Consider the following 57,671-nt stretch of genomic DNA (forward strand, 5'->3'; position numbering starts at 1 on the left):
CCAGGCCTGGACGAGCGCGAACACCGAGGTGGCGACGATGCCGGGCGCGAGCAGCGGGAGGACCACCCGGCGGAACGCGCCGAGCCGGCTGCAGCCGTCGACCATGGCGGCCTCCTCCAGCTCCACCGGCACGCCGGCGATGAACCCGCGCAGCATCCACACCGTGAACGGCAGCGTGAACACCAGGTAGGTGAGGATCACCCCGGCGATGCTGTCGGTCATCCCGACGTCGTTCAGCAGCAGGTACACCGGGATGATCAGGGCGGTGAGCGGGACCATCTGCACGACCAGGATCACCACCACGAACGCCCGCCGGCCCAGGAAGCGGAACCGGGCCAGCGCGAACGCCGCGAGGGTGCCGACGACCAGCGACACCAGGACGGTGCCGACGCCGATCAGGACGCTGGAGCGCACGTTGGCCCAGAAGGTCTCCGTGTGCAGGGCCCGGGAGAAGTTGGCGAGCGTGGGCCGGCCGGGCCAGAAGTGCGGCGGCAGGCTGAGGATCTCGTTGGCCGGCCGGAACGCGGTGAGCACCATCCAGTACACGGGGAAGCCGACCACCGCGGCCACCACCAGCCCCAGCAGGTCGAGGGCCGGCGACCGCCGTCGTCTCATTCGATCTCTCCCGTCCTGAGCATCTGGCGCAAGTAGACGACCGATCCGGCGAGCAGCAGTACGACGGTCACCAGGGCGATGGCGGCGCCGGTGCTGTACCGGTTGACGGCGAACGACTCGATGAAGGAGTAGATGCCGAGCAGGTAGTACTCCCGCTCGGGCTGGCCGCCGCGCATCAGCCAGATCTGGTTGAAGACGCCGAAGTCCCAGATGGCCATCAGCGTGGTGACCATCAGCAGGACCGGCCTGATCACCGGAAGGGTGACGTGCCGGAAGACCTGGAACGGCCGGGCGCCGTCGAGCACCGCGGACTCCTCCAGCTCCGCCGGGACCTGCGCCAGCGCGGCCCGCAGGGTGATCGCCGCGAACGGCAGCGCGCCCCACACCACGACGGCGACGATGACGGCGAAGCCCTGCCAGGGGTCGGTGAACCAGTTGTGCTTGGCCAGGTCGACCCCGGGCAGCAGGGACAGCGTCCAGTTCACCGCGCCGTAGTCGGCGTCGAAGAGCCAGCGGAAGATCGACGCGGCGACCATGGCCGGCATCGCCCACACCGTGACCAGCACCCCGGCGATGACGGCGCGCACCCACGGCGAGACGCGGTGCATCAGCTGCGCGGTGAACAGCCCGCAGAGCACGGTGAGGGCGACGCACACCGCGGTGAACACCACCGTGCGCAGCACCACCGTCCAGAAGAACCCGTCCCCGAGGATCCGCCGGAACTGGTCCAGCCCCGCCCACGGCGGCGCCGCGCCGCTGAACAGCTGTTCGCGGGTCATGTCCTGGAAGGCGAGCAGGACCATGTCCGCGAGCGGGTAGCCGAGCACCAGGACGAGCGCGAGGACGGTGGGGCCGATCAGCAGGTACGGCAGCAGCGACGGCCGGCGCCGCCGGACCCGGTCAGCGCTCATTGATCACCTCGTCGATCCGCCGGTCGGCGTCCCGGGCGGCGTCCTGCACCGAGGCCTTGCCGTTGGCGATCCGTTCGAGCATCTCGGGCAGGACGTTGGACTTCTCCACCGACGTCCAGCCCGGCGCGAACGGGGTCATCCAGCCGCCGGTGGCCGCGGCCTGGGCGGACGGCCCGTTGATGCCGCCGGCGGCGACCTCGGCCAGCTGGGCGGTGTTGTTGGGCAGGGTGTTCGCGGCGATCAGCGCCTTCTGCGACTCCCGGTCGGTGAACAGCTTGATCCAGTCGGCGGCCAGGTCCTTGCGCGCGGACTTGGCCGGCACGGCCAGCGTGGACCCGCCGAGGAACGGCGGCAGGAGCTTCCCGGACGGGCCGGGGAACGGGAAGGTGGCGAACTCGTCCTTCAGCTTCGGGTCCCCGCCGGAGCGCGGGTCGGCGGCGGCGTCGGCCTCCCAGGTGTTGCCGTAGAACACGCCCACGTGGCCCTGGCCGACGACGCCCGGCTGGTCGCCGTTGTCCTTGGCGCGGTCGCCGACGTAGTAGGCGTCGATCAGCCGCTTCCACTCGGTGAGCCCCGCCACGGACTTCGGCGAGGACAGCGAGGCCTTCCAGCGGTCGCCGTCCCGCACGGCGATCTCGCCGCCCGCGTCCTTCACGAACGCCATGGCCGCGTACCAGTAGCGGCCCGGCAGGTAGAAGGCGGAGAAGTTCGGGTCGGCGGGGCCGAACGTGCTCTTCAACTTGTCGAACGCCGCGAGCAGTTCGGGATAGGTCTTCGGCGCCCCGGCGACGCCGGCCCGGCTGAACAGGTCGGTGCGGTAGATCCCGACCCGGGCCCCGACGTAGTAGGGCACGCAGTACGTCCGGCCGTCCTTGCGGCAGGCGTCGGCGAGGGCCGGCAGCCAGGCGTCCGACTGGTCGAACCGGGCCGGGTCGACCGGGGCGAACGCGCCGTTGACGATGTAGTTGGTGGTCTCGCTGTTGCCCATCTCCACCACGTCGGGCACGTTCTTCCCGGCGAGGACGGCGTCCAGCTTCTGGTTCTTCGTCGTCCACTGCTGGTACTGGACATCGACCTCGACCCCGGGGTGGGCCTTGGCGAAACGGTCATTGGTGGACTGGACCAATTCCGGCCACGTCTCCTGGGCGTCGACGGCCAGCCACACCGTCAGCCTGCCGCCGGCGTCGGAGCCGCCGCCCGAGCCGGAGCTGCAGCCGGCCAGGGCCAGGGCCAGGAGGGACGTGAGAATCAGGGGGCGGTAGCGCACGCGAATGGTCATGGGGGTCTCCAACATCACTGTGGGGGTGATGATTTGATTACCCATCAGATACGCGTACGGTGCAGTGGTCTAGACATTCGGCCGGAAGACGACGTTCGCCGTCCCGGGGCGGCCCGGTCGCGGACGCGGGCCGGATCAGGCCGCGGGGGACGGCAGTGGGGGCACCTCGAACGGCAGGTTCCGCAGGTAGAACTGGGCCAGCGCGTCCCACAGCACCCGTTCCGCGGCCAGGTCGGGTGCGGCCGAGTCGAGTTCCAGGTGCTTCAGTAGCGCCCGGCGGTGGAGGTCGACGGCGACCTTGATCTCCTGGCCGTAGGAGACGGCGACCTGCAGCAGCACCCGGTACCCGACCCAGGCGGCCGGCCAGCCCAGCAGGCACCAGGCGGCCGGGCCGAAGCGGCCGCCGTCCAGCACCAGCAGGACCGGCCAGAGCGTGCCGAACGCGGCCGCCAGCACGACCAGGGAGGCCACGCAGTCGAGCGCCGACCGCGCGTCGGCCAGCCGGGTCCGGCACTCCTCCGGCAGCAGCGGGTGCAGGCGCGGCCAGATCACCGCGGTGTCCACGCCGTAGCGCTCCAACGGGTAGTACTCCGCGGCGCGCAGCCGGTTGCCGAACGCGGTCGGCAGACAGCCGGCGGCGAGCCGGGAGCGCGGCGGATAGTCCGTCTGGAGCCGCACCGCCAGGCCGGAGTGGGCCGCCGGGTCCGCCGCCACCTGCCGCCAGCCGTCCGCCGCGAGGCGGCGGTGGTGCTCCGTCCGGCGGCGGCCGAGCGCCGCCAGCGGGCCGGCCGGCGACCAGTAGCCCTCCAGCAGCCGGAGCGCCGGGAGTTGGAAGAAGGAGAGCAGATAGCCGGCCACGGCCAGCGACAGCAGGCCGGCGAGCGCGATCACCGCCTGCCCCAGCGTCCCGTGCCGGTGCCAGGCGTCCAGCACCGCGTCGAACGAGCGGCCGGAGAGCGTCAGCACGACCGGGGCCGAGACCGCCCCCACGAGGGCGAGCGGCAGCAGCACCGCGATGACGAACCGTGAACCGAAGAACCGCTCGACACTGCCGAGGCCCCCGTCGAGAAGGGTGCTCATCGGGCCTTCCGTGCCATCAGGTCGCCGTGCGAGCAGCGCGGCGGCTCCTCCGGGTCGTAGTACGCGACGACCCGGTCCTCCTGGTGGACGGCGCAGGTGAACAGCAGGGTGGTCAGCGGCAGGCCCGGCACGTCGTCGTTCAGATAGGTGCCGCGGTCCGGCGGCGGACCCGCCGGGGCCGGACCGCCCTGCCGCCCGGGCCCTTCCGCTGCTGCGCCCTGCTGCCCGGGCAGTTCCGCCCCGCCCCGCTGCCTGGACTCTTCCGCTCCGCTCACAACGCCCCCTGCACGGTGAAGCCACCCCAGAACCCGGGGTGGGAGTAGTCCGGATACCTCCGCACGGCGAGCTGGGCGCTCCGCGCGGCCTGCGCCAAGTCGCCTCCGGAGCGGGCCAGTTCGGGGTAGAGCAGCCGGTTGAACAGCAACGCGGCGTCGTCCCGCACCGGCCAGAGCGGCGCCACCACGACCTCCGCGCCGGCCGCCAGGAACGCCGACGGCAGGCCCTCGCCCTCGCCGCCCAGCGTCCGGTGCTCCGCCCCGGCCCGGCAACCGCTGATGTTGACCAGGCGCGGCACCCGCGGCGCGCAGGCGATCTCGAACGCGAACAGCGGCCGGTCCGCCAGCAGGATCCGGGCCAGATTGGGCTCCCGGGCCGCGAAGGCGGCGTGGCCCGCGAGGTGCAGCAGGTCGGCGGTGGCGAAGCTGCCGAGGACGGCCGCCGCGGTCGCCTCGTCGCCGTGCAGCACGGTCGTGCCGGGGAAGACCGCCCGCACCGCGTCCGCCTCGGCGTGCACCGCGGGCAGGTCGGGCAGCAGTTCGTAGCGGGGCGAGCGGACCGCGCCCACCACGGCGCCCCCGGCCCGCTGCGGGGCCGGCCCGGGCCGACGGCGGAGCAGGTGCGCCAGCGACGGCAGGGACCGCACCTCGGCGCTCACCACCAGCGGCTCCCCGCGGAACGGCGCGGCGTGGAACGGAAACTCCTCCAGCACCCCCTGTGCCGTGACGAAGACCCGCCCCACCCCGGCCAGCAGGTCCGCCACCGGATCCAGCACGGCCGCGCCGAGCCGGTCCAGGCCCTCCGTGCCGCTCCGCCGCAGGCACTCGTCCCTGGCCAGGTCGGCCAGCCGCTCCAACTCCTCGGCCGGGAGCGCGATGCTGCGCCGGAACACCGCGCCGTCGCGGACCGCCAGCACCACGCCGTCCCCCCGGTCGCTGCGCCCGTACCAGAGCGCGAGCTCACCGGCCCGCACCGCCCGCGGCAGGGCCTCGGCGAGCTCGGCGACCGTCCGGGCCGGCTGCGCCCCCTGCTGCCCGGCGGCCTGGCTCTGCCAGGTCTCCAGGAGCTCCCGCGCCCGGTTCTCCTGGTTGTCCAGCTCGGCCCGGTCGCCCGCCACGACGGCGGCCGTCGCGGACCGGGTGAGCTGCCCGACCCGGTGCCGCAGCTCGTCCTGCGCGGCGGCGCCCGGGTGCAGCGGCCCCGGGCCGCCCCGTCCGACGGCCGCGAGCACGCCGACCGCGAGGTCCGGCCGGTGCGCTTGGAGCGCCGCGCCGACCGCACGCGCGACGAGGTGCGCGCTGTGTTCCAGGAAGAAGCTGCGCCCGGCCAGCGAGTCCGCCGTCGGCCGGGCGAACCGTGCGTCGACGGCCTGGACGTAGCAGGCCAGGGCCTCGGTGGGGCGGCCCTGACTGTCCCTCAGCTCCGCGGTGCTGCGCAGCAGGTCGTGAACGTCGCGGTCGCCGCCGGCGTCCGCGCGCCAGGCCTCCAGGGCGCGGTCCGCGTCGTCCAGCAGCCCCAGGTCGGTGAGCGCCTGCACGCGCTGGTGGTGCAGGTGGCCGGTGACGAACGTCTGCCCCGGGGACGGCTTCGGCTCCAGCCGGGCGCCGATCCGCATCCCCTCCTCGGCGCGCAGCAGCGCCTGCTCGGGCAGGCCGAGCCGGGTCATCAGACCGGCCGTCCTGGCGTGGACGGCCCGGAGCCCGTGGTCGTCCCCGGCCCGCTCCAGCAGCGCGCGGGCACGCTCCAGGGCGGTCATCGCATCGGACACCCGGCGGAGTGAGCCCAGCGCGACGCCCAGCTCCAGGTAGGCCCGGCCCTGCTGCAGCGGCGACCCGTGCTCCTCGAAGCCCTGGGTGGCCAGCAGGGCCAGGTGGACGTGCCGCCGAGGGGACACCCTCGCCCGGAGCGGGTTGCCGCCGAGTGCCACCAGCAGCTGGGCGCTCAGGGCCGGGCCGACGCCGCCGAAGCGCTGCATCGCCTCCATCCCGTCCCAGGCCGCCGTCATCAACATGCCCCAGGAGGCGGACAGCCCGACCGCGAGCTCCTTGACGTAGGCGCTCGGCACCAGGCACATGGGCTCGGTGAAGAACACGTGGTGCACGGCGTCCGCCCCCAGGCGCACCACGGCCAGGTCGGTCCCCGGGTTGCGGCTCAGGAAGTCCTGGTAGGCCGTCGACGGCTCGCCGCCGCCCGGCCCGGTGTCGCCGCTCATCCTCGATCACCGCGCCTCTCCAGTCGGTCGGCCATGGCGTCCGCCAACTCGGACTGCTCCACGGCCCGGTTCATCCGGAGGATCGCCGACAGCGCCCGCCACAGCGTCGCGGTGTCCTCCAGCCAGATGACGTCGGACAGCGCGAGCCGGCGCAGCCCCGCCCAGTCGCCCCGCTCGAACGCCGAGTGCCGCAGGCCCTGCCGGGCCGCCAACTCCTGCGGCGTGGGCTCCCGTTCGGTCACCAGCCGGCTGACCAGCTCCTTGGCCAGACCCGTCGGGTCGCACCGCCAGTCGACCGCGACCAGCCGGGCCAGCCGCTCCCGCCCGCCGGCCGCCCAGGTGAGGCGCGCGGCCAGCAGCACCGAACCCAGCAGCGAGACGGCATCGGTCGGCGGACAGCGCAGCAGCGTCGTCAGCGCGAGCTCCGGCCGGTCGAGCCGCAGGTAGCAGTTGGACAGCAGCGGCAGCGTGACCGCCAGGCCCGCCTCCCCGAGCTCGACCGCGCCAGAGCCGATCAGGTCGGCCGCGAGCCGGTCCGCGGGCACCCCCGCCTGCTCGCCGTACACCACCGCGTACGCGACCAGCCGCACCAGCGTGCCGCGCACGCCGGCCGCGAGATCGGGGCCGGCGCTGTCGTTCCCCGCCAGCCCGAAGTCGATCGGCCGCAGCCAGCGCACGTACCGCCGCGACTCCCGCATCAGGTACTCCCGGGCGGCCCCGGGCCCCTGCTGCCGGGCCATCCGCTCGGCCTCGGCCAGGATCGGCCCCGCGTCCACCCGGAGGGACGCCTCCGCCGGCCCCGCCTCCGCCCCGTCCAACGCCCGGGCCAGCCCCGCCTCAAGGGTGAGGGCTTCCCCCACTTCCCGCGGATCCCCGCTCACGGTGAACCCGTTTCCCCCGGTTTCCATGCCCGTAGCGTAGCCCCGGCCCCTGTCGCGCAAGGGACTTGCGGGCGAGATGCGCGGCCGCCGCCCGGCGGTCAGACGACGCGCGAGGGGCCTCGTTGCGCCGAGGCCGGGGTCCGCGGGCGGATCTCGGGGTCCCGGGGCTCGGGGCTCCGGGGCTCGGAGTTCCGGGGTTCGAGACTCGGGGGCTCGGAGTTCCGGAATTCGAGGCTCCCGGGTTCGGGGTTCCGGGGGAGTGCCGGGTCGCAGGGGGCCGGGGCGGGGGCGGCCAGTGGGGGGTCGACGGTGAGTGCGGTGATGCCCAGCGGCTCGCACAGAGCGCGCAGGGCGGGCTCGGCGAGGGCGATCCGGGGGTGGTCGGGGCCGAGGACGGCGATCAGGCGCTGCTCGGAGGTGAAGGCGACCGCGGTGCGGTCACCGACGGCGGTACGGAAGACGCGGAGCGTGTGGCCCGCCGGACCCGATCGGACGGGTACCACCAGCCGTCCGGTCGGGGTGCGTTCCGACGGCTTCGAACGTTCGGGGTACCGCAGCTGCTGCTTCACGGCCTACCTCCACACGACGGGCGGACACCAGGCGCCGCTCACGGGCGCAGCAGAGACGCTATCCCCGCTCGCCACCGGCGACGACGCCTTCCTGTTGCGTTCCTGATCGGGCGGGGTGCGATCCATACGGACCGTTGACGTGCCGCGCCGAGCGCCGGCCGCTTCCGTCAACGTCCCGTCAGGGCAGGCCCGATCGGTGTAGCCGCCGCGTCAAGAACCGGTGCGGGCGGCGGACGGCGGGCGTGCACTGGAGTCGTGGGCGCAGCCGCTCCGAAGGCCCGCCCCTCGCCCCCCGGTGAAAGGGACCACGCCATGACCGACCTGCAGCTCGCCCCCGTGAACCAGGCGCCGAACGGGCAGCACGACCGGCCCGACGACGCGGCCCTCCGCCGCCTGCTGCGCGGATCGGTCTTCGACACCTGGTCCGACGGCGCTCCCGAGAACCGGCCCGCGCCCGACCGGCCCCGCCGCCCCGTCGCCGGGCACTGCCGCTACACCATGCACTACGAGGACTGACGGCGCGTCGGCGACACCGCCCGCACCGGGCCCCGGACGGCCGACCGCCGCCGGGGCCGAACCCTCCCTCCGGACCAGGAGAACCCCCGCGATGACCACCCTCTCCGACCTGCCCGAACTGAGCCCCGTCCGCTCGGCGCCCCGCCCGCTCGGCAGCCCCTGGCCAGCGTCCGCCCGGCCCGGACGCGACGGCGACCTGACCCTCGGCGGCGTCAGCCTGCGCGAGGCCGCCGAGCGGTTCGGGACCCCGCTGTACGTGCTCGACGAGGACGAGGTCCGCCGACGCGCCCGGGCCTACCGCCGCGCCCTGCCGCACGCCGACGTGCTGTACGCCGCGAAGGCGTTCCTCTGCACAGCGATGGCCGAGTGGATCGCCGCCGAGGGGCTGGGCCTCGACGTCTGCTCGGCCGGCGAGCTGAGCCTCGCCGCCGCCGCGGGCTTCCCGCCCGAACGGATCCTCCTGCACGGCAACGCCAAGACCCCCGAGGAGCTGCGGCTGGCCCGCCGTCTGCGGGTCGGCCGGATCGTGATCGACAACCTCGCCGAAGTCCCGCGCCTGGCCGCCCTCACCGCGGCCGACACCCCGCAGCGCGTCCTGGTACGCGTCCTGCCCGGCGTCGCCGCCGGACACCACAGCGCCGTCCGCACCGGCGTCGACGGACAGAAGTTCGGTTTCTCGATCGCCGCCGGCGAGGCCGCCGAGGTGATCCGCCGCATCCTCGCCCAACCCGGCCTCCGCCTGACCGGCCTGCACTGCCACCTCGGCTCCCAGATCACCGACACCGCCCCCTACCTCACGGCCCTCGACCGCCTGGTCGACCTGCTCGCCCTGATCCGGGACCGCCACGGCGTCGAACTCCCCGAACTCGACCTGGGCGGCGGCCACGGCGTGCGCTACCTCCCCGACGACCCCGAACTCGCCCCCGAGCGCTTCGCCGCCGAAATCACCACCCGCCTGGCCGCCCGCTGCGCCGAAAACGGCCTGGCCGTACCGAAGTTGACCATCGAACCGGGCCGGGCGATCGCGGCCCCCGCCGCCGTCGCCGTCTACCGGGTGCTCTCCGTCAAACACACCGCGGACGGCCACGCCTTCGCCGCGGTCGACGGCGGCATGAGCGACAACCCCCGCCCCGCGCTCTACGGCTCCGCCTACACCGTCCGCCTCCTGGGCCGCCCCGGCACCGCCCCGACCCGCCCCTTCGACGTCGTCGGCCGCCACTGCGAAGCCGGCGACATCCTGGCCCGCAACACCCCCCTCCCCACCGACCTCCGCCCCGGCGACCTCCTCACCACCCCCACCGCCGGCGCCTACCACCTCTCCATGTCCTCCACCTACAACCTCACCGGCCGCCCACCCGTCGCCACCGTCCACGCCGGCCACCTCCGCCTCCTGATCCGCCGCGAAACCCTCACCGACCTCCACACCCGCGAGGTCGGCCACTGAAACCGCCCGCCCGGCCGCGACCGCCGCGGGGCCGGGCATGGAACTTTCACCGACCCGGTGCCGCAGGCGAGTTCGGGCCAGGGGGCTGCGCCGTCGGCTGCGCCGCCACGGCCGGTCGACTGAGCTGGGCCGACCGTTCCGAGCTCCGACCGGGTGTCGTCGGGCGTTCGCCGATCCGCTTCGCGGCCCGGAACACCGCCGTTTACACGTACGTGACGGATCGTTACCTTGAGTCCTGGGAGCGCTCCCAACGGGGGGCTGTTCCCGGCACGAGCACGGGCTTTTCCCAGTCAGTCGGCCTGCCCGGCCGGGACGGCGCGGGTGGGGCCCCATCCACCGAGGTGGTGAAAGTTTCATGTCACGACGCAAGGTCTCCTCGATCGTCGCGGCCCTCGCGGTCGCGGTCGCGACGATCTTCGCGCTGGTGCTGAGCCTGGCCCCGGCGAACGCGCACGGGGTGGCGATCATGCCGGGTTCGCGGACGTACCTGTGCTACCAGGACGGGCTCACCGGGACGGGAGCGCTGGAGCCGACGAACCCGGCGTGTCGGGCCGCGGTGGCGCAGAGCGGGACGACTCCGCTCTACAACTGGTTCGCGGTGCTGGACTCCGGTGCGAACGGCCGCGGCCAGGGGTACGTTCCGGACGGCACGCTGTGCAGTGCCGGCAACAAGTCCCCGTACGACTTCTCCGCGTACAACGCCGCCCGGGACGACTGGCCCAGGACGCACCTCACCTCCGGTGCGACGATCGAGGTCGACTACTCGAACTGGGCCGCGCACCCGGGGGAGTTCCGGGTCTACCTGACCAAGCAGGGCTGGTCGCCCACCACCCCGCTGGCCTGGGCCGACCTGAGCCTGCTCACCACGGTCTCCAACCCGCCGCAGGTGGGCACGCCCGGGGCCGAGGGCGGGCACTACTACTGGAACCTGACCCTCCCGTCGGGCCGTAGCGGTGCCGCCGAGATGCTCATCCAGTGGGTGCGCTCGGACAGTCCGGAGAACTTCTTCTCCTGCTCCGACCTCGTGTTCGACGGCGGCCATGGCGAAGTGACGGGCATTCACCTGCCGAGCTCCTCGCCGTCGCCCTCCCCGAGCGGGACGCCCAGTTCCAGCCCGACGGCCTCGCCCAGCGGCACGATGCCGAGCGGCGGCTGCATGGCGACGTACAGCGTCGTCGGCTCCTGGGGCGGCGGCTTCCAGGCGTCGGTCGAGGTGATGAACCACAACTCCGCGCCGATCACCTCCTGGCAGGTGAAGTGGCAGACGGGCGCCGGCACCACGATCACCAACCTGTGGAACGGCACGCCGACCGGCTCCGGCAGCAACGTGACGGTGGGCAACGCGGCCTACAACGGCACCGTCGCCGCGAACTCCAGCACCGCCTTCGGCTTCACCGCCAACTCCACCGGCAACAACCTCCCGACCGGCGCCCTCTCCTGCACCGCCTCGTGACCCCCCGCGCCCCGGCGGTGGTGTTCGCGGTCCTCGCCGATCGCCTGCTGAGCCGCTGACCTGTTGACGTCCGGTCAGAAGGGCCCCGCCGGCGGCCGGTCGGGACCGCCGGTACGGGGCGACTTCCCGGGCGTCGCGCCGTCAGGGTCTGAGGAGCTGGTCGAAGTCCGTCGGGCGGGTGCCGTGGCGCGTCCTGGCGTGGTCCAGGACGGCCGCTTTCAGGGTGTCGGTGCGGACGTCGGCGGCGGTGCGGGGGGAGGCGGTCTCGGGGGTGTGCTCGTAGTTCCGGACGACGGCGTCGAGGGCGACCGGGGCGGTGAATCGCCAACCGTGGAGCAGGATCACCTGCGAGATGGCCGGGTAGGGCGTGCGGGTCGGGTTGCCGAGCCAGGTGAGGAGGGTGGAGCGGGGGACGGTGAAGTCGAGTCCGGCTCTGGCCAGGGCCCGGAGGGCGGCGGGGGCGAGTGGGGGTGCGTTGCGGTCGGGGTCGAGGGCGATGAGGTCCTGCCACAGGCAGGCCGCGTCCATGACGGCGGCCCGGGCGTCGCGAGGCCGCTCCTGTCGGTCGAACGCCTCGGCGGTGGCGAAGAGTTGTTGGGCGTGGGAGACCGACGCGGTCGGCCGGTCGCAGGTGTCCGGTCGGAGGAGGCGCGCCCAGGCGGTTGCGGCGGGCAGGAGCGTCGCGGCGAGAACGGCGAGCAGGGTACGTCGGTGGGGTGTGCCGGACGGGGGTGTGCCGGACGGGGGCGGGTCTGCGGGGGCGGGAGGGGCGGCGGCGGGTACCGGGGCGGTGGGGCGGCGCGGCGGTGGGGGCGGGGTCAGGACGGTGCGGTAGAGGGTCTGGAGGTCGCGGCCGGGGTCGGCGCCGAGTTCTTCGGCCAGGCGTCGGCGGACGACGTCGTAGCGGTGCAGGGCCTCCGCGGTCCGACCGGACGCGTGCAGGGCCTGGATCAGGACGTGTTCCAGGGGCTCGGCCAGGGGGTACTCGGCGGCGAGGTCGGGCACGGCGGAGACGACCGCGGTGGCGCGGCCGAGTCGGAACGAGGCCTGCGCCCACTGCACCGCCGCGTCCAGTCGCCGCTGGTGCCAGCCGGCCCGGACCTGCGCGGCCCAGGCGCCCGCGAGGCCGGCCAGGGGTTCGCCGCGCCACAGGTCCAGGGCCTCGGCGAGCGTCGCGGCGCGGGTCTCGTCGTCGTGCTGCCGGTCGGCGACCAGCCGGCGGAACCGGTGGAGGTCGATCCGCTCGGGGTCGACGTCCAGCACATAGCCGGCGTGGCGGCGTTCGATCCGCGCGGGCGTGCCGCCGTCGAGCCGTCTCAGCAGGGCGCGGATGCGGCTCAGGTGGGCGTACAGGACGGGCCGGGGGTTGGCGGGCGGGTCGTGGCCCCAGACCCGGTCGACGAGGGCCTCGATCGGGACCGGTCTTCGGGCGTCGACGAGCAGTGCGGCCAGGACCAGTTGCTGCTGCGGCGTCCCGACGTCGAGCGGCCGGCCTGCCGACCGCACCTCGATCTCGCCCAGCAGCCGGAAGTCCACAGGTACCCCCCAGGTGATCGACAGTGCCCGCGAAGTGCCCAACTCCCCATGCTGGCTTGGCTCGCAAGGTGGCCGCAAGGTCGGCGCACAGGCCGCGGTGCCAGGGTGTCCGGGCCAGACCGGCGACCACGCCGGTCACTCGAACCCATGGAGGACCACACCATGCGGACACCCCTGCTCCGACGGTTCGGCCGTCCCCGCAGGTCCACTGCACCGGCCGGGCGCAGACGTTCCCGACTCACTCCGGCGGCCCTGGCGGCGGCTCTGGCGTTCGTCGTCGTCGCGGCACTGGCCCCCTCGTCCGCCCACGCGGCGGACCCCACCCGGTACAAGCTCGTCAACGTCCGGACCGGGCTGCGCGCCGACGTCATCTGGGGACAGACCGCCTCGTACACCGGCGTCTTCCTGTGGCCGGACAACACCAGCCTCTCCCAGCAGTACGAGCTGCTCGACAGTGGGAACGGGTACTTCCGGATCAAGGCTCTGCACTCCGGCCAGTGCCTGATGCTCGACTGGCGCGCGGGGACCTACTCGAACGGCACCGCCGTCATCCAGTACCCGTACTGCGACGCCGGCTACGCGCCGTCCGAATGGCGCACCTCATGGGTGGGTCACACCTGTCCCACCCAGTGCTTCCCCATGACCATGGTCATCAAGAATCGGGCCACCGGCAGATGTCTGGACGCGAACGCCCCGTCCGGCACGCCCGGTGAGCAGGCCGTCCTGCAGCAGTGGGACTGCATCCCCAGCGACGACTACTGGAACACGGCGAACCAGAGCTGGAACCTCCTCCAGCTCAACAACTTCCCGCCCCCTCCCCGCTGAGCGACACGGTAGCGCGGTGGTCCGGTTCCGCGTCGCTCTCCGTCACGGGGAGCGACGCGGCACCCGTCAGCTCGAACGACCCAGCTGCCGGGTGAGGCCGGCCAGGGCGAGCGGTGCGCCGAGGACGCGTTCGGCGGCGCGGTGGCCGGAGAGGAGCGCGCCGTGCACGGTGGCCGGTTCGTGGCCGTAGGTGGCCTCGCCGGCGAAGTGCAGGACGCCGTCGACGGGTTCGGCCATCGCGTCGTGGTCGTCGTGCGAGGAGCCGACGGCGACGTACGAGTAGGAGCCGAGGGCGAGCGGGTCGGAGGCCCAGCGGGTGATCCAGTGCGCCACCGGGTCGGGGACGGCGTCGCCGTGGATGCCGCGCAGGGCGTCGACCACCGAGGTGACGATCTCCTCGTCGGTCAGCTGCTCGATCTCCCTCGCCCAGTCGCCGCCGGCGAAGGTCAGCAGCATCGGCCGGCCGCTCACCGCGGAGACGTCGTACCAGGAGTGCCAGGGGACGCCGGCCCGGCCGTGCTGGCGGATCGCGTAGACGCCGTCCGGCCAGAACCGCTCGGGGAAGCGGAGGAAGACCTTGTTGAACGCGCCCATGCCGAGTCGGGCGATCGGTCCCGCGACGGCGTCCGGCAGCGCGGGGGTGAAGGCGATCGCCCCCGCCTTCAGCACGCCCAGCGGCACCGTGACGATCACCTGGGCGGCCGCGAAGGCGCCACTGTCGGTGTCGACCCGGACGCCGGACGCCGACCTGGTGACGGCGGTGACGGTGGTGCCCAGGCGGATGTCGAGGCCGGCCGCGAAGGCGTGGGGGATGGCGTCGTAGCCGCCCGGGAAGATCACCTCCTCGCCCTCGATGGCGTCCTCGTCGAGGGCGTGGGCGGCGACCTGCTCGATGTCCGCGCCGCACTGCTCCTCGGTGCGGTGCCGGTAGAACTGCCGGACGCGGTCCGCCCGTTCGGCGTCCCAGCCGGTTCCGGCGAGGGTGCGTTCGGTGGCGTCGGCGTAGCTCTCGTCGTCGCCGGAGTCGGCGATCGCCCGCTGGAAGAGCGCGTCCGCGGTCTCGACGTCGTCGAGCCACCGCTTCGTCGCGGCCTCGTCCAGCCGCCGCCGCGCCTCGTCGTGGTCGGCGATCGGCCGCCCGCCCGCCTGGAAGCTTCCGACCGTGAACTCGACGGTCTCCAGGCCGAGTTCGGCGACGATCCCGGTGAGCGGGTTGCCGGTGAGGCCGTGGATCCAGGAGGCGCCGCGGTCGACGGAGAACCCGGCCGTGCGGTCCGTCCACATCCGGCCGCCGACCCGGTCCCGGGCCTCCAGCACGACCACCCGCTGTCCTGCGGCGTGCAGCAGCCGAGCGGCGGTGAGGCCGGCGATGCCCGCGCCGACGACGATCGTGTCCAACATCTTCACCGTTCCAGGGAGTTCGAAGGGGTGGGGCCCGGGGCGGGATCGGCCTCCGGTCAGCCGGTGTGGCCGAGCTGGGTCAGAGCCAGGTCCAGGGTGTCGGCGAAGAAGTCCGCGGCGGCGGTGTCCAGGCACAGCGGGGGCTTGATCTTCAGGATGTTGAGGTGGTCGCCGGTGGGCTGGACGACCACGCCGAGGTCGAGCATGCGGTCGCAGAGCTCGGCGGTCTCCTCGGTGGCCGGCTCCAACGTGCCGCGGTCGCGGACCAGTTCGAGCCCGAGGTACAGGCCGGAGCCGTGCACCGCGCCGACCACGGCGTGCCGCTCGGCCAGCGCCCGGAGCCGGAGCTTCAGGTGCCCGCCGACGCGGACCGCGTTGCCCTGCAGGTCCTCGTCGCGCAGCGCGTCCAGGACGGTCAGGCCGACCACGCTGGAGACCGGGCTGCCGCCGGTGGAGGAGAAGAAGTAGCCCTGCTCCCGGTACCGTTCGGCGACTTCCCGGGTGGTGACGACCGCGCCGAGCGGGTGCCCGTTGCCCATCGCTTTGGCGACGCAGACGATGTCGGGGACGACCTGCTGCTGCTCGAACCCCCAGAACCAGTGCCCGAGTCGGCCGTAGCCGGCCTGCACCTCGTCGGCGACGGCCAGGCCGCCGTGCCGGCGGACCGCCGCGTACACCTCGGCGAGGTAGCCGTCCGGCAGCGCCACCCCGCCCGCGTTGCCGTAGAAGGTCTCGCTGACGAACGCCCCGGCCGGGCGCCCCTCGGCGGCGAGGGCGTCGACCGCCGCGACGGCCTCGGGGGCGTAGCGGGCCGCGTCCGCGCCGCGGTGGCGGCCCCGGTAGGAGTTGGGCGAATCCACGGTGTGGACCCAACTCGGCCGGGTGGCAAGGGCGTTCGGGTTGTCCTGGAGCGAGGTGGAGACCGCGTCGGACGCGTACGTCCAGCCGTGGTACGCCTCGCGGAGAGCCACCACGTCGGGCTGCCCGGTCGCGCCGATGGCCAGTCGAAGCCCCAGATCGACCGCCTCGGAACCGGAGTTGACCAGGAACACCGTGTCCAGCGGATCCGGCAGCAGCGCGGCGAGACGCTCGGTGAACTCCACCACCGAGGCGTAGTGGAACCGCGAGTTGGTGTTCAGCCGCCGCAACTGGCGGGCCACCGCCCGCTCCACGCCCGGGTGGGCGTGGCCCAGCGGTGTGACGTTGTTGACGATGTCCAGGTACGAGCGGCCGTCGGTGGACAACAGGTGGTGGCGCCAACCCCGTTCGATCCGCGGCGGGGCCGCGTAGTAGTGCCCCTGCACCGTCGCGAACACCGCGCCGCGCCGCTCCAACAGGTCGCCCCGGTCCGCCGCCTGCTCGGCGGCCAGACCCAGCAGCGGCGCCGGGTCGGCGGTGAGCGGCAGCCAGCCCGCGGCGTACTCGGGACGCACCAGTGGCGGGACGGCCGGACCGTCGGCGTCGCCCAGCGAGAGGTGCAGGGCGGCCCCGGCCGGGAGGCGGACCAGCTCCGCGCCCGCCTCGACCTCCGCGTCCGCGGTCACCAGTGGGTGGACGTCGGCAGCGAACGCCAGCGTCAAGACCCGCTGCTCAAGGGCGAGTTCGATCCGGCCCGGCCCGGCGGCCAACACCCGGCCGGCGTCGGGCGCCTGCGCCACGGCGGTGCGGCCGAGCCACAGGTCGACGCCGGTGGACACGGTGGCGGGGGAGTCGGTGGACAGTGCGGGAGTCCGGGAGAGCCGGGCTGCGCCGTACGGGGTGCGGACGGCCGCCGCGCCGCCGGCCAGCGCGGCGGCCGCCGCCCGGTCCTCGGCGCCGGCGTCGAGCCAGGCCCCGCCGTTCATCGCGTCGGCATCGGTGGACAGATCGAGGACGGTGAACTCGTCGATTTCGCGCAGCAGTTGGTGCGTCGGCGCGGCGACCGGAGCGGGCCGGCAGGCGAAGCCCGCCGCGTCCCGGACCAGGTTGGTCATCACCGCCAGCGGCAGGCGGGTGGCCTGCTCGAACACCCGCCACTCCCGGTCGAGCGCGGCCGTGGCGTAGGCGTTGTCGGCGTCGACCGCCGCCTGCTGCCGCCCACTGACCACCAGCACGGCCGCCCGCAGCACCACCAGCGGCCAGAGCGCCCCCGCCTCGGCGGCGGACAGCGGCCGGACGGCATGGAAGGCCCGGACGGCCGGCAGCACCTGACGGGGCTCGACGCCGTCGTGGTGGAGCATCGACGAGAGCGACACGGCGAGCTCGCCGACCGCCCAACTCGTCGTCAGATCACCGAAGTCGATGATCCCGTCGGGCATCGGCGGCCGGCTGCCGGGCCGACGGATCAGGTTGTCGTCGGTGAGGTCCAGATGCACGGCCTGCAGCGGCAGTTCGGCCGCGACCGCCGCCACCCGCTCCCAGGCCTCCGTCGCCGCCGCCAGGACGGCGTCCCGCCGGTCGGCCTCGGTGACGTGCCCGGCGAGCCTGGCCACCACCCGGTCGGCGTGCCGGGGGTCCCACTGGAGGACGCGGTCGAGCCCGGGGTGCCGGAAGTCCCGCAGCGTGGTGCTGACCTTTCCCGCGATCTCGCCCATCGCCGCGACCGTCGGCGCCGACAGGTGCCGCGGGCCGGACAGCGTACCGCCGGGCAGGTGCCGCAACAGCCGCGCCGTGACCGACCCGCCGCCGGCCTCGACGACGGCACGCCGCGGCGCACCGTCCGGCCCGCGCAGCACGGTGGCGACCCGCAGCTCCGGGTGTGCCGCCGCGATCAGATCGGCGGCGGCGTCCTGGGCCTCGACCTCGACGGCGCCGAAGGCCGGATTGGCGATCTTCAGGACCGCGAGTATGTCCCCGTTCCCCTCCTGCAGAAGGAAGTTGGCGTCCTGCTGGCTGCCCAGCGGCTCGGCCCGCCCGGCGACCCCGAGCTGCCGGGCAGCAAGGAGTTCGGCCTCGGCCGGGGTGACGACCGGGACGGGAAGCGCGTCCTCGGCGAAGAAGTCGACGGTGCGGTGCTCGGAGTGGGGCATGGCGGAGTCCTCGGCGTGGTGCGGATCTGGGTACGGGGCGGACGCCCGGTTCACGTGTGCCTCACACCGGCCTCACGTGTGCCACAGGAAGCGGTGGGTGTGGATCGCGAAGTACGGGAAGTTCTCCACCGACACCACGCCCTCGACGGTGCGCACCGCGTCGTTGACGAAGTCCAGCAGGTCGTTCGGCCGGTCGCACACCACCTCGACGAACAGGTCGAAGCTGCCGGCGGTCAGCACCGCGTACACGACCTCGTCGTGCCGCGACAGCGCGTCCGCCACCGCCCGGGGATCGCCGTCCACCCGCAGCCCCAGCAGCGCCATCGTCTGACGCCCCATGGTCATCGGGTCGGTCACCCCCACCACCTGCACCGCCTTGGCATCGACCAGCCGCTGCACCCGCTGCCGCGCAGCCGACGGCGACAGCCCGACCTTCGGCCCCAACTCGGCATACGGGATCCGCCCGTCCACCTGAAGCTCCCGCAGGATGGCCCGATCGATCTCGTCCATGTGGCAGAACCCCTTCACTGCGGAACACGCGGAACAGCAGCCCGGAGCGCTGTGTGCAGGACACGATGCCCGATCCCGACGCTCGAATCAACGGTCTGGACGATCGAATCGATTGTTTCCGCGCGCGAATCGAGCGTTTCGTGGTCGTCGGCGACGGTCGAGGAGGGCAGCTGCGCGAGGTCGGACGAGCTCGGTCGAGGCGTCGTCCGGTGAAGGCGGCCCGCAGCGCGCGGCACCGGGCCCGGACGGCGGGAGATGGACCTGAACCCCTTGACGCCCAGTCAAGTACGGTGACCGTCCTGCTGATTGGCCGCCTGGTCACCACCTGCGTGCCGCGGTCTTCCGCGCGGCGTGTCGTCCTGCGCGAGTCGCCGTCGCCCGACCAGGACTCTTCCGGCCGGGTCGTGGCGGCTCGTGTGCGACGCCGGTGCGCTCACCGGCCGCACCGCCCGTCCCGGACGCCGCACCGCCCGTCCCGGACGCCGCGCCTTCTTCCCGGACGCCGCGCCTTCTTCCACGGCGGGTCGGCCGCACCGGAACGGTGTGCTCGTGGTTCGGTCGAGGGCCGGGTACGGTTGAAGGTGCCGTGACTCTGTGCGCATGGGTTCCTGCGCATTCGCCGACATCCGGACACGGCCGAGTCGCCGCCTGCCGGCCTGTCACCGTCACCGAGTGCCCCGACGGAACCGGGGTGAGCGGGAGGAGTTCGACATGCCCGTAGCCAACGCCGGGGCGGACGTACTGATCGTCGGTGGCGGGCCGGTCGGGCTCACCGCCCGGGCGCTGCTGGAACGCTGGGGTGTGCGAGCACTGCTGGTCGAGAAGCACCGCAAGCTGTCACCGTTTCCCCGGTCCCGGCTGGTCAACGTGCGCTCGATGGAGATCTTTCGCCAGCTCGGGCTTGCCGCCGAGATCACGGCCGGCGCATTCGCACCGGAGTACGGCCGCGTCCGCTTCCGCGACACCCTGCGCGACCGCGACTTCGCCACCGCGGCGATGGTCGGGGTCAATGCGCCCGTCCCGGAGAGCCCCGTCGTCGGCGTGGTCACCTCGCAGGACCGGCTGGAACCCGTGCTTCTCGCCGCCGCGGACGCGCCGATGCGGTTCGGGGTCGAGCTCGTCGACCTGGTCGAGGAGGCCGAGGGCGTCGTGGCCCTGCTCGTCGACCACCGGAGCGGTGAGAAGGTCCGCGTCCGTGCCCGCCATGTCGTCGCCGCCGACGGCGCGAGCTCCACGGTCCGGCAACGGCTGGGAATCGACACCACCGGCCCCGGAGCGATCGGGGGCTTCACCACCGTCGTGTTCGACGCCGACCTCGACCGCTGGTGCGCCCGCCGGCCCGCCGGGGTCTACTTCACCGCGCACGGGACGTTCCTCCCGCTCTACCCCGAGGGAGGCTGGGCCTGGTTCGTTCCCACACCCGAAGACGCCGCTCGGGCCGACTGGCCCGGCCTTGTCTCGCGCGCCCTCGGCGCCGGCTCCGACGTACCGGTCGACGTGCTGCGGGTTCAGCACTGGGTGATGAACGGGTTCGTCGCCGCACGCCTCCGCCACGGCCGGATCCTGCTGGCCGGCGACGCCGCGCACGCGGTGCCCATCATCGGCGGGCTGGGCATGAACGCCGGCGTCGCCGATGTGCACAACCTGTGCTGGAAACTGGCGGGCGTCCTCCAGGGGTGGGCCGGACCGAGCCTGTTGGAAACCTACGAGACGGAGCGACAGCCCGTCGCCCGGCAGACCCTCGACCAGGCCGTGGCCAACACCCGACTGCTGCTGCAAGTGCAGAACCGGCGCCGCGAGCAGCTGCGAACCGGCGAAGCAGCACCGGCAGAGGTCGAACTCCCTTGGTCGGAGCAGTACTTCGCCCAACTCGGTCTCGTGCTCGGCGTCACCTACCGCTCCGACGCCGTCCTCACCGACGGCAGCACCCCGTCCGAGCCGTCCGACCCGGGCACGGACTACGTCCCCACCGCAGAGCCGGGCCGTCGGCTGCCGCACCTCCGGCTCACCCGCGATCGCTCCACCCTCGACGCCCTCGGCGAGTGGTTCACCCTGCTCACCCCGGACCCGACTCACTGGCAGCAACAGACCGCCGCACCATGGCCGCTGCACATCGAGGCCCTCCCCCTTGAGCACACCGATCTCTGCGGCCTCGGGCCGCACGGAGCACTACTCGTCCGACCCGACGGCCACATCGGCGCCCGCTGGCGGGACCGCCCACCGAGCGACGCCACCCTCCAGCACGCCCTCACCGCGATCACCCGCTCGACAGCCCCCCGGCAGCCCGGCACCCGATGACGCGAACCACCGCGGACCTCACCCACGGAGCGACCTGTCGGACGCCGCGCCGTCAGTCCGCTGCGAGTTGTGCGGCGAGCGCGGAGCTGAGCCAGGTGTTCGCGGCGCCGAGCGTCGGGGCCGGGGTCAACTCGCCTGCGAGCGCCCAGTAGCGGCGCATGGCGGGGTGGTCGCCCACCGCGAGTTCGCGGCCGAGTTCGCGGCGGTAGTCGGGAGTGTCGTGGCGGTCGTGCGCCCGGGCGTGGGCGGCGACGAAGCAGTCCAGGGCCTCGCCCGCGGCGGGGTCGCGACCGGCGAGCAGGGCGGGCGCGGCCAGGTCGTAGGCCTCGCGCAGGCCGTCGTAGAGCATGTCCGGCCGTGGCGGCGAGGGGCGGTGATCCACCAGGCACGCGTTGTTCACGGCCGCGGTCAGTTCGTGCAGCCGGGCGAAGGCCAGCACGTGCGCCGGCGAGGGCTGCTCCGGCAGCGACGGCACCGCCGCCGCCACGACGGCGGCCACCAGCCGAGCGGGGAGCCTCACCGGCAGCAGCCCGCGCCAGTAGCGGACCAGGGTCTCCGTATCGGGAGGGGTGCCGAGCGCGCCGACCAGACGCAGGAGCTCGGCGCGCTCCACGGGCGCGGCCTCGTGCAGCAGCCGCAGCGCCGCCTCCCGCCAGCGCAGCGCGGCAATCTCGGCGCCCAGGCTGTCCAACTGCCGGGCCACGACGGCCTCAAGACCCTCGTCGAAGCCCGCACCGGCCCCGTCCTCGGCCGTCTCCTCGGCGACGACCCGGGCGACTTCCGGCAGCGGCACGTCCAGCGCGCGCAGCGAGCGGATCAGCCGCAACCGCTCCAGCGCCTGCGGGGCGTAACGGCGGTGTCCGCCGCCGCTGCGACCGGCCTCGGGCAGCAGGCCCTGCTCCGAGTAGAAACGCACTGCCTTCACGCTCACCCGGGCGCGCTCGGCGAGCTCACCGATGCTCAGCAGGTCGTGCGGCAGCACCACTTGAACCTCCCGTTGGGGGAGTTCCTACCGTACCCGCATGCGAAGCGATCAAGAGATTCGGACCGCGTTCATCCTGGCCTCCGGCCCGTTCACCGGCGGGCTGCTGTGGGACCGGGTGGGCGAGAAACTGCGCGAGGCGGGCGCCGAGGTGCACGCCGCGACGCTGACCGGCACGGGCGGCAGTGCGGCGCCCGCAGGTGGGGTGGACGAGGGCGAGGTGGAGTTGGAGACCCACATCGCCGACGTGGTGCGGCTGATCGACGCGGTCACCGCGCCGACGGTGGTGCTCGTCGGGCACGACTACGCCATCCACCCCGTGCTCGGCGCGGCGCAGCGCCGCGTGGAGCGGGTCACCCGGATCGTCTACCTGGACTCCGGGCTGCCGCAGGACGGCGACCTGCCCCTCGCGCTGGTGCCCGACACGGACGTGCACACCCTCCTGCGCGAGCGGCCGGACGCGACCGTGCCGGCGCCCGCGCCCGACCAGTGGCAGCGGTGGGGCAACACGACCGGCCTGTCGCCGGCCGATCTGGAGCGGCTGTCGTCGCTCGCCGCGCCGCAGCCGGGTCGGACGCTGACCGAGCCGCTACGGCTGACCGGTGCGCTGAGGAGCGTGCCGACCAGCGGCGTCCTGTGCACGGCGAGCGGGCTCAACATCGAGGCCGTGCAGCAGCTGGTGACGTCGGGCATGCCGCAGTTCCAGGCCCTCGCCGAGCCGGGCGTGGGCTTCTTCGAACTGGCGACGGGCCACTGGCCGATGCTCTCCTGCCCCGACGAGCTGGCCACGACACTGTTGCGCGCCGCCGCCGGAGAGGGCCACCGGCTCACTCCGGCGAACAACACGCCGTTCCAGGAGCGTCCGTTCCTGCTCGACGTGCCGGTGGCGGCACGGGAACGCACCGGACGTCTGGACCTGCACCTGCCGGACCCGGCCGACGACGACGGCCCCCGCCCGGCGATCCTCTTCGTGCACGGCGGTCCGCTGCCGCGCGACCTGGTGCCCGACCTGCGGGACTGGCCGCTCTACGTCGGCCACGCGCGGCTCGCGGCCGGCCGGGGCGTGGTCGGCGCGGTCGTCGCCCACCGGCTCCACGCGACGTCCGACTACCCGACGGCCGCGGCCGACGTCGCGGAGGCGCTGCGGGTGCTGCGGGCGGACCCGCGCGTCGACGCGGACCGGATCGCGCTGTGGGTCTTCTCCGGCGGCGGCCTGCTGCTCTCCGACCACCTGGCCGCTCCGCAGCCCTGGCTGCGCTGCGTCGCCGCCAACTACCCGGTGCTGGCGCCGCTGGCAGGCTGGGTCGGTGTCGACCCGCGCTTCGCTCCGGCCGCGGCGCTGCCGAAGGCCGGCCGACTGCCGGTCGTGCTGACCCGGGTGGGGCTCGAAGCGCCGGACATCGCCGCGACGGTCGCCGCGTTCGTGGCGGCCGCGGACGAGTGCGGCGCGGCGCTGGAGCTCGTGGACGTGCCGCACGCGATGCACGGATTCGACGTGCACGACCCCACGGACGAGACCCGCGAGGCCGTGCAGCGCGCGCTGTCCGCCGTCCTCACGCACCTTCACGCCTGACCGAACGCCCGCACCGAGTGCGGGAGGTCCCCGCCTCGCCAGCAGGCGGGGACCCGGACACCGGCACGTGGCCGAGCTGCGCGCGCCGCTGCGCCGACCACCGCGCGGTCCCGAGGCGATGCCGGTGGCCGCCGGTGGCGCGCTACTTGCCGACCAGCTTCCGGGCGATGATTCCGCTGAGTGTCCTGGGCGCCAGCCGTCGGGCCGTCCACAGGGCCCGGGTGCCGCGTCCGGGGAAGGCCCACGGTCGGCCGCGGGTCAGTGCCCGGTCCATCGAGTCCAGTACTGCTTCGATGCTCAACCCCGGTCGGGGGCCGAGGAGTTGAGGGGTCTCGACGCGGATCCGGTCCAGCATCGGCGTCTCCACCGCCGGCGGGCAGACGCACAGGACGCGGATGCCGTCGGCCCGGTGCTCGGCCGTGACGATCTCGGCCAGGAAGTGCACCGCGGCCTTCGCCGCGCCGTACCCGCCGCCCATCGGCACCGGCACCCATCCGCCGATCGAGCCCAACAGCACCACCTCGCCGCCGCCCCGGGCCGCCATCAACGGCACCAGTGCGTGCACCATGCGCAGCGTCCCGCCGTACACGATGTCCATCACCCGCAGGGTGTCCGCCGGATCCTGATCGAGCAGCGGCCCCATCACGCCGACGCCGGCGCTGTGCACCAGCCGACGCGGCGGTCCCAACTCCCGTGCCACGTCGAGCGCGAAGGCGGCGACCGCCTCCCCGTCGGTGACGTCGCAGACGAACGGACGCACCCCGGACGCCTCGGCGGCCAGTCCGTCCAGACCGGCCGCATCCACGTCCACCGCCGCGACCGCCCAGCCGGCCCGGGCCAGCCGTAACGCCGCCGCCCGCCCGATACCACTGGCAGCGCCGGTGACGACGACAACATTTCCTGACAAGAACGCCACACCCCCCACTCCTGGGCCCGCGGAACGCCGGACACACCCCTCCGGCCCGAGCCGTACCGTCCGGAGAAGCCCTACCCCGCCGACACGCCGGCAACGCCACCGGCGCAGCACCCGTCGAGCGGGTCACCCTCCTCGGTCGTCCTCCGCGACCGACCGCCGGGCCGTGGTGACCGGTACTGTCCGCGGGTGACCCGTCGAACCCCGCCGCGCCCCTTGAGCGTCGAAGAGCGGTTTCCCGAGCTTGTCCCGTTCCGCCGGCAGACGGTACGGCTGCATCCGCGGGCCGGCCGGCCGGGGTGCTGGAACAGTTCGGTGGGCGGCCCGCTGCTGTGGCCGGTGCGGGAGCCATGGCCGGAATGCTCCGAGCACCCGGGGTCGCCGATGGTCGCGGTCGCCCAGATCCACCGCGGAGATGTGCCGGACATCGTGCCCTTCCCGGAGGGGCGGGATCTGCTCCAGGTGCTCTGGTGCCCGCGGCGCCATGACGGGCAGTGGGTCGTCCCGCAGGTCTGCTGGCGGTCTGCGGCGGAGGTGGGGGAGGTGCGGCAGGCCCCGGCGGTGCCGGCGGATGCCGGGTACGGGCGGGTGCCGCGACCGTGCGTCGTGCATCCGGAGTTGGTGACCGAGTACCCGAGTTGGGATCTGTCGTACGAGCTCTGGGACGCCTTGGACGCCCGCTTCGAGCAGGTGGAGAAGGAGACGGGCTGGGACTACCAGAACCACTTGTCCACCGCGCCGGGCACCAAGCTGGGCGGCTACCCCGGTTGGAGCCAGGACCCGCAGTGGCCGCACTGCCCGGCCTGCGGGGTGCCGATGGACCACCTGCTGACCGTGGAGAGCACCGAGGAGCACGACCACCGGCAGGCGTGGACTCCGGTCGAGGACCGCGACGTCCGCCGGGAGGGCGCAGACCTGAGTCTCGGCGATCTGGGCGGGGTGTACCTGTTCGAGTGCCGCACGTGCCCCGGGCGGCCGTTCGCCCATCGCTTCGACTGAACCCGCCGGGTGTCGGCGGGGGCGAGTGCGGTGAACCCGCCCGCCACGCCGGGAGCGGAGGTCAGGACAGCCGACAGTCGGTGAGCCATCGTCTTCCCTCTCTTGAGTGCGCTGCCGCGCACTGCCGCTGCGTGAGGTGAGAGCTCGTCAGGGAGCCGGCGATCCGGTGGCACACGAATCATGCGTGTACACAGGGGAGTTGGCGGAGTTCCGCCGCTGCCGGGAGGCGGCTGGCGGCGGGTGACCGTCGTACGCGCCCGGTGGCTGCCGAACGTCGTTGCCGCAAGTCGGAGCGCCCGCTTCGGCGGCCGATGGGCGGTAGGTGTGACTCGTTCGGATGAACCGGCGGCGTGCTTCGCGGGGGATGGTCATGGGGTCGGGTACAAGCCTGCGGGAGCGGCAAGGCGTCCGTCGGTTCGGTGCCTCGGGCTCCCGGTGACAAATCACTCCAATGAACCCCCAGTACGGGAGTACCCATGCGCATCAGCCCTCGTGCGGCCCTCGCGGTCACCGCCGGCGCCCTCGTCCTGTCCTTCACCGGTGTTTCGACCGCCTCGGCGGCGCCCGGTGTCGTGATCCAGGAGAACGGCAGCAATTTCAACCAGGTCCGGGACCCGCAGGGCGGCCAGTGCTACCCCGGTCTCGGTGCCGATACCGCGATCGCCAACCGGACCGGCGGCACCATCCTGCTCTTCCCCGACGGCAACTGTCAGACGAAGATCCTCAACCCGCTGGGCCCGGGCGAGTTCCGACCGGACGAGAACGTCGGCAGCTTCCTCGCCCTCGACTGAGGCTCGCACCGATCCCGCCCTCCGGCCGCACACCGGAGGGCGGCCCCCTGCGCGAGCGCCTGGCGCCGGACGGGGGCATGGTGATTCGGCGCGACTACCAGCCGGACTCGGTCAGGGTGCAGCCGTCCGCGGTGATCTGGTGGGTCCGGCCGGAGCCGCCGACCACGCGGCAGTGGCTGGTGACGGTGAGGCGGGGTGCGGTCGCGGGTTGTTCCAGGCGGATGCCGAAGCCGCCGTACATGCCGGGGACGGTGAAATCCAGTCTCGGGTCGGGGAGTTCGGTGAGGATGCAGACCTGGGGGAGGGTCAGGGCCGCCTTGACGCCGTAGTCCTCGGTGCGGACCCGGATCAGGGCGTGCAGGAAGTGCTGCATCGCGCGCAGGTCCCGCTCGCCGACCGGGTGCAGGGGCACCGGTTCCAGCAGCGGCAGCAGGGTGTCGCGGCCGAGCCGGGCGGCGACGTCGACGGGGCGCTCGCCGTCCGTCGCGCGCAGGGTGCGCCAGGCGCCGGCGTCCAGGAGTTGTCGGACGACTGCGGGCGGGGCGCCGTGCCAGGCGGCCTGGTGCAGGGGTGTCCAGCCGCTGCGGCCGCCGGTGCGACGGGTGTTGGCGAGGCCGGGGGACTTGGCGACGGCGGCCAGGACGGTCGGCCAGTCGCCCCGGTGGGCCGCGTCGGAGGCTTGGTCCAGTGCGGTCTGGACGTGCTCGTGGAAGTGGCCCCGTTCCGCCACGCCGTCCCAGCCGGCCATCCGTCCCCCTGTTCGGTGTCGGCCCGCCGTGTGCCGGGCGAGTTCTGGTGAACATTGTTGCCGCGGAGCCGGGGTGAGGGGGACCCGGGCCGGTCGGTCACCGGACTCCGGCCCGCGGGCAGGGGGAGGGGGAAGGCTCAGGCGGCGGCTCTCGCGGTGAGGGCGCGTCCGTAGCGGCGCAGCAGCAGGACGGCGGTGGTGGCCAGCCCGGTGAGCAGGCCGAGCCAGAGGCCGTGGGTGGCGCCGCCGAGGGGGAACGCGAAGAGCCAGGCGGCGGGGAGGCCGACCAGCCAGTAGCCGACCAGGGTGAGGCGGAAGCCGCTGCGGGTGTCGTCGAGGCCGCGCAGCAGGCCGACGCCGATGTTCTGGGCGCAGTCGAAGAACTGGAGGACGGCGACGACGGCGAGCAGGCCGGTGGCGATCTTCAGGGCCTGCTGGTCGGACGGCGAGCCGGGGTCGAAGTAGGGCCGCAGGACGAGCTCGGGGACGGCGAGGTAGGCCAGGCCGACCAGGGTGGTGACGACGGCGCCGCAGGCGAGGGCGGTGTTCCTGATCCGGCGGGCGGCGGCGAAGTCTCCGAGGGCGAGTTCCCGGCTGACGTTGATGGAGGCCGCGTGGGAGAGGCCGACGGCGACCTGGAAGACGAGGTAGATCAGCTGGTTGACGGCGGTGTGGGCGGCGAGGGCGGCGGCGCCGAAGCTGCCGGCGAGCAGCGCGGTGACGGAGAAGAACCCGGCTTCGGAGCCGTAGGTGGCGGCGATCGGGGCGCCCAGGCGGAGCAGGCGGCGGACGGTGGCAGGGTCGGCGCGCCAGAAGTCGAGGCGCAGCAGCGGTGCGAGCTGCGGGTCGCGGCGGGCGGAGCCGTACAGCGCGAGGAAGGTGAGCAGGTGGACGGTGCTGGTGGCGATGCCGATGCCGGTGAGGCCGAGCTTCGGCAGGCCCCAAATGCCGTGTATCAGTGCCCAGTTGAGGCCTGCGTTGACGGCGACCGAGGCGAGGGTGATCCGCAGTAGGGCCTGCGGGCGGCGCATGCCGACGGTGAACTGGCGGATCGCCTGGAACCAGAGGCAGGGCAGCAGGCCCGGTGCCAGCGCGGCGAGCATGCCCTGGGCGCGGTGGGCGACGGCGGCGTCCTGGCCGAGCAGCGTCGCGGCCTGGCCGATCAGGACCATCAGGACGGCGCCGGCCAGCCCGGCGAGGGTGGCGACCGCCATCGCCGCCCGCACCAACGCCCGGACACCGTCACCGTTCGGCAACTCTGTTGACTCGTCGGCCCGTTCGGCCCGGGCCGCGGCCGCCGCGACCTGGTTCCCGACGGAGGTGACCAGGCCGACGCCCATGGTCCGCAGCTGGTTGAAGACGACCAGTGCGAGGCCGCCGGCGGCCAGTGCCTCGGTGCCGAGGACGCCCATCATGACGGTGTCGGTGGTGGTGAGGGCGACCTGGGCGAGTTGGGTGAGGGCGAGCGGGACGGCGAGGGCGGCGAGTGCGCGGCTGTCGCGGACGAGGGTGGCTGGCTGCATCGTGGGTGTCACGTTTCTCGGAAGTCAGGAAGTCAGGGCCTGCGGAGCTTGCTGAGGGTCTCGTCGATGTCGGCCTCCACGGCCGGGTCGAGCAGCGCCCGGGCGTTCATCCAGTCGTCGTCGAAGACGGTGTCCAGGTACTTCTCGCCGCCGTCGTTGACGAAAGCGACCATGACGGCGTCCGGCGGGAGCGTCGGCAGGCGCTTGAGCGCCTCGTGGACGACGCCCCCGGCGGAGCCGCCGATGAGCAGTCCGGTGCGGCGGGCGACGACGCGGGCGGTCGCGAAGGCCTCGACGTCGCCGACCTTCACGCCCTCGTCGATGAGGTCGTAGTCGACCAGCAGGCCGATGGTGGCGCCCTCGGGGGTGCCGGTGCCGGACTGGTAGTAGTCGTGGGCGGGCGGCCCGAAGGCGATCGAGCCCTTCGGTTCGACCCCGACGACGGCGACGCCGGGCACGGACTTCCTCAGCTCGCGGGCGGTGCCGCAGAGCCCGCCGCCGGTGCCGACCGCGCCGATCAGCACGTCGACCCGGTGGTCGAGGGCCTGGGCGATCTCCCGGCCGACGGCGTAGTAGCCGACGGCGTTGCTGGGGTTGTTGTGCTGCTCGGTGAAGAAGGTGTTGTCCTTGCCGCGGGCCAGCTGTTCGGCGAGTTCCTCGCGGGCCGCGGTGTGGAGTTCCTCGCCGTCGGCGCCGGCGTCGATGTGGACGAGTTCGGTGCCCATCGCCTTCATCCCGCGCAGTTTGTCGACGGCGGCGTGGTTGTCGACGACGGCGGTGAAGCGGTAGCCGCGCTCGGCGGCGACCACGGCCAGGCCCAGGCCGGTGTTGCCGGAGGTGGATTCGACGATGTGGCCGCCCTCGCGCAGCTCGCCGCGCTCCTCGGCGTCGAGGACCATCTGACGGGCCATCCGGATCTTGGCACTGCCGGTGGGGTTGAACATCTCCAGTTTGAGCAGCAGCCGTGCGCCGTTGTCGGCGTGGGCGAGCTCGAACAGCGGGGTGCGGCCGATCAGTTCGGACATCCGGCTGACCACCGGCGGGCGGGTCAGGGCGTCGGTCATGGTGTGGGCTCCGTGAGGACGTCGGGTCGGGGGATCAGCGGTCTAGGCGCCAGCGCGGGCGGTCGCCGGAGTGGTCGACGACCACCTTCGGCGGCAGCGGGAGTTCGTGGAAGGGGGACTCGTTGGAGTCCATCTGGTAGCCGGCCGTGTTGGGGTAGACCAGCAGGTCGCCCACCCGGGGCCGGGCCGGGAAGGCGATCTTGCGCCAGGTCAGCAGGTCGGAGTCCAGACAGCTGGCCCCGCCCACGCACGCCCGGTACGGCCGGTCGGCGAGGTCTGCGGGATCGGCGAGGTCAGCGGGATCGGCGGGCGAGGGGGCCGCCCGGAGCAGGACCGGCTCCGGCAGGTACTCGCTGGCGAACCACTGCTCGGACAGGCTGAGGCTGGTGCCGTCCACCGTGACGATGCCGTACCCGGCGCGGTCCTTGACGCCCTGGACGGGGAACACCGACGACCCGGCCCGGTCCAGCAGCGCGCGGCCGGGCTCCAGCAGGAGCGTCACACCGGCCTGCCGGAGCCGCTCGGCGAGACTGGGCCCGGTGCCGCCGGGGCGGGCGGCGAGGATCGCGCGCAGGGCGTCGGCGCCGGCGACGGGGGAGTGGTACGGGTAGAAGTCGCCTGCGGCGAAGGACTTTTCGCCGTGGTAGTGCCCGGGCCGCTGGGCGGTGAGGAAGGCGTCCCAGGCGTCGGCGGCGACGTAGTCCACGGGGAAGCCGCCGCCGATGCTGATCCGGTCCGCAGGCAGGCCCAACGACCGTGCGTGCAGGCAGAGTTCGACGAGCTCCCCGGCCAGGTCGGCGCGCGGCCGGACCGCGTAGCCGGACAGGTGGAAGCTGAAGCCCTCCATCCGCACGGCGTCGCCCGCCGCTGCGCACCGCTCCAGTGCCCGGTGCAACTGCCCGTCGTCCAGCCCGAACCGGCTGCCCGGCTGGGACGGCGGGTGGCGGCGCAGCAGGACGCGGGCGGGTCGGCCGCCGTCGAGGCCGAGCAGGTGCTCCAGTTCGTCGGGGGCGTCGACGGCGATCAACGCGCCCTGCCGGACGGCGACCCGGAGCAGGGGCGCGGACTTGGCGGGGCCGGTGACGACCAGGTGCTCGCCGCGCACGCCGTGGCCGAGCGCGTCGCGCAGCTCGCCGAGGGACGCCACGTCGACGCCGGTGTCGGCCGCGGCGCACCGGTCGACGAACACGGAGGCCTTGTTGGCCTTCTTCGCGTAGTGGATCCGGCCGTCGACGCCGGCGTCGGCGAGGGCGGCGCGGAACGCGGCGAGGTTGGCGTCGAACCGCTCGGGCAGCAGGTAGTGGAACGGGCCGCCGAGGCCGTGGGCGAGTTCGTGGAGCAGGCCGCTGCGGTGGATCCGCTCGGCGAGCGGGTCGGGGTGGGCGGGCAGGGTCAGCGCCACAGGGCGACCTCGGTGCCGAGCCGCTGGTCGGCGGCGAGTTGGGCGAAGCGGTGGCCGAGGGCGATGTCGGTGACCACGAGTCCGCTGTTGTAGGCGAAGATCCGCTGTTCGGGCGCGGTGCGGGCGGCGCCGTCGCCGGCCAGGACGGCGGGCAACTCCACGTCGACGGGCGGGAGTTCGCCGTCGGCGTCGGCCATGTCGGTGCCGGTGACGCGCATCTGGGCCGCGCTGGTGGCGATCACGCGGTCCGCCCGGTGGAGGGTGGCGGGCGCGAGGCCGTGGCCGACCAGGATCGCCACCGCGCCGGGCTTCAGCCAGTCGGCCTCGACGGCGGCCCGGGTGTGCCCGCCGGCGGTCGCGACGACCAGGTCGGCGTCGCGGGCGGCGGCCTCCAGGTCGGTGACCAGTTCGAGCTCCCGGTCGGGGAAGTGCCGGGCGAGTTCGGCCCGGACGGCGGCGATGCCGTCGGGGTGGGTGCCGGACAGCAGCAGGCGCTCCAGCCCGGGCAGGGCGGTGAGCAGGAACGGCAGGGCGAGCCGGCCCTGGGTGCCGGTGCCGATCACCAGCGCCGTCCTCGCCCCGGGGGCGGCGCATTCGCGGGCCAGCAGCGCGGAGACGGCCGGGGTGCGCAGGGAGCCGATCCGGGCGCAGTCCAGCATGGCGACCGGCCGTCCGGTGACGTCGTCGTACAGGGTCAGCGTCGTGTAGTAGTGCTGCTGTTCGCGGCCGACGTCCAGGCCGTGCTTGTACGAGGTCTTGACGGCGACGACGTTGCGCGCGCCGTCGCGGCCGAGCATGGCGTACGCGACGGAGTGGCCGTCGGCCGGTTTGACGGTGAGCTTGCGCGGGTTGTCGGACTGTCCGGCGGCCAGTGTGCGGTAGGCCTGTTCGACGGTGTCGAGGACGTCGGCGAGGGTGATGTCCAGTCCGGCGAGGTCGCTGGTGGACAGGACCCGCAGGGTGGTGTCGTCCCGGTCCATGGGGGATGCCCTTTCGAGGAGGTGGCTCAGAGGGTGAGGGCGGCCTGGCCGTAGCCGTGTTCGTCCGCCTCGGCGGCCGGGCGGGTGGGGCGCTGTTCGACGCGGACGGAGGCGCGCTTGAGCCAGCGGTCGGTGCCGTCGTAGCGGGCCCGGAACGGCACCCGGCCGTGGACGACCAGGTCGTTGTCGACGACCAGGACGTCACCCGGCTCCAGGCTCACCGCGACCGAGACCCGGGCGAGTTCGTCACCGAGCCGCCCGTACGCGGCGCGCCAGGCCGGGTCCGCGGTCTCCTGCGGGGTGTAGGCCGGGTCGTAACGCATGGTCAGGCCGTCGGGCGCCTCGAACAGGGTGGGCACGGGGGCGGGCCGCCCGCCGAACCGCTGGGCCTGCTCGTAGGCGTCGTCGGGCAGGATCGGCGCGACCGGCAGCTTCAACCGGTCGACGTCGGCGTCGGACAGCTCGACGAGGCGGACGCTGGCCGCGGTGGTGGCGATGGCGTCGTGGTTGCGCATGCAGCACAGCAGCAGCAGGTGCGCGCGGCCCGGGTGGAAGGCGTCCTCGGTGTGCGGGGTGAGCAGGACGGAGCTGGAGGCGCCGGTCTGCTCGCTCTCGTGGCCGGGCGACGGGACGATGTTGTGCACGAACCGGCCGTCCTGCTGGCCCTCCCACGCGATCGGGGTGCCCATCAGGGCGGAGACCAGCAGCAGGGCCACGTCCCACAGCGCGCCGGCGTCGCCGACCTTCGACCAGTGCCCGGGGGTGGGGCCGAGGTCGGTGTCGTCGATGCGCAGTCCGCGCAGTACGAACAGGCCGTCGGCGGTGTCGACGGGGCGCAGTCGGCGGCGCAGCGGTTCGCCGAGCGCGGCCGACTTCGCGGGCAGGTCGGCGAGCAGGCCGGGGCTGGTGGCGGAGCCGTGAAGGGCCAGCAACTCGGCTGCGGCGGAGGTGAGTTCCGCGACGGCGGTGGGGTCGAGACGGCGTACCGGGGCAGGGCAGGTGGGCACGGCGGGACCTTCCGGGGACAGGAGGGGGGACGGAGCCACGTGGCATCACCGCGCCGAGGTGGGACGGCGGGGGAGCTGCGCGTGGAGCATCGGTCCGGGGCGGCTCGAACCGCCGGACGGCACGAAACGTAACAACGACTTTGAGGTTAGGCAACCCTTACTTATTCGATCGCTGGCGATGGAGTTTGTTTGATGTGTAGTCAACTGGCCTGGAAATCAAGGAAGTTGGCGGTCCGGTGGATGGCTGGCACTGGGGCGGCGGGCTTGCGGCGGGCGTCGAACTTAGGGTAGGCAAACCTCAGCAAGTAGAGCGCGGACCCGAGACGAGGATCGAACGTGGGCGTCACCAGACGACAGCTGCTGTGGGCCGGAGCCGGAGCGGGGGCGGTCGGCGTGCTTGCCGCCTGCGGTGGCGGCAACGGCGGCGGCGAGGGTGCCGCGTCCTCCGGCGAGTCCGGCCAACAGCCGCGCCCGGGTGGGACGTTGAAGGTCGGTGCGCTCGGGAAGGCCTCCGCCGTCACCCGGGATCCGCACGGCAGCCAGGCGAACGAGAGCGACTACCTGATCATCAGCCTGATCTACGACACGCTGGCGATACCGGGGGCGAGCACCAACACCGCCCCCCGCCTGGCCGCCTCCTGGAAGCCCTCGCCGGACCTGCGGACCTGGCGCTTCACCCTGGCCGACGGCGCCGCCTTCCACGACGGCGCCCCGGTCACCGCCGACGACGTGGTCTGGTCGCTGAAGCGCCTGCGCAACACCCCGGCCGGCCGGAGCCGGCTGCCCGGCATCCGGCCCGAGAGCATCACGGCGGAGGACGCCCGGACGGTCGTCCTGGTCTCCGACTACCCCAACGCCGACCTGCCGCTGCTGACCCGGCTGACCACCTTCGTGCTGAAGAAGGACACCGCGGACGACGCGATCGCCGGCGCCCCGGGCACCGGACCGTTCAAGCTCGACTGGTACCGCGACGGCAACGCCCGCCTGGTGCGCAACGACCACTGGTACGGCGGCCAGGTCCTGCTGGACGCCGTCGAGGTGCGGCTGTTCGAGAGCCCGCAGGCGATGGCCAACGCCCTGCTGGCCGGGCAGATCGACGTCGCCTCCAACGTCGGCGCCGTCGCCGCCCGGACGGCCGAGGCCCGCAAGGACGTCCGGATCGTCCGCCGGCCCAACGACATGGCGATGCCCGTGGTGATGCGCACCGCCGACGGTCCGTTCGCCGATCCGCGGGTGCGCGAGGCGCTCAAGCTCGCCGTCGACCGCGACGCCATGGTCAGGCAGGTGCTGTCCGGCTACGGCACCGTCGCCAACGACATCCTCGGCACCGGCGACCCGGCCTTCGCCAAGGACATCCCGCAGCGCACCCGGGACCTGGCCAGGGCCCGGCAGCTGCTCGCCGACGCCGGCTTCGACACCGCGAAGACCTACGACCTGGTCACCACCGAGGACATCGCCGGCCTGGCGGAGTCCGCGACGCTGTTCGCCACCCAGGTCCGCGAGGCCGGTGTGAAGATCGACGTGGTGAAGCAGGACTCCAAGGTCTTCTGGGACGACACCTGGCTCAAGGGCACGCTCTACACCAGCTACTGGGGCACCAACGACTCGGTGGTGTTCTTCGCCTCCAAGACGATGCTCTCGGACGCCGGCCAGAACGAGTCCGGCTGGAACGAGCCGAGCTTCGACGAGACCTACCGCACGGCCATGGGCACCGCCGACGCCGCCGAGCGCGACAAACTGCTGCACCGGCTCCAGGAGATCGAGTTCGCCGGGTCCGGCTACCTGCTGTGGGGCATGGCCGACGGCATCGACCTGGCCGGCGCGGCCGTCCGCGACCTGCCCGGGCTGCCCGGCTACGGCCGCGTCCAGCTCGAAAAGACCTGGCTGGCGCGTTGACCGCGCCCCGGGCGTCCGGTCTCCCGGCCCGCGTCCTCCCCGGCGCGGGCCGGGTCGCCCGGCAGGCCGCCCGGCGCGTACTGATGCTGGTCGTCCTGCTGGCGGTCGTGTTCGCCGCCGTCGAGCTGCTGCCCGGCGATGCCGCCGGCGCGAGCTCCGACCGGGGCGTCGGCGCCGCCGACCTCGCCGCCCGGCGCGCCGCCATGGGCCTCGACCGCCCGGTCGCCGAACGCTTCGGGGACTGGATGACCGGCCTGCCCACCGGCGACCTGGGGACCACCGCGCACGGCCGGCCCGTCACCGACGTGCTGGCCGGGCCGTTCCCCAACACCCTGCTGCTCGGCGGCCTCGCCCTCGTCCTGAGCACCGCCGGCGCGCTCGCCTTCGGCGGCTGGGCCGCGCTGCGCCCCGGCGGCCGCGTCGACCGGGCCGTCGACGCCCTGTCCACCGCGGCGTTCGCGCTGCCGGAGTTCGTGGTCTCCGTCGCGCTGCTCCTGCTGCTGTCCCGGTGGACCGGCTGGCTGCCCGCCGTCACCCTCACCGGGCCGGACGGCAGACCCGAGAGCTGGACCATGATCGTGCTGCCGCTGCTGGCCCTGACGGTCCCCCAGGTCGGCTGGAACACCCGGATCGTCCGCGGCGCGCTCGCCGACCAGGCGGCCCTGCCGCACGTCCGGGCCGCCGTCCTCGACGGCCTGCCCCGCCGGCGCATCCTCGCCCGCCACGTGCTGCCGGGCGCGCTGCCCGCCGTCGCCGTCGGCATCGCCACCTCCGCCGGGATGCTGCTGGGCGGCGCCGTCGTCGTCGAGACCCTCTTCAACTACCCGGGCATCGGCGCCGTCCTGGCCGGGGCGATCACCGACCGCGACACGCCGCTGGTCGCCGGAGTGGTGGCCGCCGCCGGCGCCGCCGTCAGTGCGCTCCTGCTGCTCGCCGACCTCGTCCGCACCACCACTCTCGGAGAAGAGCGACGATGACCGCCCCCGCGCCCACCACCCGGCGGGTGCTGCTCCGTTCGGCCCCCGCGCTCACCCTGGTCGCCCTCGCGCTCGCCGGGCCGCTGCTCGCCCCGCACCCGATCGACACCCCCGTCACCTTCCCGTACGCCGGAGCGGGCGACGGCGCACCGCTCGGCGGCGACCAGCTCGGCCGGGACGTCCTCAGCCGCCTGCTGACCGGCGGCGCACCCCTGATCGCCACCGCCCTGGCCATCGCGCTGGCCGTCACCGCGGCCGCCACCGCCGTCGGCATCGTCGCGGTGCTGCGCCCGGCCCTCGGCCGGTGGATCGAACGTGCCGCGGACCTGACGATCCTGCTGCCGCCCGTGCTCGCCGTCATGCTCGTCGCCCTGGCCTGGCCCGGCGGCGGCCGGCTCGCCGTCGCGGTCGCCGCCACCCTGCTCGGGATCCCCTACGCGGTCCGGATCGTCGCCGCCGCGGCCGCCCCCGTCGCCGCCACCGGCTTCGTCGAAGCCGCGGCCGCCGGCGGCGAGACGCTCCGGCACCTGACGTTCCACCAGGTCCTCCCCAACCTGCGCGCCACCCTGCTCGCGCTGTTCGGTCTGCGCTTCGTCGAAGGCGTCTACCTGGTCTCGGTCGCCGCGTTCCTCCAACTCGGCCCCCGACCTCCCGAAGCGGACTGGGCGTTGATGATCCGGGAGAACGCCGCCGGGATCACCCTCAACCCGTGGGCCGTCGCCGCGCCCTGCCTCGCCATCGGCCTGCTCGCCATCGGCGTCAACCTCGCCGCCGAGGCGCTCGCCCCCGCCCGGCCCACCCCGGAGACCCCGCTGTGAGCACCACCGAACCCGCCGCCCGCGCCGCCGGCCTCTCCATCGCCCTCGGGGACACCCCGCTGCTCGTGGACGCCGAACTCACCCTCCGCCCCGGCCGGATCACCGCCGTCACCGGCCCCTCCGGCGCCGGCAAGACCACCCTGCTGCGCGCCCTCGTCGGCGCCCTCCCCCCGGGCGCGCGCCGTGCGGAGGGGAGCCTCACCGTCCTCGGTCACGACATCCTCGCCCTCCCGCCCGAGGAACTGCGCCGACTGCGCCGCCACCGCCTCGCCTTCCTCGGCCAGGACCCGGGCTCCGGACTCAACCCCCGCATGCGGGTCGCCCGGCTCGTCGCCGAGACCGCCCCGCAGCCCCGCCGAATCTCCGTGCCGGAGCTGCTGCGGGCCGTCCGGCTCCCCACCGACGAGGGCCTCGAACACCGCCGCCCCGGGAGCCTGTCCGGCGGACAGCAGCGCCGCGTCGCGCTGGCCCGCGCCCTCGCCCGCCGGCCCGCGATCCTGCTCCTCGACGAACCCACCGCCGGACTGGACGCCGCCCTGCGCGACGAGATCGCCGACCTGCTGCGCGAGCTGGCCGACCGCGACCGCATCGCCGTCGCGCTCAGCAGCCACGACACCGAGTTCGTCGCCCGCTGCGCCGACGAGACGTCGGTGCTGCGGCCCGCTGTCGCCGGCCCCCGTCGCGCGAAGCCCGCGCCGGTCCGCAGCTCCGTCGAGGCCGCGCCGGTCGTCGACGTGACGGCGCTCGACGCCCGGGTGGGCGCCGGCCGGACCCGCCGTCAGGTCCTCACCGGCCTCGAACTCTCGCTCCGTCCCGGCACGTTGACCGGGATCACCGGCCCCTCGGGCTGCGGCAAGACCACGCTGCTGCGCACCCTGGCCGGCCTGCACCGCCCCGACGCCGGCCGCATCACCCTCGACGGCGAACCCCTGGCCGCCTCCTACCGTCGGCGCACCCGCGACCAGCGCCGGCGCATCCAACTCGTCCCGCAGAACCCGCTCGGCGCGCTCAACCCCGCCCACACCGTCGGCGCCACCCTCGCCAGGCCGCTGAAGCTCCACTTCGCCCGCTCCGCCGACGAGTGCGAGGCCCGGGTCGCCGAACTGCTCATCGCCGTCGGCCTCACCCCCGACCACGCCGGACGCCGCCCCGACGAGCTCTCCGGCGGCCAGCGCCAGCGGGTCTCCGTCGCCCGGGCGCTGGCCGCCGAACCCGACGTCCTGCTGTGCGACGAGATCACCTCGGCCCTCGACGCCGCCACCGCCGACGGCATCATGGACCTCCTCGGCGACCTCCGTGCCGCCCGGGGCCTCGCCGTCCTCCTGGTCAGCCACGACCTGCCCCTGGTGGCGGCCCACGCGGATCACCTGCTCACCCTGGAACGCGCCTACGCAGCACCGTAGTCGGTCAGGGACCGAAGACCACCAGGTAGGCCACGCCGCAGGCCAGCAGGTAGACCGCCACGGCGACGGGCAGCGCGCGCCAGGGCGAGCGCCCGCGACGCCGGGCCCGGACGGCGCCCACGGAGGCGAGCACCACGGCCGCCAGCAGGCCGGCCCACGGAAGGGCGACGGTGAGCGCCCACACGGCGGGGTTGCACACCGCCGCCGAGCCGTCCGGACTCCCGGTGCCGCAGCTGTCCGTGGCGAACAGCATTCCGAACGAGAACAGCGCGTCGACCAGGGCGCCGAGCACCGCGAACAGCACCACCACGACGATGAACCCGACCGGCGCCCCGGCCGGTCTGCCCATGGCTGCCGGGCCGTACCCGGGCATCGCGGGCCGGTCCTGATAATCCCCCACCGTTCCTGATCCTCCTCCCTGCACGGCGTCTCTCCCCGACCCGCCGTGTCCTCGAAGCGGCACACCTTATCCAGTCGAAGTCCGAGCTGTCACTCGGCAGTCGGCCCCTGGTCGCCGGGGGTCTCCAGCTGCCTTTGCCCGGGCGGATCGGTCGCAGGGAGACCATCGTCGCCGGTCCGGGGACCTTCGGCCTCGATGCGGTGCACCGCCCGGCCCCAGCGGACGGCCGGGCCGGCGAGGTGGGATGGAGACAGCGCGGCAGCCGGTGCACACCGGGGCCGCTCCGCCACGGTCAGAAGGGCAGGACCATCATGAAGGCCGCCGTCGTCCACGCGTTCACCGAACCGCTCGCCGTCGAGGACCGTCCCGTCCCGACCCCGGACTCGCGGCAGGTCCTGGTCCGGCTGGAGGCCTGCGGGCTGTGCCACACCGACATCCACGCCGCCCGCGGCGACTGGCCGGTGCAGCCCGGCCTGCCGTTCGTCCCCGGCCACGAGGGCGTCGGCATCGTGGAGGCGATCGGCGAAGAGGTGCGGCACGTGCGGATCGGCGAGCGGGTCGCCATCGCCTGGCTCGCCGACGCCTGCGGCCGCTGCGACCACTGCGTGGCCGGCCGGGAGACGCTCTGCCGGGCCCAGCACAACAGCGGCTACTCGGTGGACGGCGCCTACGCCGAGTACGCGCTCGCCCACGGCGACTACGTGGTGCCCGTCCCCGACGGCGTCGACCCGCTGGACGCCGCCCCGCTGACCTGCGCCGGCGTCACCACCTACAAGGCGCTCAAGGTCTCCGGCGCCCGCCCCGGCACCCGGGTGCTGATCTCCGGCATCGGCGGCCTCGGCCACCTCGCCCTGCAGTACGCCCGGATCTTCGGCGCCGAGACCATCGCCGTCGACGTCACCGACGAGAAGCTGGCCCTGGCCCGCGAACTCGGCGCCGACCACGTCCTGGACGCCCGGTTCCAGGACGTCGCCGCCGAGGTCCAGGCGCTCGGCGGCGCCCACGCGGCGATCGCCCTCGCCGTCAGCAACGACTCGTTCCGTGCCGCGTACGGCTCGCTGCGCCGCGGCGGCACGCTCGTCCTGGTGGCTCTCCCGGCCGACGGGACGCTCGAACTGCCGGTGTTCGACACGGTGTTGAACGGCACCTCGGTGATCGGCTCGATCGTCGGCACCCGCGAGGACCTGGCCGAGGTGTTCCGGCTGCACTCCCTCGGCCGCACCCGGGTGATCCGCGAGACCCGTCGGCTGGACGAGGTGAACGGCTGCTTCGACGAGGTGCTGAGCGGCAAGGTCGCCGCCCGCCTGGTCTTCGACCTGCGCGCCTGAACGCGCCCCGGTTCCTCCCCACAGACCCGAAAGGAAACACCATGGACAGGACGGCACAGCGACGGATCGTGGTGGGCGTCGACGGATCGGCGTCCTCCCGGGCGGCCCTGCGGTGGGCGGCCCGCCAGGCGGCCGTGGTCGGCGCCACCGTCGAGGCGATCACCACCTGGGAGTACCCGGCCGCGTTCGGCTGGAGCGTCCCCGTCGTCGACGCGGACATCGCCGCGTCCGCCGCGAAGACCCTCGCCGAGACCGTCGCCCAGGAGGCCGCGGAGCACGGCGTCGAGATCCGCGAACGGGTCGAGTCCGGCAACGCCGCCCAGATCCTCCTGGAGGCCGCCGAAGGCGCCGAGCTCCTGGTGCTCGGCAACCGCGGCCACCACGGCTTCGCCAAGGCCCTGCTCGGCTCCGTCAGCCAGCACTGCGTCCAGCACGCGAGCTGCCCGGTGGTCGTCGTCCGGTAGGCGGCCGTCACGAGTGCGCCTCCGCCGCTCGGCGGAGGCGCACTCGTGTTCCGACGCCGGGTCAGCCCGCGGGCGTCGCCTCGGCGTCGCCGGAGGACAGCGCGGCCAGTTGCTCGATCAGGGTGTCGGTGCTGCGGTAGGTCAGGCCGGCCAGCGCGATGTGGCGCCAGCGGACGATGCCGGCGGCGTCGAGGACGAAGACCGAGCGGCGCAGGCCGATGCCCGGAGCGGTGATGCCCCAGGACCTGGCCAGGGCCTCGCCGGTGTCGGTCAGCAGGGGGAGGTGCAACTCGCGCTTGCGGGCGAAGCGTTCGTGGCTGTCGAGGTCCTGGCCGCTGATGCACCAGACGGCCGCGCCGAGGTCGGTGAAGCGGGCGAGGTCGGAGTTGTAGGAGCAGAGCTGGCGGGTGCAGACCAGGGTGTCGTCGCCCGGGTAGAAGGCCAGGACGAGCGGGCTGCCCTTGGCGTCGGCGAGGCGGTACTCGCGGCGGTGGGCGGTGTCTCCGTCGAACTGGACTCCGGGCAGGGTGAACTCAGGGGCGGGTGTGCCCGGTTCGGGTGGTCTGGCCATGGTCGGGGCCTTCCTCGGGAGTGACGGCGACGAGCGGGACGGTCGGCTGCGGGAGTCGGCCGTTGGTGCGGTCGGGCGGGTAGAACTGCCGGGACCAGCGCCGGAACGGGCCGATCGGGCCGTCGCCGGCGGCGAGCCGCGGGCGGGAAAGATACTGCTTGGTGGACCAGATCGGGAAGTCCGCGGCGGTGAACTCGCAGCTGAACCTGAACATCGGGCCGGCCAGCAGCCGGGTCAGCGAGCGGCTGACGGTGCGGGCCAACGCCGGTGGCAGGACGGACGGTTCGGTCACCAGGAAGCGGCTGGCCTGCCGGAACTGCATCCGGCCGGGCGCGGTCTGGGTGGCCATCACCAGGGAGCACATCTCCAGGCCGAGCGCCGGCGTGTGGATGTCGGTGTGCAGGCAGCTCAGGCCGTAGCCGTCGACCTCGACGTCGACCTGGCGTCGGCCGATCAGCGGGAACTCCTCCTGCACCCGCATCGAGACGTGGAAGCTCACGTCGCCGAACGCGACGGGAGCGGCGAGTTCGCCGCGGGACCAGCCGTGCAGGGTCTGGAAGTGCCCGACGTCCACGGAGTTCTCCATGACGTCCTGGGCGTAGCCGGCCATCTCCCAAGTGGCGTGCCGGGCGGGCAGGTTGCCGAGGACGTGCCAGGCGGGGAGCTCCCAGTCGGGTTCCCGGCCGTCGTGGTGGCGCCAGACGAAGACGGCGTCGTTGACCTCGCGCACCGGAAGGTGGGTCAGGGCGGCCTTGGGCGGCGGCGGGGTGCCGTAGCCGGTGCGCACGCAGCCGCCGTCCGGGCCGAAGGCGAAGCGGTGGAAGGGGCAGACCAGGTCGTTGCCGGCCACCTTCGCCAGGCCGAGGTGGGCGCCCAGGTGCGGACAGTAGGGGCGGACGGCCCGGACGCGGCCGTCGCGCTGCCGGTACAGCACGACGTCCTGGCCGGCGAGTCGTCGGGTCAGCACGGTGCCTCGGGTCAGTTCGGCGGTGAAGGCGAGCGCCGCCCAGCCGTCCGGGTAGGGCAGGGCCGGCGGCAGCGCGGCGTCGCTCGGGGTCGGGCCCTGGGTGGTGACCTGTCCGAACTTCCGGGACGGTCGCACGGTTCCTCCTGTGGGTCGCGGTGGCGCTGCGGTCGCCCGGTTCAGAGTTCGACGACGACCTTGCCGCGGTTGGCGGCGCGGCCGTCGCCGTACAGGCTCCGGTAGGCGGTGGGGATGGCGTCGAAGCCGTGGTGGACGGTCTGCCGGTAGCGGATCCCGCCGCTGCGGACCAGGGCGCCGACCTCGGCGCGGAGCGCGGCCCAGTTGGGTTCGGTGAACCACTCGGGCGCGAAGATGCCGCGGATGGTGGTGCGCGGGAACAGGATGTACGGCAGCAGGCGGAGCCCGGTGTGGTCGTTGCCGACCTGGGTGGCCCACTGCCAGCAGACCGCGACCCGGCTGTGGACGTTCAGCATGGCGAACGCCGCGTCGGTGACGGCGCCGCCCAGGTTGTCGAGGTACCGGTCGATGCCGCCGGGCGCGGCCTTGCGCAGCAGGTCGCCGATCCGCTCGGGGTCGTCGCCGTGCCGGTAGACGACGGGTTCGATGCCCAGGTCGGCGAGGTAGTCGGCCTTCTGCTCGGAGCCGGTGGTGCCGATCACCCGGGCGCCGGCCCGGGCGGCGAGCTGTCCGAACAGCGAGCCGACGGAGCCGGTCGCGCCGCTGACCAGGACGGTGTGGTCCGGTTCGACGGCCATGAACTTGGTCATCGTGCCCCAGGCGGTCATGCCGGAGCCGCCCAGGATGCCCAGGGCGGTGCTGACCGGCAGGGCGTCGTCGTAGTGCGCGGGGTCGAGGCGGCGGAACGCCGGGAAGACCATCGGGAAGGTCCCGGTCTGCCACGGCCGTTCCGCGCCGGTGCCGACCAGGTGGGTGCACCAGCCGCCGTAGCCCTGGACCAGGTCGCCCACCGTGAACCGGGCGCGCGGCCCGGCCGCCAGCACCTCCATCACGGCGTCGCCGCCCATCAGGTCGCCGAGCGGGGTGTCCAGGGTGATGCCGTGCAGGTAGGGGTCGAGCGAGAGGTACCGGGTGCGGAACAGCATCTCGTCGTCCGCGAGGTCGACGTCGACGTCCTCGACCACCTTCCGGTACATCCGCTCGACGTCCGGCACCCCTTCGAGGTGTTCCTGGACGACCCACTTGGCGATCTGCACGGGCGCTCTCCTCAACGGATCGACGGATCAACGGATCGACGGTCTACGGCTCGACGGTCCACGGGGACGACGAGATGGGTGGGCAGGGGCGCGCTGCGGTCGATCTCGGCCCGGAACGGCAGGCCGTCGTCGCGGCAGACGAACTGCATGACGTGCCGGCCGGCGGCGGCGGCCCGGATCAGCCCGCCGGTGGTCGCCCAGACCCCGGAGAGGTAGAAGTTCCGCAGGCCGGGCAGGACCGGGCCGTTGCGCTTCATCTCCTGCTCCAGCGTCTCGCCGCTGGTCACGAACGGCTGCCAGCCGAGCACGGTGCCGTCGTAGTTGCCGGTGTAGCGGACCTGGGTGAGCGGCGTGGAGACGTCCTTGACGGCGACGGCGGCCTTCAGCCCGGGGTAGCGCTGGTCGAGGAAGTCCACGACGGTGTCCCGGACCTGGCGCTTGGCGGTCTGGTAGGCCTTGCCGCGCCCGGTCGGCAGGGTGTGCAGCTCCTCGCCGCGGCGCATCCGGCTCTGCTGCTCCGGGCCGGTGCTGAGGGCCCGCCAGGGGGCGATGTCGCAGAAGTAGCTGGCGTAGACGACGGTGGTGTCCGGCGGGGAGAGCTCGGGGTAGTGCCGGCTGCGGAACTGCACGTTGATGCTGGGGTGGCGGATGCCGGTCAGGGCGGCGGCCCGGTCCTGGTCGAGCAGGTAGGTGGTGCACGGCTCGCCGTCGGGGAAGGGCCGGCGCAGGCCCAGGAAGACGGTGACGTACCCGGGGAAGACCATGCCCGGCTCCGTGATGGTGCTGGTGTACAACTCCCGGTAGGTGTCGCCGAGGTAGCGCCCCTTGAGGAGGTCCATCACGGTGGTCCGGCCGTCGGCGGCGGAGACCACGATGTCCGCGTACAGCTCGCGCCCGTCGCTGAGCCGGACGCCGATCGCCCGGTCGTCCTCGACCAGCACCTCCGTCACCTTGGCGTTGTAGTGGATCTCGCCGCCGAGCCGCCGGTAGCGCTGTTCGATCGAGTGGGCGAGGCCCAGCGAGCCGCCCTCGGGGACGCCGGCGGAGAGGTCGGCGTGGCAGGCCAGTTGGAAGTAGAACGGCAGCACCGGGAAGGCCGGGTGGCGCTCGTACAGGATGTAGTTGAACGCCTCGCGCAGCAGCGGGTGCCTGAACCGCGCCGAGTAGTCGGTCATCAGGGTGCCGATGGAGCGCCGGATGACGTTGAAGTACGGCAGGAAGCCGGCCAGCATCCGCCAGCGCTCCACCGTGCCCATCAGCCCGACCGGCTTGAGGAACGGGTAACTCGCCAGGCAGGCGCGGAACTTGCGCAGGCCCGCGCAGAACTCCCGGACGGGGCGGGCGTCCTCGGGGGAGATCTCCAGCAGGTGGGCCTCCAACCGGTCCGGGTCGGAGTAGAAGTAGACCTCGCCGTGTTCGGTGCGCACGATGTTGAACACGTCGAAGTGGCGCATCTGCTTGCCCTGCAGCGCGCCGAGTTCGAGCCAGATCTGGTGCATCTCGTTGCCCGGTCCGCAGCCGAGCAGCCAGCTGATGCAGCAGTCGAAGGTGAAGTTGCCGCGGTCCCAGCCGGTGCAGCAGCCGCCGGGGATCTCGTGCATCTCCACGACGGTGCTGCGGTAGCCGTTCATCTGGGCGTAGCAGGCGGTGGACAGGCCGCCCAGCCCGCCGCCGATGACGATCATGGTTTCTCTGCGTGGTCCGGTCATGCCGACGCGCTCCAGCGGGCGAGTTGGGGCAGGTGTCCGAGCTTGCCGGGATGCCAGGGGTCCTGGTCCTCGCTCTCCCAGGCCCGGAATTCCACGTCCAGTTCCTCGCAGAGGTACTGGACGGCGAACCGGCCGCTGGACGCCGCGCGGATCAGGCCGCCCAGGCTGGCCCAGTGGCCGGCCATCGAGAAGCCGCTCAGCCCGGGCAGCCGCATCCGGTCCCGGTTGATCAGCTTGGTGATCAGGTCGTCGGCGCCCGAGAACGCCTTCCAGGCGAGGATGCTGCCGTAGCTGTTGCCGGTGTAGCGCTCCATGGTGGCCGGCGAGGCGACCTCGATCAGGTCGATGCGCGCGCCCAGGCCCGGGTGGCGCCGTTCCAGGAAGGCCCGGACCACGTCGGCGGCGCGCTGCTTGTGCGCCCGGTACTCCTTGCGGTCGCGGGCGCGCAGGCTCTTCCAGTAGTCGTAGTCGCTGAAGTAGGTGCAGTGGATCACCGACTTGCCGGGCGGGGCGAAGCCGTCCGAGTAGCGCGAGCGCTGCTGCACCACCAGGCTGCGCTGGAGCCCGCCGGGCAGTTCGGCGGCCTGCTCGGCGGGGAGCAGGTAGGTGGTGCAGTGCGGGTCCTCGGCGTCGAGTTCGCCGTCGATGCCGAGGAAGACCGAGACCACGGCGGGGAACAGGGTGCCGGGGCGGTGCAGCTCCTCCTGGTAGAGCCGGTCGATCCGCGGTCCGGTGTACCGGCCCTCCAGCAGGCGGTAGATGGTGGTCCGCCCGTCGCAGGCGGAGACCACGTGGTCGGCGTAGTGCCGCTCGCCGGACTTGAGCTCCACGCCGATCGCCCGGCCGTCCTCGACCAGGATGCGCTCGACCCGGGAGCGGTAGTCGATCCGGCCGCCGAGCGAGGTGTAGCGGTGCTCGACCGACCGCGCCAGGCCCAGCGAACCGCCCTGCGGGAAGCCCGCGTTGAGGTTGCGGGCGGCGGCCATGCTGTACAGGTAGGGCAGCAGTGGGAAGCCGTCCGGGTCCTGGAACAGGATGTTGCGGAACGCCTGGCGCAGCAGCGGGTCCTGGAAGCGGTCGGCGAAGGCGTTGAGCGGGGTCGCCGCCGTCCGCCACAGCAGCCGGAACGAGGGCAGCACCGTCCGCAGGGTGTCGAGCCGCTCGCGGGTGGTCTTCAGGGCGGACGGTTTGAGGAAGGGGTGCAGGTCGAGCGTGGCGAACCGCCTGAGGTCCCGGCAGAAGCCGCGGATCAGCCGGGCGTCGGCGGGGGAGAGGTCGAGGAGGTGGCGCTCCAGCCGGTCGGGGTCGTTGTAGAAGGTGACGGCGCGGCCGTGCTCGTCGACCACCCGGTTGAACAGGTCGAAGTTGGTGACGGTCTTGCCGTCGAGCGCGCCGAGCTCCCGCCAGACGCGGTGGGCGTCGTTGCCCGGTGCGGTGCCGATCAGCCAGTCGATGCAGTAGTCGAACAGGTAGCCCTTGCGGGACCAGGCGGTGCAGCAGCCGCCCGGCAGCACGTGCTTCTCGAAGATCCGGCTGCGCATCCCGCTCATCTGCGCGTAGCAGCCGGTGGCGAGGCCGCCGACACCCGCGCCGATGACGATGACCCGGGGCCCGCCGTCAGACCGCGGCACCGGACGCTCCTCCCGTGAGGATGCCGCGGGTCAGTTCGGCGTTGCGGGCGGCGAAGTCCTGGTCGAGCATCTCGGCGTGGCTGCCGAAGCCGCGGAACACGGTCGTCCGGGTGCTCGAACTGCCGTGCCAGGTGCCCTGGTTGCCGGCCGCGTAGAACGGGACCTTCTCCTGGTCGGAGATGACGCTGATCAGGCCGCGGACCGAGCCGAGGTTCGGGGTGCGGCTGCAGAAGTCGAGGTACTCCCGGGCCTGGCTGAGGGTCTCCTCGGCGACCAGGTCCGAGCCGGTGTGCCGGAGCAGGTGTTCGCGCAGTTCCCGCTCGAACGCGTCGAGGTGTTCGGGTTGGAGGGCGAAGGCCTCGGTGATCCGGTAGGAGTCGACGATGAGCACGTGCGGCACCTGGTGGGAGCGGCGTTCCAGCTCCTTGGCGACCTCGAAGGCGAGGTTGCCGCCGAGCGAGTAGCCGAGCAGGGTGTACGGGCCCTGCTCCGGGAAGGACTCGATCAGGTCGGCGTAGCGCGCCACCTTGTCGTCCCCGGTCAGGTAGTTGAACGCGACGAACCGGTACTCCGGCAGGTGCGCGGCGATCTGCCGGTACACCAGGCCGTGCCCGCCGGCCGGCGGGAAGCAGAACACCGTCCCGCCGGCGGCCTCCTGCGGATTGAAGGACAGGTACGGCTGGGCGCCGGCGACCTTGCCGGTGATGACGTGCCCCAGGGTGCGGGCCATGCCGCGCAGCGTGGTGGACTCGAACAGCAGGCTGACGGGGATGGAGACGTTGAACTCGGCCCGCAGGTGGTGGATCAGCTCGATCAGCTTGATCGAGCTGCCGCCGGCCTCGAAGAAGTCGTGCTGCAGGCCGACCCGCTCCACGCCGAGCAGGGACTTCCAGTGCTCGGCCATCCGCACCTCGAACAGCGTGGTGGGCGGCTCGGGTTCGCCGTCCCCGGGGTCGAAGGCCGGGGCCGGCAGGGCGGCCGTGTCGACCTTGCCGTTCGGGGTGAGCGGCAGCGCGGACAGTTCGGTGAGGTACGAGGGCGTCATGTACGCGGGCAGCCGGTCGGCGAGCTGCCGGCGCAGCTCGCGCGGGTCCGGGCCCGCCCACGGCTCGGGGACGTAGTAGGCGCACAGCACCCCGCCGCCGTCGTCGACCTGGCGGACCGTCACGGCGCACTGGGCGACGCCGGGCAGTGCGGCCAGCTGGGTCTCGATCTCGCCGGGCTCGATGCGGTGGCCGCGCACCTTGACCTGGTTGTCGGCGCGGCCGAGCAGCCGCACGGTGCCGTCGGCCGCCCAGTGCGCCAGGTCCCCGGTCCGGTACAGCCGCACCCGGCGGCCGCCCAGGGTGCGGACGGTGAAGCGTTCGGCGGTCTGCTCCGGGTCGCCGACGTAGCAGTCGGCGACGCCGGCCCCGCCGACCCACAGCTCGCCCGCCACCCCCGGCGGCACGGGCTCGCCGTGCTCGTCGAGGACGTAGAGCGCGCTGTTCGGGAACGGCCGCCCGATCGGCACCATCCGGCCGGGCTCGATCCCGTCCGCCGGGCCCTCGTACCAGGCGCTGTCGATGGTCGCCTCGGTCAGCCCGTAGGAGTTGACCACCCGGGTGTCCGGGCCGCACAGCGCGTGCAGGCGGCGGTGCTCCTCGACCTTCCAGGCGTCCGAGCCGACGATCAGCAGGCGCATGAAGTCCAGCCGGTGGCCCTCGCGTTCGCAGTGCGCCAACAGGCCGCGGGCCACCGCCGGGACGAACTCGGCGCAGTCGACCCGCTCCTGCACCATCGTCCGGTACAGCCGGGCGGTGTCGAACAGCAGGTCGCGGTCGACCAGCACCAGGTTGCCGCCCGAGCACAGCGCCCGGACCAGGTCGCCGGTGAACACGTCGAAGGACTGGGCGGCCATCTGCAGGTGCACCCGGACCTCGCTGTCCAGGCGGTACGCGGAGCGCCAACCGGCGTACACCGAGGCCAGGTTGCGGTGGCTGACCCGGACCGCCTTGGGGCGGCCGGTGCTGCCGGAGGTGTGGATGACGTACGCGGGCGCGTCCAGGTCGACGACGGGTTCGGGGCCGGCGCCGCCGGCGGTCCGGTCGAGTTCGTCGACGGTCAGCGCCTGCGGGGCGAGCCCGGCCAGGTCGGGCCGGTCGCGGTCGGTGAGCAGCAGCACGGCGTCGGCGTTGCCGGTCAGGTAGGCGAGCCGGTCCACCGGGTGCTCGGGGTCGAGCGGCAGGTAGGCGCCGCCGGCCCGGAGCACCGCCAGCAGGGCGACGACCAGCTCGGGCGACTTGTCCAGGCAGAGCGCCACCACCGCGCCGTCCTTGACGCCGAGTTCGCGCAGCCGCCCGGCGGCCCGCCGGCTGCGGAGGTCGAGCTCGCCGTAGGACAGCCGCCGGACGCCGCCGTCCGCCGCGGGGAGGGTCACGGCGACGGCCTCGGGCCGCTCGGCGGCGACCTGGGCGATCAGCCGGTGCACCGGCGCCTCGGCGGGCTCGGTGCGCGCCGCGCCGCTCCATTCGTCGAGCAGGAGCCGCTGCTCGCCGGCGTCGAGCAGCGGCAGCCGGTCGGCGGCCTGCTCGGCGGGGGCCCTGGTCAGCGCGTCCAGCAGGTTGCGGTAGTGCCCGGCCATCCGGGCCGTCGTCGCGGGCTCGAACAGGTCGGTGTTGTACTTGAACACGCAGTGGTAGGTGCCGTCCGCCCGGTCCTGGTAGGCGGACAGGGTGATGTCGAACTGCCCTTCCTCCTCCGGGAGTTCGATGTAGTCCAGGTGGTAGCCGTACTTGTCGGTGGCGACCTTGTGGGTGAGCAGGATGAACATCGCCTGGAAGACCGCCGAGCGGCTCGGGTCGCGCTGCAGCCCGAGCTGCTCGACCAGCAGCACGAACGGGTACTCCTGGTTGTCCAGGCCGCCCAGCACCGTCTCCCGGACCCGGCCCAGCAGTTCGGCCACCGACGGCCGGTCGGCCAGGTCGAGGTGCAGCGGCAGCGGGTTGACGAAGTAGCCGTAGACCGAGCCGAACTCCTCGCGGGTGCGGCCGGTGACCGGGCTGCCCACGATGATGTCGTCCTGCCCGGAGTAGCGGTGCAGCAGCAGGTAGTACGCGCTGAGCAGCACCATGAACACCGTGACGTCGTGCTCGCGGGCCAACTCCTGTACTCGGGCGCTGAGTTCGTCGTCCAGTCGGAAGAACTCGGACGCCCCGTTGTGGGTCTGCACGGACGGGCGGGGCTTGTCGGTCGGCAGGCCCAGCACGGGCGTCTCGGCCGGCAGGTGGGTGCGCCAGTACTCCAGCATGCGCTTCGCGTCCGGCCCCGCCAGCAGGCCGTTCTGCCAGTTCAGGAAGTCCAGGTAGCGCGAGGGCACCGGCGGCAGCTCGACCGGGCGGCCGTGCCGCCGCCCCTCGTAGAGCGTGAACAGCTCGTCGATGAAGGTGAAGGTGGAGATCGCGTCGGAGACGATGTGGTGCACCGCCTTCATCAGCACCCAGCGGTCCGGCCCGCGCTTGAACAGCCGCAGCCGCACCAGCGGGTCCCGTTCCAGGTCGTACGGCTTGCGGTACTCCTGGACGATCATGTCGTGGATGTCGTCCCACTCCCGGTCCTGGACGTCGAACAGGCCGGTGTCCGGGCGCGCCCCGGGGCGGATGACCTGGACGGCCCGGCCGTCCTCCAGCAGGAAGTTGGCCCGCAGAGCGGGGTGGCGCTCCAGCAGCACCCGGAAGGCGTCGAACATCAGCTCCGGGTCGAGCTCGGTGCGGATCTCGACGGCGCCGCCGATGTTGTAGGCGAAGGCGTCCGGGTTGAGGTGCTTGAGGAACCACAGCGCCTTCTGGTTGTGCGTCAGCGGGTACCGCGACTCGTCGGTGTGCAGCTCCACCTCCGCCCGCTCCTGATCGCCGCCGTCGTCGGCCGCCGACTCCAGCAGGGCGGTGTACAGCCGCTCGATCAGCTGCTCCAGCGGATCACCGCTGAGCAGCGTCACCACCGGGAGCGCGACGCCCAGTTCGGCGTGGATCCGGGCGCGCAGCTCCATCGCCAGCAGCGAGTCCAGGCCGAGGCTGTTCAGGCCCGCCGCCGGGTCGATCCGCTCCGGCTTCGCCCGCAGCACGGCCGCGACCAGCTCGGTGAAGCGCCCGGCCAGCAGCGTCCGGCGGGTCTCCGGGGCGGCGGCCCGGAACGCGGCCGGGAAGCCGCCCGCCGGGGCGGCCTGCGGGACGTCGGCGGCGGCCGCCAACTCGGCCACCAGCGGCGGCGGCGAGGCGTACCAGGCCTGGAACACCGGCCAGTCGACGACCGTGGCGACCAGCAGCTGCGCCCGGTCCTGGCCGATGATCCGCTCCAGCACGGCCATGCCCGCGGCCGGCGGCAGCGAGCTCATCCCGCGCGCCTCGCGGTAGTGGCCGACCAGGCCCAGCTCCTCGATCATGCCGGTCGCCCACGGGCCCCAGTCGATGCTCAGCGCGGGCAGGCCGCGGGCCCGCCGGTGGTGCGCCAGCGCGTCCAGGAAGGCGTTGCCCGCCGCGTAGTTGGTCTGCCCGGCGGTGGTCAGCAGCGAGGCGATCGAGGCGAACAGCACGAAGTGGTCCAGCGGCTCCTCGCGCAGCTGCCGGTGCAGCACGTGCGCGCCGACCACCTTCGGCTCCCACGCGGCGTCGAACACCTCCCGGTCCAGCTCCGGCACCAGCGCGTCCCTGACCTGCCCGGCGAGGTGGAACACGCCACGTACGGGCGGGAGTTGACGGCTTCGGTAGTCCGCCAGCCAGTCCGCCAGGGCGGCCTCGTCGGTGATGTCCAGCGGCACCGGCACGGGGTGGGCGCCGAGCTCCTCCAGCTCCCGCAGGAACGCCACCCGCCGGCCGGCCGGGGTGTCCGGGGCGACCTCGGCCCACTGCTCGCGCGCGGGCAGCGCGGTGCGGCCGACCAGGATCAGGCGGCGCGCGCCGCGCTTGACCAGCGTCCGGCACAGCAGCCGGCCGAGCGCGCCGAACGCGCCCGTCACCAGGTAGCTGCCGTCGGCGCGCAGCCGCAGCGGCAGCGGCCGGGTGAGGTCGGCGGGCCGGCGCAGCCGGCAGGTGCGGCGCCGCTCGCCGCGCAGCGCGATCTCCTCGGCGTCGGCGACGGCCAGCTCGCGCAGCACCGCGGCGGCCTCGGCGGGGTGGTCGGCCAGCGGCCCCAGATCGATCAACTTGCCGCGCTGCGCGACCAGTTCCTGCTGCCACAGGACCCGCCCGATGCCCCAGGCGGGCGCGCCCAGCGGCTCCACGGGGTCGTCCTCGACGACGGCCTGCGCGCCCCGGGTGACGATGTGCAGCCGCCCGTTCGGCCGGGCCTCGGGCAGCACCTGGGCGAGGGCGATCAGCGACCAGCCGCCCAGCGTGCCGCAGTCGGCCAACTGCTCGCGGCGCACCGCGTCGAGCGACGGCAGGTCCAGGTTCCACAGGTGCAGCACGGTGTCGAAGCCGTCGTCGAGGTCGGCGAACAGTCGGCGCAGGTCGGCGGCGTCCTCAGGTCGGACCGTCGAGGCGTCCTCGCCGTGCCAGTACTCCTCGCCCGGGCGGACGAGGTGGCAGTGGCCGCCGCGCCCGCGCACCTGCGCGGCCAGCTCCTCGGCCAGCCCGTGCGCGTCGGCGAGCACCACCAGCCGGTCCGGGGGAGTGCCGCCCTCCGTCAACTCCTGGTCGATCCAGATGGGTTCGGCCAGCCAGCCGTCGATGGCGGTCAGGCCCACGGAGGCCGCGGCGCCCTCGACGCCGGCCGCCCGGAACCCGGTGACCCGGCCGAGCAGGGCGCCGTCCTCGGCGTGCAGGGCGAGGTCGCCGATCAGCTCGTCGCCGTCCTCCCGGGTGACGGTCGCGTGCACCCAGAACGGCCGGTCGCCGACCCGGTCGAGGCTCACCTCGCCGATCGACAGCGGCAGCCGGATGCCGTTCGCCGGGCGCTGCTCGGCGAGCAGCTGCGGCGTCAGCAGGGCCTGGAAGCAGGCGTCGAGCAGCGTCGGGTGGACGTGCGCGGCGTCGGCGTCCACCGGGCGGGGCTCGGCCGGGCGGATCCGCGCCAGCGCCTCCCCGGGGCCGATCCAGACCTCCTCGATGCGCCGGAACGCCGGGCCGTACCCGTAGCCCAGCTCGGCGAGCTCCCGGTAGCAGTCGGCCCCGGCGAGCCGCCGTCGGGCGCGCGCCCGGACCGCTTCGAAGTCCGGCGCGGGCCCGGCGCCGCGGCGCTGGTCGGTGCGGACCACGCCGGACGCGTGGACGGTGCGCTCGGCGCCGACCGAGGCGACCGAGAAGGTCACGCCGTCGGAGTCGAAGCCCAGTTGGACGGTCGACGGCTGGGACTCGGAGAGGAACAGCGCCTTGGACAGCTCGATGTCGGCCAGCACCGTCCGGTGCGCGCCGGTCAGCACCCGCACCGCCTGCGCGGCCATCTCCAGGTAGCCGGCGGCCGGGAACACCGCGGAGTCCTGGATCCGGTGGTCGGCCAGGTACGGCAGCCGCTCCAGGTCGAGCTGGACCTCCCAGGTGGGCCGGACGTTCGCGGTGCGCCGCCCCAGCAGCGGGTGGTCGAGCCGCCCGAGCCGGACCTGCTCGACCGGCGCGGGCTCCACCCAGTACCGGTCCCGCTTCCACGGGTAGCCCGGCAGCGGCACCGGGGCGCCGCCCGGCTGAAGCGCCGACCAGTCCAACTCGATTCCCAGGTTGTGCAGTTCGGCCAGCGACCGGGCGAATCGTTCCGGCTCGTCCTCCTCGCGGCGGATCGAGGGCACCGTCCAGCCCGTCGCCTCCCGGCCGTCCAGGCACTCGCGGATCGCGTGGCCGAGGACGGGGTGCGGGCCGATCTCCAGGAACACCTGGTGGCCGTCGTCGACCAGCAGGTCCACGGCGGCGCGGAACCGCACCGCCTCGCGGACGTTCTGCCACCAGTAGCCGGCGTCCAGCTCGGTGCCGTGCGCACGCCCCTCACGGGCCGTCAGGTACAGCGGCACCTCGGCCGGACGGGGCTTCAAGTCCGCCAGGGCGGCCAGCAGTTCGCCCCGGATCGGGTCCATCCGCACGCTGTGGTACGGCACCTGCACCGGCAGGAACCGGGCGAAGACCTGCTCCCGCTCCAGCTCGGCGGCGAGCTGGGCGAGGGCGTCCCCGTCGCCGGAGAGCGTGACGGAGGAGGGGCTGTTGACGGCGGCCACCGACACCCGGTCCTGGCAGGACCGGATCCGCCGGGCGGCCTCCACCTCGGTCAGGCCGACCGCCAACATCGTTCCGCTGCCGGCCAGTCGGTGCTGCAGCCGGCTGCGGTGCAGCATCACGCCGACCGCCTCGGCGAGGTCGTGCACCCCGGCCTCGTGGAAGGCGGCGGCCTCGCCGGTGGAGTGCCCGACCACGGCGTCCGGGCGCAGGCCGTAGCTGCGCCAGAGCGCGGCCAGGCCGACCTGCACGGCGAAGTTGGCGGGCTGGGCGAGCCAGGTCTCGGCCATCCGCGAGTCGGCCTCGTCGCGGTGCATCTCCGCCAGCAGCGACCAGCCGGCCTGCCGGCGGATCTCGGTGTCGCAGCGCTCGACCGCCTCGCGGTACACCGGCTCCGACTCGAACAGGCCCCGGCCCATGCCCCACCACTGCGGGCCCATGCCGGTGAACACCCAGACCAGCCGGCGCTGCGCGCGCTCCAGCCGGCGGCCGGTCAGCACCCGGGGGTGCGGCTCGCCGCGCCGGTGGGCGGCCAGCGCCTCGTCCAGCGACTCCCGGGAGTCGGGCGAGTACACCACCGAGAGCCGGTGCTCGTGGTGCTCGCGGCGCCGGGCCAGGGTGTGGCCGAGGTCGGCCAGCGCCACCGGAGCGCCGTCCGCGCCCGCGAGTTCCTGTCGGATGCCGTCGACCAGCTCGGGCAGCCCGGCCGGGTCGCGGGTGCTCAACGGCAGGACGGTGCGGGCCGGTTCGCGCGCGGGCGGGGCGGCGGCCGGGCGCACCGGCGCCTCCTCCAGCAGCACGTGCGCATTGGTGCCGCCGAAGCCGAAGGAGTTCACGCCGGCCCGGGCCGGGCCCTCGTGCGCGGGCCACTCCACCGCCCGGGTCGGGACCTCGAACGGCAGCGCGGCCCAGTCGATCGCGTCGGTGGGCCGCTCCAGGTTGATGTGCGGCGGGATCCGGCGGTGCTTCAGCGCGAGCACCGTCTTGACCAGCCCGGCGATGCCCGCGGCCGCCTCGGTGTGCCCGATGTTGGTCTTGACCGAGCCGACGTAGCAGCGGTCGCCGGGTTTGCGGCCCTCGGCGAGGACCCGCCCCAGCGCCTGCGCCTCGATCGGGTCGCCGACCGGGGTGGAGGTGCCGTGCGCCTCGACGTACTGCAGGCTGCCCGGCTCGATGCCGGCCTCGGCGCAGACCCGGCGGACCAGGGTGACCTGGGCGTCCGGGTTGGGCACCGTGATGCCGTCGGTGCGGCCGTCCTGGTTGACGCCGCTGCCGAGCACCACCGCGTGGATCGGGTCGCCGTCGCGCAGCGCGTCCGAGAGCCGCTTGAGCGCCACCACGCCGACGCCCTCGGCGCGGACGTAGCCGTCGGCCGTCGCGTCGAAGGCGCGCGAGCGGCCCTCGGCGGACAGGAAGCCGCCCTTGGTCTCGGCGATGGTGTACTGCGGCGCCAGGTGCAGCAGGGTGCCGCCGGCCAGCGCGAGGTCGGTCTCGCCGCGCAGCAGGCTCTGCCGGGCCAGGTGCAGCGCCACCAGGGAGGAGCTGCAGGCGGTGTCGATGGAGACGCTGGGGCCGCGGAAGTCGAAGCAGTGCGAGATGCGGTTCGACACCATCGTCATCATGGTGCCGGTCGCGGTGTGCGCGGCCAGCGTGTCGAAGCTCAGGTCGGCGAACTGCAGGATCTTGTAGTCCAGGGTGAACGCGCCGACGTACACGCCCACTTCGCGTCCGGCGAGCCGGCTCGGCAGCTGGCCGCCGTCCTCCAGCGCCTCCCAGGCGACCTCCAGCAGTTTGCGCTGCTGCGGGTCCATGTGTTCGGCCTCGCGCGGGCTGATGCCGAAGAACTCGGGGTCGAACTCGTCGACCCCGTCGATGTAGCCGCCGCGTCCGCCGATCAGGCGGCCCGGTTTCGCTCGGTCCCGGCTGCCCAGGGTGGCGGTGTCGTAGCGGTCGGCCGGGGTCGGGACGATGCAGTCCCGCCCCTCGATCAGGTTGCGCCAGAAACCCCGGTGGTCGCGGACTCCGCCGGGAAACCGGCAGCCGATGCCGATGATCGCGATCCGGTCCTGGTAGTCGTTGGGCGAGTCCGTCATGGTCCGTTCCGTGTGTCGTGGCGCCCCGGGACGGGACGGGTGGGCGGGTGGCGGGGATCGGTTCAGCCGGACGATCCGGTGGTGGCGTCGGCGGCGGTGCGCCAGGGGTGCAGCAGACTGGCGAGCACGTCGGCGGTGGGCGGGAAGCTGTCGGGATCGCTCAGCCCGACCGCCGCCGGGACCTGCCCGGGACGCCAGGTGAAGCTGCCGAACAGGTGGTCCCAGATCGCGAGGTCCGCGCCGTAGTGGCCGGATTCGGCGAGGTCGGTGCTGTGGTGCAGCCGGTGCTGTTCCGGACTGCCGAGAAGGTGGTTCAGCCGGCCGATTCGGACGTCGATGTTGGCGTGCACGAAATATCCCTGGGCGACCACGAACAGCGTGGCGCAGAACACCGATTCCCGGGAGAAACCGAGCCAGGCCAGCGCCAGTTGGACGACGGCCTGCCCCAGCAGGACGTCGAGCAGATGATTGACGCCGTTGTTGGCGACGTTCACCTTGTCCAGTCCGTGGTGGACGCCGTGCAGCCGCCAGAGCCACGGCTGGTGGTGGGACCAGCGGTGGAAGAGGTACTTCGCCAGCGAGCCGGCGAGCAGTGCGAGCGGGATCTCGGCCTGCAGGGGGAGCGCCGGATGCGGCGGCGCCACCCGGGCGACCAGGGCCGTGACCAGCAGCTGGCCGATCGCCCCGCCCACCATCGTCAGGACGAAGTAGACGCCGTAGCAGCGCAGTTCGCGCCCGCCGGGGTGCCAGTCGGGCCGGTGGGGGATCAGCCGTTCCAGGGTCCAGAGGTAGCCGATGACGCCGACCTGGTGGAGGACGAGAACGCGGCCGATGTCCGCGTGCGCGACGAGGGCGGCCGCGGCGGCCGCGGGTACCGAGAGGAGCAGAGCCGGATAGGCGGCGTACCGCAGAACAGTGCGAAGGCCGGCCCTCGGACCGGCCGATCTTTCCGGGATCAACGCACGGCCCTCCGGATGAATCGTCACCGAACTGAACGGGAATCGATGCTAACCACAGGGATCGCGGACCCGACGGAACCGACATGGCGCGGCATGAAAGAAATCTGATGGTCAGTCAGGTAGCGTAATCGGGAATTCCTGCCCCGTTCCGGGCGTCGGAGCCCGCCGCCCACGTGGAGGTGCCATGCCCGCCCCGCTGCCGCCGTTGCACGCCCTGGACCTGCCCGCCGCCGCGCCGCCGCACTGGTGCACCCTGCGGGACGGCGCCTCCGCCTGGGTGGTGACCAGGTACCACGACGTGCGACAGGTGCTGACCGACCCGCGGTTCGTCCGCGCCGAGGACGGTGCGCCCGACCCCGCCGCCGCGCCCGTCTCCGCCGACCCGGCGTCGCTCTACAACCAGAACGGATCCGACCACCAGCGGCTGCGGCACACCGTGCAGGGTGCGTTCACGCCCCGGGCCGTGGCCCGCTGGCGGCCCTGGGTGGAGACGGTGGCCGGGCGGCTGCTGGACGAGCTGGCGGCGGCCGCGCCGCCGGTCGACGCGGTCGCCGAGCTCACCGGCGTGCTGCCGTTCGCCGTGGCGGAGCGCCTGATGGGCCTGGACGGGCTGGACCACCGGCAGCTGCGGCGGTGGGCCGCCTGCCTGACCGCCGACGGCTCCGGCTCGGACGGCCGAGCGGTCGCCGACCGGCGGGAGTTCGCCGAGTTCGCGGCCGGGCTGCTGGCCGAGCGCCGCCGCCGGCCGGGCGAGGACGTGGTCAGCCGCCTGGTGCAGGCCGCCGACGCGGCCGGCGGCATCCCCGAGGAGCAGCTGACCTTCCTGGTCGGCGGACTGGCGGCCAGCGGCAGCGACAGCGTCGCGGCCGTGCTCGCCAACTCCCTGCTGTACCTGCTCGGCGAGCGGCCCGAGAGCTGGCCCCGGCTCGCCGGGGAGGAGCAGGCGCGGCAGGCCACCGAGTGGCTGCTGCACCACATCCAGCTGGGCGACGACGAGTTCACCACCCGGCAGGCCGTGGCGGCCGCGGAGATCGCCGGCGTGCCCATCCCGGCCGGCTCGACCGTCGCCGTCTGCCTCGGCAGCGCCAACCGGGACCCGGCGGTCTTCCCGGACGGCCTGGCCGGCGACCTGTTCGCCCCCCTCCCGTCCCCCACCCTGGCCTTCGGCGCCGGCCCGCACTACTGCCTGGGCACCTGGCTGGCCCGCACCCAGATCGAGGTCGCCCTGCGCGGTCTCGCCACCCGCCTGCCC

At 73.7% G+C, this 57,671-nt stretch carries 43 protein-coding genes (2 of these 43 only partly in view); 15 read left to right on the plus strand and 28 right to left on the minus strand.

Annotation, left to right across the window (positions count from 1 at the left end; genetic code table 11):
- The 8 genes from CG736_RS12055 to CG736_RS37040 all read right to left on the minus strand — a co-directional run.
- On the minus strand, positions 1-615 hold the 5' portion of the coding sequence (locus CG736_RS12055; RefSeq protein WP_100586174.1) for a carbohydrate ABC transporter permease. 210 nt of this gene lie to the left of the window's left edge; 615 of the gene's 825 nt are visible here — the first part of the coding sequence; its start codon is at positions 613-615; the stop codon falls past the left edge of the window.
- On the minus strand, positions 612-1,526 hold the full coding sequence (locus tag CG736_RS12060) for a carbohydrate ABC transporter permease (protein ID WP_100586175.1): 915 nt from the start codon (positions 1,524-1,526) through the stop codon (positions 612-614). Before CG736_RS12060 ends, CG736_RS12055 begins: the two co-directional genes overlap by 4 nt.
- Positions 1,516-2,805 carry an extracellular solute-binding protein gene (locus CG736_RS12065; protein ID WP_100586176.1) on the minus strand — a complete coding sequence of 430 codons (1,290 nt, stop codon included), beginning with the start codon at positions 2,803-2,805 and terminating at the stop codon, positions 1,516-1,518. Before CG736_RS12065 ends, CG736_RS12060 begins: the two co-directional genes overlap by 11 nt.
- A 135-nt stretch (positions 2,806-2,940) precedes the next feature.
- The gene (locus tag CG736_RS12070; protein WP_100586177.1) at positions 2,941-3,885 is read right to left on the minus strand and encodes a hypothetical protein; all 945 of its coding nucleotides are present in this window, start codon (positions 3,883-3,885) and stop codon (positions 2,941-2,943) included.
- Positions 3,882-4,160, minus strand: coding sequence for a hypothetical protein (locus CG736_RS36125; protein ID WP_157815535.1), 279 nt, complete (start codon positions 4,158-4,160; stop codon positions 3,882-3,884). The genes CG736_RS12070 and CG736_RS36125 overlap by 4 nt, the downstream gene beginning before the upstream one ends.
- Positions 4,157-6,373 (minus strand): CHAT domain-containing protein, encoded by a 2,217-nt coding sequence (locus tag CG736_RS38570; protein WP_100586178.1) that lies wholly within the window; start codon positions 6,371-6,373, stop codon positions 4,157-4,159. The genes CG736_RS36125 and CG736_RS38570 overlap by 4 nt, the downstream gene beginning before the upstream one ends.
- The gene (locus CG736_RS12080; protein WP_157815536.1) at positions 6,370-7,281 is read right to left on the minus strand and encodes a hypothetical protein; all 912 of its coding nucleotides are present in this window, start codon (positions 7,279-7,281) and stop codon (positions 6,370-6,372) included. Before CG736_RS12080 ends, CG736_RS38570 begins: the two co-directional genes overlap by 4 nt.
- A gap of 71 nt (positions 7,282-7,352) precedes the next feature.
- Positions 7,353-7,823 carry an SAV_915 family protein gene (locus CG736_RS37040; protein ID WP_198520460.1) on the minus strand — a complete coding sequence of 157 codons (471 nt, stop codon included), beginning with the start codon at positions 7,821-7,823 and terminating at the stop codon, positions 7,353-7,355.
- Positions 7,824-8,135: 312 nt separating this feature from the next.
- Between CG736_RS37040 and CG736_RS12090 the strand changes: the two genes are divergently transcribed.
- The 3 genes from CG736_RS12090 to CG736_RS12100 all read left to right on the plus strand — a co-directional run bounded on the left by CG736_RS12090 (position 8,136) and on the right by CG736_RS12100 (position 11,236).
- On the plus strand, positions 8,136-8,339 hold the full coding sequence (locus CG736_RS12090) for a hypothetical protein (RefSeq protein ID WP_100586180.1): 204 nt from the start codon (positions 8,136-8,138) through the stop codon (positions 8,337-8,339).
- A 91-nt stretch (positions 8,340-8,430) separates the two neighbouring features.
- Positions 8,431-9,783 (plus strand): diaminopimelate decarboxylase, encoded by a 1,353-nt coding sequence (gene lysA, locus CG736_RS12095; protein ID WP_100586181.1) that lies wholly within the window; start codon positions 8,431-8,433, stop codon positions 9,781-9,783.
- A gap of 355 nt (positions 9,784-10,138) precedes the next feature.
- Positions 10,139-11,236 carry a lytic polysaccharide monooxygenase gene (locus tag CG736_RS12100; RefSeq protein ID WP_100586182.1) on the plus strand — a complete coding sequence of 366 codons (1,098 nt, stop codon included), beginning with the start codon at positions 10,139-10,141 and terminating at the stop codon, positions 11,234-11,236.
- 141 nt (positions 11,237-11,377) lie between these two features.
- On the opposite strand, the gene CG736_RS12105 is transcribed toward CG736_RS12100, so the two are convergent.
- Positions 11,378-12,814 carry an AfsR/SARP family transcriptional regulator gene (locus CG736_RS12105; RefSeq protein ID WP_198520461.1) on the minus strand — a complete coding sequence of 479 codons (1,437 nt, stop codon included), beginning with the start codon at positions 12,812-12,814 and terminating at the stop codon, positions 11,378-11,380.
- Positions 12,815-12,934: 120 nt separating this feature from the next.
- Here CG736_RS12105 and CG736_RS12110 point away from each other — a divergent pair, with 120 nt between their 5' ends.
- A complete protein-coding gene (locus CG736_RS12110; RefSeq protein ID WP_157815537.1) occupies positions 12,935-13,597 on the plus strand; it encodes an RICIN domain-containing protein in 663 nt (220 codons plus the stop codon).
- Positions 13,598-13,663: 66 nt separating this feature from the next.
- Here CG736_RS12110 and CG736_RS12115 read toward each other — a convergent pair whose 3' ends face one another.
- The 3 genes from CG736_RS12115 to CG736_RS12125 form a co-directional block, all read right to left on the minus strand.
- Positions 13,664-14,998, minus strand: coding sequence for an FAD-dependent oxidoreductase (locus tag CG736_RS12115; RefSeq protein WP_198520462.1), 1,335 nt, complete (start codon positions 14,996-14,998; stop codon positions 13,664-13,666).
- Positions 14,999-15,054: 56 nt separating this feature from the next.
- Positions 15,055-18,006 (minus strand): aminotransferase, encoded by a 2,952-nt coding sequence (locus CG736_RS12120; protein ID WP_100586186.1) that lies wholly within the window; start codon positions 18,004-18,006, stop codon positions 15,055-15,057.
- Between the two features lie 72 nt (positions 18,007-18,078).
- Positions 18,079-18,516, minus strand: a complete 438-nt coding sequence (locus CG736_RS12125) for an Lrp/AsnC family transcriptional regulator (protein WP_100586187.1) — start codon at positions 18,514-18,516, stop codon at positions 18,079-18,081.
- 711 nt (positions 18,517-19,227) lie between these two features.
- Here CG736_RS12125 and CG736_RS12130 point away from each other — a divergent pair.
- Positions 19,228-20,814, plus strand: a complete 1,587-nt coding sequence (locus CG736_RS12130) for an FAD-dependent monooxygenase (protein ID WP_100586188.1) — start codon at positions 19,228-19,230, stop codon at positions 20,812-20,814.
- A gap of 52 nt (positions 20,815-20,866) precedes the next feature.
- On the opposite strand, the gene CG736_RS12135 is transcribed toward CG736_RS12130, so the two are convergent.
- Positions 20,867-21,799 (minus strand): MerR family transcriptional regulator, encoded by a 933-nt coding sequence (locus tag CG736_RS12135; RefSeq protein WP_369880124.1) that lies wholly within the window; start codon positions 21,797-21,799, stop codon positions 20,867-20,869.
- A 37-nt stretch (positions 21,800-21,836) separates the two neighbouring features.
- On the opposite strand from CG736_RS12135, the gene CG736_RS12140 reads away from it, so the two are divergent.
- Positions 21,837-23,369: a dienelactone hydrolase family protein gene (locus CG736_RS12140; RefSeq protein WP_100586189.1), complete on the plus strand. Its 1,533-nt coding sequence runs from the start codon at positions 21,837-21,839 to the stop codon at positions 23,367-23,369.
- A 142-nt stretch (positions 23,370-23,511) separates the two neighbouring features.
- On the opposite strand, the gene CG736_RS12145 is transcribed toward CG736_RS12140, so the two are convergent.
- A complete protein-coding gene (locus CG736_RS12145; RefSeq protein ID WP_157815538.1) occupies positions 23,512-24,285 on the minus strand; it encodes an SDR family oxidoreductase in 774 nt (257 codons plus the stop codon).
- A 381-nt stretch (positions 24,286-24,666) separates the two neighbouring features.
- On the opposite strand from CG736_RS12145, the gene CG736_RS12150 reads away from it, so the two are divergent.
- Positions 24,667-25,281, plus strand: coding sequence for a hypothetical protein (locus CG736_RS12150; RefSeq protein WP_369880127.1), 615 nt, complete (start codon positions 24,667-24,669; stop codon positions 25,279-25,281).
- A 476-nt stretch (positions 25,282-25,757) separates the two neighbouring features.
- Positions 25,758-26,072 (plus strand): hypothetical protein, encoded by a 315-nt coding sequence (locus CG736_RS12155; RefSeq protein WP_100586192.1) that lies wholly within the window; start codon positions 25,758-25,760, stop codon positions 26,070-26,072.
- Between the two features lie 94 nt (positions 26,073-26,166).
- On the opposite strand, the gene CG736_RS12160 is transcribed toward CG736_RS12155, so the two are convergent.
- The 6 genes from CG736_RS12160 to CG736_RS12185 all read right to left on the minus strand — a co-directional run bounded on the left by CG736_RS12160 (position 26,167) and on the right by CG736_RS12185 (position 32,796).
- Entirely contained in the window at positions 26,167-26,820 is a 654-nt protein-coding gene (locus CG736_RS12160) for an ankyrin repeat domain-containing protein (RefSeq protein WP_100586193.1), read from the minus strand.
- 137 nt (positions 26,821-26,957) lie between these two features.
- Positions 26,958-28,343, minus strand: a complete 1,386-nt coding sequence (locus CG736_RS12165) for an MATE family efflux transporter (protein ID WP_100586194.1) — start codon at positions 28,341-28,343, stop codon at positions 26,958-26,960.
- Between the two features lie 32 nt (positions 28,344-28,375).
- Entirely contained in the window at positions 28,376-29,407 is a 1,032-nt protein-coding gene (locus CG736_RS12170; protein WP_100586195.1) for a cysteine synthase family protein, read from the minus strand.
- Between the two features lie 34 nt (positions 29,408-29,441).
- Positions 29,442-30,809, minus strand: coding sequence for an amino acid decarboxylase (locus CG736_RS12175; RefSeq protein WP_100586196.1), 1,368 nt, complete (start codon positions 30,807-30,809; stop codon positions 29,442-29,444).
- Positions 30,800-31,789 (minus strand): ornithine cyclodeaminase, encoded by a 990-nt coding sequence (locus tag CG736_RS12180; RefSeq protein WP_100586197.1) that lies wholly within the window; start codon positions 31,787-31,789, stop codon positions 30,800-30,802. The genes CG736_RS12175 and CG736_RS12180 overlap by 10 nt, the downstream gene beginning before the upstream one ends.
- 26 nt (positions 31,790-31,815) lie before the next feature.
- Positions 31,816-32,796, minus strand: a complete 981-nt coding sequence (locus tag CG736_RS12185) for a TauD/TfdA family dioxygenase (protein ID WP_100586198.1) — start codon at positions 32,794-32,796, stop codon at positions 31,816-31,818.
- 336 nt (positions 32,797-33,132) lie between these two features.
- On the opposite strand from CG736_RS12185, the gene CG736_RS12190 reads away from it, so the two are divergent.
- The 4 genes from CG736_RS12190 to CG736_RS12205 are packed head-to-tail and all read left to right on the plus strand — an operon-like array spanning position 33,133 to position 37,890.
- Positions 33,133-34,692: an ABC transporter substrate-binding protein gene (locus tag CG736_RS12190; RefSeq protein WP_100586199.1), complete on the plus strand. Its 1,560-nt coding sequence runs from the start codon at positions 33,133-33,135 to the stop codon at positions 34,690-34,692.
- On the plus strand, positions 34,689-35,669 hold the full coding sequence (locus tag CG736_RS12195; RefSeq protein WP_255418999.1) for an ABC transporter permease: 981 nt from the start codon (positions 34,689-34,691) through the stop codon (positions 35,667-35,669). Before CG736_RS12190 ends, CG736_RS12195 begins: the two co-directional genes overlap by 4 nt.
- Positions 35,666-36,487 (plus strand): ABC transporter permease subunit, encoded by an 822-nt coding sequence (locus CG736_RS12200; RefSeq protein WP_100586200.1) that lies wholly within the window; start codon positions 35,666-35,668, stop codon positions 36,485-36,487. The genes CG736_RS12195 and CG736_RS12200 overlap by 4 nt, the downstream gene beginning before the upstream one ends.
- Positions 36,484-37,890 carry an ABC transporter ATP-binding protein gene (locus tag CG736_RS12205; RefSeq protein ID WP_100586201.1) on the plus strand — a complete coding sequence of 469 codons (1,407 nt, stop codon included), beginning with the start codon at positions 36,484-36,486 and terminating at the stop codon, positions 37,888-37,890. Before CG736_RS12200 ends, CG736_RS12205 begins: the two co-directional genes overlap by 4 nt.
- Positions 37,891-37,894: 4 nt before the next feature.
- On the opposite strand, the gene CG736_RS12210 is transcribed toward CG736_RS12205, so the two are convergent.
- Entirely contained in the window at positions 37,895-38,290 is a 396-nt protein-coding gene (locus CG736_RS12210; RefSeq protein ID WP_157815539.1) for a hypothetical protein, read from the minus strand.
- A 311-nt stretch (positions 38,291-38,601) separates the two neighbouring features.
- On the opposite strand from CG736_RS12210, the gene adhP reads away from it, so the two are divergent.
- Together adhP and CG736_RS12220 are read left to right on the plus strand one after the other, a co-directional pair.
- Positions 38,602-39,618 carry an alcohol dehydrogenase AdhP gene (gene adhP, locus CG736_RS12215; protein ID WP_100586203.1) on the plus strand — a complete coding sequence of 339 codons (1,017 nt, stop codon included), beginning with the start codon at positions 38,602-38,604 and terminating at the stop codon, positions 39,616-39,618.
- A gap of 41 nt (positions 39,619-39,659) precedes the next feature.
- Positions 39,660-40,082 (plus strand): universal stress protein, encoded by a 423-nt coding sequence (locus CG736_RS12220; RefSeq protein ID WP_100586204.1) that lies wholly within the window; start codon positions 39,660-39,662, stop codon positions 40,080-40,082.
- Positions 40,083-40,143: 61 nt separating this feature from the next.
- Here CG736_RS12220 and CG736_RS12225 read toward each other — a convergent pair whose 3' ends face one another.
- The 7 genes from CG736_RS12225 to CG736_RS12255 form a co-directional block, all read right to left on the minus strand.
- The gene (locus CG736_RS12225; RefSeq protein WP_100586205.1) at positions 40,144-40,653 is read right to left on the minus strand and encodes a peroxiredoxin; all 510 of its coding nucleotides are present in this window, start codon (positions 40,651-40,653) and stop codon (positions 40,144-40,146) included.
- Positions 40,616-41,755 carry a Rieske 2Fe-2S domain-containing protein gene (locus CG736_RS12230; RefSeq protein ID WP_100586206.1) on the minus strand — a complete coding sequence of 380 codons (1,140 nt, stop codon included), beginning with the start codon at positions 41,753-41,755 and terminating at the stop codon, positions 40,616-40,618. Before CG736_RS12230 ends, CG736_RS12225 begins: the two co-directional genes overlap by 38 nt.
- Before the next feature lie 41 nt (positions 41,756-41,796).
- Positions 41,797-42,852 (minus strand): NADP-dependent oxidoreductase, encoded by a 1,056-nt coding sequence (locus CG736_RS12235; protein ID WP_100586207.1) that lies wholly within the window; start codon positions 42,850-42,852, stop codon positions 41,797-41,799.
- A gap of 11 nt (positions 42,853-42,863) precedes the next feature.
- A complete protein-coding gene (locus CG736_RS12240; protein ID WP_100586208.1) occupies positions 42,864-44,537 on the minus strand; it encodes an NAD(P)/FAD-dependent oxidoreductase in 1,674 nt (557 codons plus the stop codon).
- Between the two features lie 20 nt (positions 44,538-44,557).
- The gene (locus CG736_RS12245; protein ID WP_100586209.1) at positions 44,558-46,192 is read right to left on the minus strand and encodes an NAD(P)/FAD-dependent oxidoreductase; all 1,635 of its coding nucleotides are present in this window, start codon (positions 46,190-46,192) and stop codon (positions 44,558-44,560) included.
- Positions 46,179-55,460 (minus strand): hybrid non-ribosomal peptide synthetase/type I polyketide synthase, encoded by a 9,282-nt coding sequence (locus tag CG736_RS12250; RefSeq protein ID WP_100586210.1) that lies wholly within the window; start codon positions 55,458-55,460, stop codon positions 46,179-46,181. Before CG736_RS12250 ends, CG736_RS12245 begins: the two co-directional genes overlap by 14 nt.
- 62 nt (positions 55,461-55,522) lie before the next feature.
- A complete protein-coding gene (locus CG736_RS12255) occupies positions 55,523-56,419 on the minus strand; it encodes a sterol desaturase family protein (RefSeq protein ID WP_100586211.1) in 897 nt (298 codons plus the stop codon).
- Positions 56,420-56,603: 184 nt separating this feature from the next.
- On the opposite strand from CG736_RS12255, the gene CG736_RS12260 reads away from it, so the two are divergent.
- Positions 56,604-57,671, plus strand: partial view of a cytochrome P450 gene (locus CG736_RS12260; protein ID WP_100586212.1) — the 5' portion only. Its footprint extends 90 nt past the window's final position; the window shows 1,068 of its 1,158 coding nt (coding positions 1-1,068); its start codon is at positions 56,604-56,606; the stop codon falls past the right edge of the window.

This window comes from Kitasatospora sp. CB02891, assembly GCF_002803145.1.
GTDB classification, from domain to species: Bacteria; Actinomycetota; Actinomycetes; order Streptomycetales; family Streptomycetaceae; genus Kitasatospora; species Kitasatospora griseola.

Excerpts from the sequence above, each read along its gene's own strand:
- CG736_RS12065 (WP_100586176.1), bottom strand. The coding sequence starts at position 2,805 with ATGACCATTCGCGTGCGCTACCGCCCCCTGATTCTCACGTCCCTCCTG.
- CG736_RS12090 (WP_100586180.1), top strand. The coding sequence starts at position 8,136 with ATGACCGACCTGCAGCTCGCCCCCGTGAACCAGGCGCCGAACGGGCAG.
- CG736_RS12120 (WP_100586186.1), bottom strand. The coding sequence starts at position 18,006 with ATGCCCCACTCCGAGCACCGCACCGTCGACTTCTTCGCCGAGGACGCG.
- CG736_RS38570 (WP_100586178.1), bottom strand. The coding sequence starts at position 6,373 with ATGAGCGGCGACACCGGGCCGGGCGGCGGCGAGCCGTCGACGGCCTAC.
- CG736_RS12170 (WP_100586195.1), bottom strand. The coding sequence starts at position 29,407 with ATGACCGACGCCCTGACCCGCCCGCCGGTGGTCAGCCGGATGTCCGAA.
- CG736_RS12125 (WP_100586187.1), bottom strand. The coding sequence starts at position 18,516 with ATGGACGAGATCGATCGGGCCATCCTGCGGGAGCTTCAGGTGGACGGG.
- CG736_RS12240 (WP_100586208.1), bottom strand. The coding sequence starts at position 44,537 with ATGATCGTCATCGGCGGCGGGCTGGGCGGCCTGTCCACCGCCTGCTAC.
- lysA (WP_100586181.1), top strand. The coding sequence starts at position 8,431 with ATGACCACCCTCTCCGACCTGCCCGAACTGAGCCCCGTCCGCTCGGCG.
- CG736_RS12080 (WP_157815536.1), bottom strand. The coding sequence starts at position 7,281 with ATGGAAACCGGGGGAAACGGGTTCACCGTGAGCGGGGATCCGCGGGAA.
- CG736_RS12150 (WP_369880127.1), top strand. The coding sequence starts at position 24,667 with ATGGTCGCGGTCGCCCAGATCCACCGCGGAGATGTGCCGGACATCGTG.
- CG736_RS12180 (WP_100586197.1), bottom strand. The coding sequence starts at position 31,789 with ATGGACCGGGACGACACCACCCTGCGGGTCCTGTCCACCAGCGACCTC.
- CG736_RS12100 (WP_100586182.1), top strand. The coding sequence starts at position 10,139 with ATGTCACGACGCAAGGTCTCCTCGATCGTCGCGGCCCTCGCGGTCGCG.
- CG736_RS12220 (WP_100586204.1), top strand. The coding sequence starts at position 39,660 with ATGGACAGGACGGCACAGCGACGGATCGTGGTGGGCGTCGACGGATCG.
- CG736_RS12110 (WP_157815537.1), top strand. The coding sequence starts at position 12,935 with ATGCGGACACCCCTGCTCCGACGGTTCGGCCGTCCCCGCAGGTCCACT.
- CG736_RS12140 (WP_100586189.1), top strand. The coding sequence starts at position 21,837 with ATGCGAAGCGATCAAGAGATTCGGACCGCGTTCATCCTGGCCTCCGGC.
- CG736_RS12060 (WP_100586175.1), bottom strand. The coding sequence starts at position 1,526 with ATGAGCGCTGACCGGGTCCGGCGGCGCCGGCCGTCGCTGCTGCCGTAC.
- CG736_RS12155 (WP_100586192.1), top strand. The coding sequence starts at position 25,758 with ATGCGCATCAGCCCTCGTGCGGCCCTCGCGGTCACCGCCGGCGCCCTC.
- CG736_RS12070 (WP_100586177.1), bottom strand. The coding sequence starts at position 3,885 with ATGAGCACCCTTCTCGACGGGGGCCTCGGCAGTGTCGAGCGGTTCTTC.
- CG736_RS12250 (WP_100586210.1), bottom strand. The coding sequence starts at position 55,460 with ATGACGGACTCGCCCAACGACTACCAGGACCGGATCGCGATCATCGGC.
- CG736_RS12160 (WP_100586193.1), bottom strand. The coding sequence starts at position 26,820 with ATGGCCGGCTGGGACGGCGTGGCGGAACGGGGCCACTTCCACGAGCAC.
- CG736_RS12200 (WP_100586200.1), top strand. The coding sequence starts at position 35,666 with ATGACCGCCCCCGCGCCCACCACCCGGCGGGTGCTGCTCCGTTCGGCC.
- adhP (WP_100586203.1), top strand. The coding sequence starts at position 38,602 with ATGAAGGCCGCCGTCGTCCACGCGTTCACCGAACCGCTCGCCGTCGAG.
- CG736_RS12115 (WP_198520462.1), bottom strand. The coding sequence starts at position 14,998 with ATGTTGGACACGATCGTCGTCGGCGCGGGCATCGCCGGCCTCACCGCC.
- CG736_RS12225 (WP_100586205.1), bottom strand. The coding sequence starts at position 40,653 with ATGGCCAGACCACCCGAACCGGGCACACCCGCCCCTGAGTTCACCCTG.
- CG736_RS12165 (WP_100586194.1), bottom strand. The coding sequence starts at position 28,343 with ATGCAGCCAGCCACCCTCGTCCGCGACAGCCGCGCACTCGCCGCCCTC.
- CG736_RS12130 (WP_100586188.1), top strand. The coding sequence starts at position 19,228 with ATGCCCGTAGCCAACGCCGGGGCGGACGTACTGATCGTCGGTGGCGGG.